The sequence below is a fragment of the Streptomyces sp. NPDC026394 genome, assembly GCF_055567735.1.
The window spans coordinates 55,587-108,886 of the sequence record NZ_JBVHPX010000023.1 but is presented as its reverse complement, the minus strand read 5'-3'; the positions used below and the strand labels follow the sequence as shown (position 1 = coordinate 108,886).

General features: G+C 70.3%; 67 protein-coding genes and 1 pseudogene (2 of these 68 cut by a window edge). 9 read left to right on the top strand and 59 right to left on the bottom strand.

Annotated features, from left to right (window positions below; all coding sequences use genetic code 11):
• On the bottom strand, positions 1-1,216 hold the 5' portion of the coding sequence (gene mobF / locus ACZ4QV_RS35105; RefSeq protein ID WP_467763965.1) for a MobF family relaxase. 602 nt of this gene lie to the left of the window's left edge; only the first 1,216 of its 1,818 coding nucleotides appear in the window; it begins with the start codon at positions 1,214-1,216; its stop codon lies beyond the left edge, outside the window.
• Positions 1,217-1,644: 428 nt separating this feature from the next.
• Between mobF and ACZ4QV_RS35100 the strand changes: the two genes are divergently transcribed.
• Complete coding sequence (locus ACZ4QV_RS35100; RefSeq protein WP_467763964.1) at positions 1,645-1,947, top strand: hypothetical protein; 303 nt, start codon at positions 1,645-1,647, stop codon at positions 1,945-1,947.
• Positions 1,948-2,048: 101 nt separating this feature from the next.
• Here ACZ4QV_RS35100 and ACZ4QV_RS35095 read toward each other — a convergent pair whose 3' ends face one another.
• The 7 genes from ACZ4QV_RS35095 to ACZ4QV_RS35065 all read right to left on the bottom strand — a co-directional run bounded on the left by ACZ4QV_RS35095 (position 2,049) and on the right by ACZ4QV_RS35065 (position 12,389).
• Entirely contained in the window at positions 2,049-2,951 is a 903-nt protein-coding gene (locus ACZ4QV_RS35095; RefSeq protein WP_030019303.1) for a ParA family protein, read from the bottom strand.
• On the bottom strand, positions 2,948-4,285 hold the full coding sequence (locus tag ACZ4QV_RS35090; protein ID WP_467763963.1) for a ParB/RepB/Spo0J family partition protein: 1,338 nt from the start codon (positions 4,283-4,285) through the stop codon (positions 2,948-2,950). The genes ACZ4QV_RS35095 and ACZ4QV_RS35090 overlap by 4 nt, the downstream gene beginning before the upstream one ends.
• A gap of 572 nt (positions 4,286-4,857) precedes the next feature.
• Positions 4,858-5,037 carry a hypothetical protein gene (locus ACZ4QV_RS35085; protein ID WP_374084586.1) on the bottom strand — a complete coding sequence of 60 codons (180 nt, stop codon included), beginning with the start codon at positions 5,035-5,037 and terminating at the stop codon, positions 4,858-4,860.
• A gap of 22 nt (positions 5,038-5,059) precedes the next feature.
• The gene (locus ACZ4QV_RS35080) at positions 5,060-8,203 is read right to left on the bottom strand and encodes an RHS repeat-associated core domain-containing protein (RefSeq protein ID WP_467763978.1); all 3,144 of its coding nucleotides are present in this window, start codon (positions 8,201-8,203) and stop codon (positions 5,060-5,062) included.
• 878 nt (positions 8,204-9,081) lie between these two features.
• Positions 9,082-9,582 carry a flavin reductase gene (locus ACZ4QV_RS35075; RefSeq protein WP_467763962.1) on the bottom strand — a complete coding sequence of 167 codons (501 nt, stop codon included), beginning with the start codon at positions 9,580-9,582 and terminating at the stop codon, positions 9,082-9,084.
• Between the two features lie 134 nt (positions 9,583-9,716).
• The gene (locus ACZ4QV_RS35070; protein ID WP_467763961.1) at positions 9,717-10,895 is read right to left on the bottom strand and encodes an acyl-CoA dehydrogenase family protein; all 1,179 of its coding nucleotides are present in this window, start codon (positions 10,893-10,895) and stop codon (positions 9,717-9,719) included.
• Between the two features lie 153 nt (positions 10,896-11,048).
• Positions 11,049-12,389 carry a PucR family transcriptional regulator gene (locus tag ACZ4QV_RS35065; RefSeq protein WP_467763960.1) on the bottom strand — a complete coding sequence of 447 codons (1,341 nt, stop codon included), beginning with the start codon at positions 12,387-12,389 and terminating at the stop codon, positions 11,049-11,051.
• 1,210 nt (positions 12,390-13,599) lie between these two features.
• On the opposite strand from ACZ4QV_RS35065, the gene ACZ4QV_RS35060 reads away from it, so the two are divergent.
• From ACZ4QV_RS35060 to ACZ4QV_RS35045, 4 genes are all read left to right on the top strand, one after another.
• The gene (locus ACZ4QV_RS35060; RefSeq protein WP_467763959.1) at positions 13,600-14,298 is read left to right on the top strand and encodes a hypothetical protein; all 699 of its coding nucleotides are present in this window, start codon (positions 13,600-13,602) and stop codon (positions 14,296-14,298) included.
• Positions 14,295-14,717: a MarR family transcriptional regulator gene (locus ACZ4QV_RS35055; protein WP_361615039.1), complete on the top strand. Its 423-nt coding sequence runs from the start codon at positions 14,295-14,297 to the stop codon at positions 14,715-14,717. The genes ACZ4QV_RS35060 and ACZ4QV_RS35055 overlap by 4 nt, the downstream gene beginning before the upstream one ends.
• Positions 14,718-14,846: 129 nt before the next feature.
• On the top strand, positions 14,847-15,005 hold the full coding sequence (locus ACZ4QV_RS35050; RefSeq protein ID WP_467763958.1) for a hypothetical protein: 159 nt from the start codon (positions 14,847-14,849) through the stop codon (positions 15,003-15,005).
• Entirely contained in the window at positions 14,965-15,171 is a 207-nt protein-coding gene (locus ACZ4QV_RS35045) for a hypothetical protein (RefSeq protein WP_467763957.1), read from the top strand. The genes ACZ4QV_RS35050 and ACZ4QV_RS35045 overlap by 41 nt, the downstream gene beginning before the upstream one ends.
• Here the strand turns inward: ACZ4QV_RS35045 and ACZ4QV_RS35040 are convergent.
• The 29 genes and pseudogenes from ACZ4QV_RS35040 to ACZ4QV_RS34900 all read right to left on the bottom strand — a co-directional run.
• Positions 15,163-15,285, bottom strand: a pseudogene (locus ACZ4QV_RS35040) (IS110 family transposase); the annotation flags it as partial. The gene ACZ4QV_RS35045 and the pseudogene ACZ4QV_RS35040 sit on opposite strands and share 9 nt — an antisense overlap.
• Positions 15,286-15,716: 431 nt before the next feature.
• Complete coding sequence (locus ACZ4QV_RS35035; protein WP_467763956.1) at positions 15,717-16,133, bottom strand: hypothetical protein; 417 nt, start codon at positions 16,131-16,133, stop codon at positions 15,717-15,719.
• Positions 16,130-16,351, bottom strand: coding sequence for a hypothetical protein (locus tag ACZ4QV_RS35030; protein WP_467763955.1), 222 nt, complete (start codon positions 16,349-16,351; stop codon positions 16,130-16,132). The genes ACZ4QV_RS35035 and ACZ4QV_RS35030 overlap by 4 nt, the downstream gene beginning before the upstream one ends.
• The gene (locus ACZ4QV_RS35025) at positions 16,348-16,710 is read right to left on the bottom strand and encodes a hypothetical protein (RefSeq protein ID WP_467763954.1); all 363 of its coding nucleotides are present in this window, start codon (positions 16,708-16,710) and stop codon (positions 16,348-16,350) included. The genes ACZ4QV_RS35030 and ACZ4QV_RS35025 overlap by 4 nt, the downstream gene beginning before the upstream one ends.
• Positions 16,711-16,857: 147 nt before the next feature.
• Positions 16,858-17,811, bottom strand: a complete 954-nt coding sequence (locus tag ACZ4QV_RS35020; protein ID WP_467763953.1) for a hypothetical protein — start codon at positions 17,809-17,811, stop codon at positions 16,858-16,860.
• Positions 17,808-18,620 (bottom strand): HIT family protein, encoded by an 813-nt coding sequence (locus ACZ4QV_RS35015; protein ID WP_467763952.1) that lies wholly within the window; start codon positions 18,618-18,620, stop codon positions 17,808-17,810. The genes ACZ4QV_RS35020 and ACZ4QV_RS35015 overlap by 4 nt, the downstream gene beginning before the upstream one ends.
• Before the next feature lie 137 nt (positions 18,621-18,757).
• A complete protein-coding gene (locus ACZ4QV_RS35010) occupies positions 18,758-18,985 on the bottom strand; it encodes a hypothetical protein (protein WP_467763951.1) in 228 nt (75 codons plus the stop codon).
• 70 nt (positions 18,986-19,055) lie between these two features.
• On the bottom strand, positions 19,056-19,235 hold the full coding sequence (locus tag ACZ4QV_RS35005) for a hypothetical protein (protein ID WP_361615019.1): 180 nt from the start codon (positions 19,233-19,235) through the stop codon (positions 19,056-19,058).
• Positions 19,235-19,696 carry a hypothetical protein gene (locus tag ACZ4QV_RS35000; RefSeq protein WP_361615016.1) on the bottom strand — a complete coding sequence of 154 codons (462 nt, stop codon included), beginning with the start codon at positions 19,694-19,696 and terminating at the stop codon, positions 19,235-19,237. Before ACZ4QV_RS35000 ends, ACZ4QV_RS35005 begins: the two co-directional genes overlap by 1 nt.
• A gap of 11 nt (positions 19,697-19,707) precedes the next feature.
• Positions 19,708-20,193: a hypothetical protein gene (locus ACZ4QV_RS34995; protein ID WP_467763950.1), complete on the bottom strand. Its 486-nt coding sequence runs from the start codon at positions 20,191-20,193 to the stop codon at positions 19,708-19,710.
• A gap of 3 nt (positions 20,194-20,196) precedes the next feature.
• Positions 20,197-21,072, bottom strand: a complete 876-nt coding sequence (locus tag ACZ4QV_RS34990; protein ID WP_467763949.1) for an Lsr2 family DNA-binding protein — start codon at positions 21,070-21,072, stop codon at positions 20,197-20,199.
• Positions 21,073-21,082: 10 nt separating this feature from the next.
• The gene (locus ACZ4QV_RS34985) at positions 21,083-21,244 is read right to left on the bottom strand and encodes a hypothetical protein (RefSeq protein ID WP_467763948.1); all 162 of its coding nucleotides are present in this window, start codon (positions 21,242-21,244) and stop codon (positions 21,083-21,085) included.
• 20 nt (positions 21,245-21,264) lie between these two features.
• A complete protein-coding gene (locus tag ACZ4QV_RS34980; RefSeq protein WP_467763947.1) occupies positions 21,265-21,555 on the bottom strand; it encodes a hypothetical protein in 291 nt (96 codons plus the stop codon).
• Positions 21,552-21,998 carry an ASCH domain-containing protein gene (locus tag ACZ4QV_RS34975; protein ID WP_467763946.1) on the bottom strand — a complete coding sequence of 149 codons (447 nt, stop codon included), beginning with the start codon at positions 21,996-21,998 and terminating at the stop codon, positions 21,552-21,554. Before ACZ4QV_RS34975 ends, ACZ4QV_RS34980 begins: the two co-directional genes overlap by 4 nt.
• Positions 21,995-22,681, bottom strand: coding sequence for a GGDEF domain-containing protein (locus ACZ4QV_RS34970; protein ID WP_467763945.1), 687 nt, complete (start codon positions 22,679-22,681; stop codon positions 21,995-21,997). The genes ACZ4QV_RS34975 and ACZ4QV_RS34970 overlap by 4 nt, the downstream gene beginning before the upstream one ends.
• Before the next feature lie 91 nt (positions 22,682-22,772).
• Positions 22,773-23,072 carry a hypothetical protein gene (locus tag ACZ4QV_RS34965; RefSeq protein WP_467763944.1) on the bottom strand — a complete coding sequence of 100 codons (300 nt, stop codon included), beginning with the start codon at positions 23,070-23,072 and terminating at the stop codon, positions 22,773-22,775.
• Between the two features lie 94 nt (positions 23,073-23,166).
• Positions 23,167-23,766, bottom strand: a complete 600-nt coding sequence (locus tag ACZ4QV_RS34960; protein WP_467763943.1) for an NUDIX domain-containing protein — start codon at positions 23,764-23,766, stop codon at positions 23,167-23,169.
• 184 nt (positions 23,767-23,950) lie between these two features.
• On the bottom strand, positions 23,951-24,397 hold the full coding sequence (locus ACZ4QV_RS34955) for a hypothetical protein (protein ID WP_467763942.1): 447 nt from the start codon (positions 24,395-24,397) through the stop codon (positions 23,951-23,953).
• Complete coding sequence (locus tag ACZ4QV_RS34950) at positions 24,397-26,742, bottom strand: hypothetical protein (RefSeq protein WP_467763941.1); 2,346 nt, start codon at positions 26,740-26,742, stop codon at positions 24,397-24,399. Before ACZ4QV_RS34950 ends, ACZ4QV_RS34955 begins: the two co-directional genes overlap by 1 nt.
• Entirely contained in the window at positions 26,739-28,610 is a 1,872-nt protein-coding gene (locus tag ACZ4QV_RS34945; protein ID WP_467763940.1) for a hypothetical protein, read from the bottom strand. The genes ACZ4QV_RS34950 and ACZ4QV_RS34945 overlap by 4 nt, the downstream gene beginning before the upstream one ends.
• 83 nt (positions 28,611-28,693) lie before the next feature.
• Complete coding sequence (locus ACZ4QV_RS34940; RefSeq protein WP_467763939.1) at positions 28,694-30,154, bottom strand: site-specific integrase; 1,461 nt, start codon at positions 30,152-30,154, stop codon at positions 28,694-28,696.
• A gap of 83 nt (positions 30,155-30,237) precedes the next feature.
• The gene (locus tag ACZ4QV_RS34935) at positions 30,238-30,399 is read right to left on the bottom strand and encodes a hypothetical protein (protein ID WP_467763938.1); all 162 of its coding nucleotides are present in this window, start codon (positions 30,397-30,399) and stop codon (positions 30,238-30,240) included.
• A gap of 182 nt (positions 30,400-30,581) precedes the next feature.
• Positions 30,582-30,782, bottom strand: a complete 201-nt coding sequence (locus ACZ4QV_RS34930; protein ID WP_467763937.1) for a hypothetical protein — start codon at positions 30,780-30,782, stop codon at positions 30,582-30,584.
• Positions 30,766-31,047 carry a hypothetical protein gene (locus ACZ4QV_RS34925; protein ID WP_361880050.1) on the bottom strand — a complete coding sequence of 94 codons (282 nt, stop codon included), beginning with the start codon at positions 31,045-31,047 and terminating at the stop codon, positions 30,766-30,768. Before ACZ4QV_RS34925 ends, ACZ4QV_RS34930 begins: the two co-directional genes overlap by 17 nt.
• A complete protein-coding gene (locus tag ACZ4QV_RS34920) occupies positions 31,044-31,757 on the bottom strand; it encodes a hypothetical protein (RefSeq protein ID WP_467763936.1) in 714 nt (237 codons plus the stop codon). The genes ACZ4QV_RS34925 and ACZ4QV_RS34920 overlap by 4 nt, the downstream gene beginning before the upstream one ends.
• A gap of 95 nt (positions 31,758-31,852) precedes the next feature.
• Positions 31,853-32,239 carry a hypothetical protein gene (locus ACZ4QV_RS34915; RefSeq protein ID WP_467763935.1) on the bottom strand — a complete coding sequence of 129 codons (387 nt, stop codon included), beginning with the start codon at positions 32,237-32,239 and terminating at the stop codon, positions 31,853-31,855.
• Between the two features lie 107 nt (positions 32,240-32,346).
• Positions 32,347-32,568 (bottom strand): hypothetical protein, encoded by a 222-nt coding sequence (locus ACZ4QV_RS34910; RefSeq protein WP_467763934.1) that lies wholly within the window; start codon positions 32,566-32,568, stop codon positions 32,347-32,349.
• 188 nt (positions 32,569-32,756) lie between these two features.
• Entirely contained in the window at positions 32,757-33,524 is a 768-nt protein-coding gene (locus ACZ4QV_RS34905) for a hypothetical protein (RefSeq protein WP_467763933.1), read from the bottom strand.
• A gap of 228 nt (positions 33,525-33,752) precedes the next feature.
• The gene (locus tag ACZ4QV_RS34900) at positions 33,753-34,733 is read right to left on the bottom strand and encodes an AAA family ATPase (RefSeq protein WP_467763932.1); all 981 of its coding nucleotides are present in this window, start codon (positions 34,731-34,733) and stop codon (positions 33,753-33,755) included.
• Between ACZ4QV_RS34900 and ACZ4QV_RS34895 the strand changes: the two genes are divergently transcribed.
• Positions 34,641-35,273, top strand: a complete 633-nt coding sequence (locus ACZ4QV_RS34895) for a site-specific integrase (RefSeq protein ID WP_467763981.1) — start codon at positions 34,641-34,643, stop codon at positions 35,271-35,273. The two genes, ACZ4QV_RS34900 and ACZ4QV_RS34895, sit on opposite strands and share 93 nt — an antisense overlap.
• Entirely contained in the window at positions 35,182-36,291 is a 1,110-nt protein-coding gene (locus ACZ4QV_RS34890; protein ID WP_467763931.1) for a hypothetical protein, read from the top strand. The genes ACZ4QV_RS34895 and ACZ4QV_RS34890 overlap by 92 nt, the downstream gene beginning before the upstream one ends.
• Positions 36,292-36,430: 139 nt before the next feature.
• Here ACZ4QV_RS34890 and ACZ4QV_RS34885 read toward each other — a convergent pair whose 3' ends face one another.
• From ACZ4QV_RS34885 to ACZ4QV_RS34845, 9 genes are all read right to left on the bottom strand, one after another.
• Positions 36,431-37,357 (bottom strand): HNH endonuclease, encoded by a 927-nt coding sequence (locus ACZ4QV_RS34885; protein WP_467763930.1) that lies wholly within the window; start codon positions 37,355-37,357, stop codon positions 36,431-36,433.
• A 67-nt stretch (positions 37,358-37,424) separates the two neighbouring features.
• Positions 37,425-37,646 carry an AAA family ATPase gene (locus tag ACZ4QV_RS34880; protein WP_467763929.1) on the bottom strand — a complete coding sequence of 74 codons (222 nt, stop codon included), beginning with the start codon at positions 37,644-37,646 and terminating at the stop codon, positions 37,425-37,427.
• Entirely contained in the window at positions 37,643-37,984 is a 342-nt protein-coding gene (locus ACZ4QV_RS34875; protein ID WP_361614984.1) for a hypothetical protein, read from the bottom strand. Before ACZ4QV_RS34875 ends, ACZ4QV_RS34880 begins: the two co-directional genes overlap by 4 nt.
• Positions 37,981-38,499: a hypothetical protein gene (locus ACZ4QV_RS34870; RefSeq protein WP_467763928.1), complete on the bottom strand. Its 519-nt coding sequence runs from the start codon at positions 38,497-38,499 to the stop codon at positions 37,981-37,983. The genes ACZ4QV_RS34875 and ACZ4QV_RS34870 overlap by 4 nt, the downstream gene beginning before the upstream one ends.
• Before the next feature lie 104 nt (positions 38,500-38,603).
• The gene (locus ACZ4QV_RS34865; RefSeq protein ID WP_467763927.1) at positions 38,604-39,437 is read right to left on the bottom strand and encodes a hypothetical protein; all 834 of its coding nucleotides are present in this window, start codon (positions 39,435-39,437) and stop codon (positions 38,604-38,606) included.
• A gap of 170 nt (positions 39,438-39,607) precedes the next feature.
• Complete coding sequence (locus ACZ4QV_RS34860) at positions 39,608-39,808, bottom strand: hypothetical protein (RefSeq protein ID WP_467763926.1); 201 nt, start codon at positions 39,806-39,808, stop codon at positions 39,608-39,610.
• On the bottom strand, positions 39,805-40,767 hold the full coding sequence (locus ACZ4QV_RS34855) for an AAA family ATPase (protein WP_467763925.1): 963 nt from the start codon (positions 40,765-40,767) through the stop codon (positions 39,805-39,807). The genes ACZ4QV_RS34860 and ACZ4QV_RS34855 overlap by 4 nt, the downstream gene beginning before the upstream one ends.
• On the bottom strand, positions 40,764-41,114 hold the full coding sequence (locus ACZ4QV_RS34850) for a hypothetical protein (protein ID WP_467763924.1): 351 nt from the start codon (positions 41,112-41,114) through the stop codon (positions 40,764-40,766). Before ACZ4QV_RS34850 ends, ACZ4QV_RS34855 begins: the two co-directional genes overlap by 4 nt.
• Positions 41,111-41,620 carry a hypothetical protein gene (locus tag ACZ4QV_RS34845; RefSeq protein ID WP_467763923.1) on the bottom strand — a complete coding sequence of 170 codons (510 nt, stop codon included), beginning with the start codon at positions 41,618-41,620 and terminating at the stop codon, positions 41,111-41,113. The genes ACZ4QV_RS34850 and ACZ4QV_RS34845 overlap by 4 nt, the downstream gene beginning before the upstream one ends.
• A 962-nt stretch (positions 41,621-42,582) precedes the next feature.
• Here ACZ4QV_RS34845 and ACZ4QV_RS34840 point away from each other — a divergent pair.
• Positions 42,583-43,104 (top strand): hypothetical protein, encoded by a 522-nt coding sequence (locus ACZ4QV_RS34840; protein WP_467763922.1) that lies wholly within the window; start codon positions 42,583-42,585, stop codon positions 43,102-43,104.
• A gap of 33 nt (positions 43,105-43,137) precedes the next feature.
• A complete protein-coding gene (locus ACZ4QV_RS34835; RefSeq protein WP_467763921.1) occupies positions 43,138-43,494 on the top strand; it encodes a hypothetical protein in 357 nt (118 codons plus the stop codon).
• A 147-nt stretch (positions 43,495-43,641) separates the two neighbouring features.
• Here the strand turns inward: ACZ4QV_RS34835 and ACZ4QV_RS34830 are convergent, their stop codons facing one another.
• From ACZ4QV_RS34830 to ACZ4QV_RS34770, 13 genes are all read right to left on the bottom strand, one after another.
• The gene (locus ACZ4QV_RS34830) at positions 43,642-43,812 is read right to left on the bottom strand and encodes a hypothetical protein (RefSeq protein WP_467763920.1); all 171 of its coding nucleotides are present in this window, start codon (positions 43,810-43,812) and stop codon (positions 43,642-43,644) included.
• A gap of 445 nt (positions 43,813-44,257) precedes the next feature.
• Positions 44,258-44,842, bottom strand: a complete 585-nt coding sequence (locus tag ACZ4QV_RS34825) for a DUF6919 domain-containing protein (protein ID WP_467763919.1) — start codon at positions 44,840-44,842, stop codon at positions 44,258-44,260.
• Positions 44,843-44,994: 152 nt separating this feature from the next.
• The gene (locus ACZ4QV_RS34820) at positions 44,995-45,393 is read right to left on the bottom strand and encodes a RapZ C-terminal domain-containing protein (RefSeq protein ID WP_467763918.1); all 399 of its coding nucleotides are present in this window, start codon (positions 45,391-45,393) and stop codon (positions 44,995-44,997) included.
• A gap of 329 nt (positions 45,394-45,722) precedes the next feature.
• Positions 45,723-45,947, bottom strand: a complete 225-nt coding sequence (locus ACZ4QV_RS34815; RefSeq protein WP_467763917.1) for a hypothetical protein — start codon at positions 45,945-45,947, stop codon at positions 45,723-45,725.
• Between the two features lie 119 nt (positions 45,948-46,066).
• Complete coding sequence (locus tag ACZ4QV_RS34810; RefSeq protein ID WP_467763916.1) at positions 46,067-46,639, bottom strand: DUF6197 family protein; 573 nt, start codon at positions 46,637-46,639, stop codon at positions 46,067-46,069.
• A gap of 62 nt (positions 46,640-46,701) precedes the next feature.
• Complete coding sequence (locus tag ACZ4QV_RS34805; protein WP_467763915.1) at positions 46,702-46,890, bottom strand: hypothetical protein; 189 nt, start codon at positions 46,888-46,890, stop codon at positions 46,702-46,704.
• Positions 46,891-46,965: 75 nt separating this feature from the next.
• A complete protein-coding gene (locus ACZ4QV_RS34800; protein ID WP_467763914.1) occupies positions 46,966-49,068 on the bottom strand; it encodes a P-loop NTPase family protein in 2,103 nt (700 codons plus the stop codon).
• A 74-nt stretch (positions 49,069-49,142) separates the two neighbouring features.
• Positions 49,143-49,556 carry a conjugal transfer protein TraB gene (locus tag ACZ4QV_RS34795; protein WP_467763913.1) on the bottom strand — a complete coding sequence of 138 codons (414 nt, stop codon included), beginning with the start codon at positions 49,554-49,556 and terminating at the stop codon, positions 49,143-49,145.
• Between the two features lie 14 nt (positions 49,557-49,570).
• A complete protein-coding gene (locus tag ACZ4QV_RS34790) occupies positions 49,571-51,874 on the bottom strand; it encodes an ATP/GTP-binding protein (RefSeq protein ID WP_467763912.1) in 2,304 nt (767 codons plus the stop codon).
• Between the two features lie 359 nt (positions 51,875-52,233).
• On the bottom strand, positions 52,234-52,470 hold the full coding sequence (locus ACZ4QV_RS34785) for a hypothetical protein (protein WP_361614953.1): 237 nt from the start codon (positions 52,468-52,470) through the stop codon (positions 52,234-52,236).
• The gene (locus tag ACZ4QV_RS34780; protein WP_467763911.1) at positions 52,467-52,988 is read right to left on the bottom strand and encodes a hypothetical protein; all 522 of its coding nucleotides are present in this window, start codon (positions 52,986-52,988) and stop codon (positions 52,467-52,469) included. The genes ACZ4QV_RS34785 and ACZ4QV_RS34780 overlap by 4 nt, the downstream gene beginning before the upstream one ends.
• A 121-nt stretch (positions 52,989-53,109) precedes the next feature.
• On the bottom strand, positions 53,110-53,250 hold the full coding sequence (locus ACZ4QV_RS34775; RefSeq protein ID WP_467763910.1) for a hypothetical protein: 141 nt from the start codon (positions 53,248-53,250) through the stop codon (positions 53,110-53,112).
• Positions 53,247-53,300 carry the end of a hypothetical protein gene (locus tag ACZ4QV_RS34770; protein ID WP_467763909.1) on the bottom strand. The gene runs 2,538 nt beyond the window's last position, so only the last 54 of its 2,592 coding nucleotides appear in the window; the start codon falls outside the window, past its right edge — the gene reads right to left on this strand; it ends in the stop codon at positions 53,247-53,249. The genes ACZ4QV_RS34775 and ACZ4QV_RS34770 overlap by 4 nt, the downstream gene beginning before the upstream one ends.

Below are 53,300 nucleotides of genomic sequence, written 5' to 3'. Positions count from 1 at the left end.
CGATGTAGTCGTCCAGGCCGCGGGTGAACGCACGGCCGCGCAGGGTCTCCAGCAGGTGCCGGCGCGCTTCGGCCAGGACGTGACGGCGGGCGAAGGAGTTGCGGACGGTGAAGACGATGGCGGCGACGTCGACGGCGGCGAGCGCGGTATCCACCACCGGGCCCACCCGGGCCCGGATCGCCTTCCCGGCCGCACGGCACCGCTCCAGCAGCCCGTCGACCATCGCCTGGCCGAAGCGCAGGATCGCTGAGGCGCGCCACCACGCGCGCAGCTGCTCGAAGGGTTTGGGGGTTTTCTTGGCCCGGCGGGTTTCCTGCGCCGCCCACCAGCCCAGGCCGTGGCGGCCGCGTTCCCCGGGCAGCCGCTTGTGCTTCTGGACGTACTCGTCGGTGAGGCGCTCCAGCACCGGCGCTATCTGCTCGCGGCGGGTGGCCGACCAGTCGATGAGCTCCTGGTCGACGCCGGCTATCTCCATGACCGGACGCAGGCCCGGCGTCACCTCCCGGGGCACGGTCGCCAGCCCGAGCTCCTCGCACACCTCGGTCGTCATCGTGAGGGTGTAGAGCGCCCCGGCCGCCACCGCATTCTGATAGAGGCGGACCGTGTCCAGCGCGTACCAGGACCCGTCCGGACGCTGCGCCCGGTTGAGGACCAGACAGTGATCGTGGAGCAGGGGAAAGCCGTCGCGGTTGTCGAAGTGCCGCCACTGCGCGACCACCAGGCCCGGCGCCTTCGCGCGCTGACGGCCCGACGACCACCGGATCTCTGCGACCTCATCTTCGAGCCAACGCAGCGCGGTGGCGATGGCCCGCTCGTGCGCCCGCTCGATGACGTACCGGGTGTGGTCGCCTCCCAGCGCCCACAACACGGTCAGGGACGCCTGCGCCCGGAAGGTGAAATCGAGGGCAAGCACGGGGGTCGCCTTGCGCCGCTCGATTTCTTCGACCGGCTGGCCCAGGGCGGTCGCCATCCGGGCCGTCTCCGGGGCGGCGTCGTCGTCCAGGAGCTCGCGCTCGATCCGGTCGGCATCCGGGTGTCGGAGCTCACCGAAGACCAGCTCCATCTGCCGCTCGCTCACCGCCTGCCCGGCGGTGAGTCCGAGCGCGGCCAGGCCGCGCCCCCTCCACACTCCGGGCGGAAGCCCGGCCTTCTCCAGGGCGCCCTTCAGGGACTGGCCGGCCGGACGACGGCCGTCACCGAAGGCAACCCCACGCACGTAATAGCGCCACGCATTCCGCCTCTGAACCTTCGCAACACTCAGCATCCCGGGATGCAAGCACCGGCTCTGACCTGCGGAAAAGACCGATCCCGTGAGGCGGGAGGGTCCACCGAAACTTCACGGCTGATCCCGCCGAGCGGGCGCCGACGACGGCGTCGCGCCCGCCAGGCGAACCCCGCCTTTCGCCATGCGCGGCCTCTACGGGGCCATGCAAATGCTGCGCGGCCACCAGTCACACACGTCCCACGCACCCCAACAACCGACTCCAGCTGACTTTGTCGCCACGACGCGTATATACGCGTGCCTCTCCCCCACCCGACGACCGAAGAGGCCCCCAGCACCACGCAATCGACTCCCTCGCCTGAGCGAGACAGCCACCGCCCCCGGCAGCGCCGGGGGCTTCGTGCTTCCTAGAGGAACTCGCCGTGCCCACCTACGAGGTTCTGCCCCGCTTCACCGCCGACCTGGACCGCCTCACCCCAGAACAGCGCCGCCGATTCCGCCGCACCGTCGCGGCCTTCGTCGAGGACCTGCGCACCGGCAGCTTCCGCGCCGGCCTCCGCATCAAGCGCGTCCAGCGCACCTCGGGCGTCTACGAACTCACCTGGTCCATGGGCACCGGTCCCGCAGGACGCGCAACCTGGGAGTACGGGTCCGCGCGCCAGCCCGGCGAGCCGCACATCATCTGGCGCCGCATCGGCGGACACGACATCTTCATCGTCCCGTGAGCAGGCGGCAACCGAGGGTACTCGGAAGGGGCGGCTACCCGTGTGCAGGAAGCCGCCCCTCTCCGACTCTGGTCACGCTTGAGCGTTTCCAGCGGAAACGCTCAAGCTGTCAGGTCGACGAATCCGAGGTGCGTCATCACCTTTCGGTAGTCCACCGACGGCACGGAGTTCGGCAGGAGGATTGGCAGTGGGCATTCGTCTTCGTAGAGCTTTTTCGCGTCGGCCGAGTACCTGATGTAGGGCAGGAGGACGGAGCCGTACTTCGCCTCGGCAGCCTCGGTGGCTCGCCGTGCCGCTGCTTCCTTGTACGTCGACGTTGGCGTGCCGGTGAGCATCAGGTGGTTGAGGGTGGGGCGGCCAGGGACGGAGCGGCGGCCGCGGTTTTTGTCCCGGACGCGTTCCAGTTCGTCGACGAGCCGCGCGACGAGCTTGACGTCCTTGGGGTCGGCCTTGATGGAGGGGATCACGGAGTCGTCCTCGTCCAGCATGCGCAGGACGGAGTAGGGCATCTTTCCGTAGCTCGCCGGGAAGTCCAGGTAGAAGACTGTGTCGTCGCCCTGGTAGGAGCGCAGGATCTCCGCGAACCAGTCGTTGCGGTCCGCGTCTTCCGCGATGGCGGTGTCGGCGCCGGCCATGGCCGGGCTGCTGGGTACGACGCGGAGGTTCGGGATGACCGCGAAATCGTCGTCGTCGTAGCCGTCGCCGACGCGGAAGCGCGCGGGCAGGGCGACCTCGTCGAGTGTGGCTTCTCCGTAGAGGAGGTCGAGTGCGGTCTTCTTGCCCTTGAGGGCTGTCTCGTCGTAGCCGAGCACGAGCGAGGACGACATGTTGCTGTCGAGGTCGAAGACGACGCCGGGGTAGCCGCGCAGTGCGGCGGTGACCGCCATGGAGGTGGCGCTGGTGGACTTGGTGGATCCGCCGCATTCGATGATGTAAGCCCAGATGAGGGGCCAGTTGCGTCCCCGTGGGCGAAAGCGCGGGTCGATGGTGGCGCTGATGTTCATCGGGATCCTTCCGCGGCGGCCATTCCGAGTTCGCTCTTCTCCCACTCGGTCTGCGGTTCGTACTCGGCATGCTCCTGGAGAACCCGGAGGTGGGCACGCTCGCGACTCCCCCAGGACCGCCGACGGGCGATGGTGCGGAGTTCAGCAGCAGCCAGAGCCACCGCGAAGGCGGCCAGCCGCTGCGAGGCGGCATCGCCCGAGTCCTGCACGGCGGTGAAGTAGGACGCAGCGTCGGCGGCGTCCAGGCCGTGGCGTCCGGTTTCCTTCAGCCAGGTGTAAGCGCGCTGCTGAGCGGCGGACTGCTGCTGAGGGGCGAGGATCGCGGTGGCCAGCACGCCGAGCACGAGCTCGTGCGTCGCGGGATCGGCCAGATCCGTGGTCTCCAGCAGGAGCCGACAGGCGGCATCCCGTGAGGCGGCGGCCGCCCGGCGGTCGGCATCGGCCTTGTCGTTGGCGGGAGCAGGCTGCGGCTTCCGTTGGGCGGGCGGAGTGGGCTGGGCGGGCTTGGCGTTTCCCTTGGAAACGACTTCGGTTTCGGCCGAGTTCCGCTTCGCGGAGCCGTTTCCATTGGAAACGGTGTTCTCGGGGACGGGATCGGCCGGCTGAAGCTGTCGGGCGACGACCTGCGCATGGGCCTCTGCGGGCCGTACGCCGTTGCGTACGAGGCCGAGGTACGCCCTCTGATCGCTGTCGCTCAGCTTCTGTGCCTTCTCAGCAGCGCTGACCTTGAGTGTGCCGTCCTTGAGGGCCTGCTGCATTTCAGGGGCCAGCTCGAGCAGCTTGGCCCGCTTCCAGACCGTGCCCTTCGAGATCGCGCCCTCAGCGGTCTCGCCGACCTTCTCCGCGATCTGCTCGTAGGAGAGCCCCTCAGCACGCAGGCCTCGATAGTGCTCGGCTTCTTCGAGAGGATCGAGCTGGGCGCGGCGCAGGTTCTCGATCAGGGTGATGAGGCGTGCTTCGTTGACCTTGTCGTCGCACAGCACACTGGGGATGGTGTCCCACCCCAGCTCCTGCAGGGCGAGCCAGCGGTGCTCCCCGAACAGGATCACATTGGGCGCAGTGATCTGATCCTTGGTCTCCGGGTAAGCCGCGATCCAGGTCTCCGCCCGGATGTGGGCGATGTTCTGCAGGAGCCCGACCTCCCGGATGGTCGCGGCCAGTTCGGGCACCCCCTTCTTCTTCCGTTTGTTGAAGGGATTGGGGCACAGAGCCCCCAGCGCCACATCCAGAGTGTCCCCGTCTCGGTCCGTGTCGGTGTACAGGACCTCTTCAGGGGCCACGACGGGTGCGGACTTGGTGCTCTTGCGCTTGGGACGCGGGAGCGTGCCTGCCATTGGATCTCCAGAACTGCAGTCGGTACGAGGTGAGACTAGCCGTTTCCACTGGAAACGCCGCTCTCGGCCTCGCCCGTGAAACGCCATGGAGCGACGTGTTTCGGGCCATCGGGACGCCGAGGGGCACCTTCGACGAGCCGTTTCCACTGGAAACGGCGGCTCGCCTGACCGTTGGGCGGACCTCAACGTATCCATTCAGCACCGACTCCGTCAGCACCCGTTCGGCGTCGGGTACAGGGCGCCGAACCGTGCAGTCAGCACGTGAAGGTCATGGAGCAGAGCACTGCCCCGAGTACCCCGGGAGTACGATCGCGCGAGGCGGCTACAGCGGCAGGCGCCCGCCGGTTCCTGGTCCGTTCCGACGATTGTTCGTACCGCCTGACCGACGTAACGCGCCCGACTGCGCATGTTAAACGAAGATTACCGGCGGCCGTCTGCATCGTCTGCGGAGCTGTCACGCCTCAACACAGACTCTTGAGCAGTATGCCAGGCGACGACAGCAACGCAAGGGTGCCAGCGTTTCCGATGGAAACGCTGGCACCCTGCCCCTGCAAAGCTTGGTCGACGGTAGCTCAGCGCCTTCTGCGGTCGTTCACAATACGTGGTACGAGCAGCGCCGTGATGACGGCGATGACGATCAGCGCGACGGCGAGAGCAGTCCACTTCCCGACACCGAAGATGGCCAGCAGCAGTCCCAGAAGAGCACAGGCGATGAGCAACGCGAGGATGCTGGCCTTGCGATTCCAGTTCATGTGTCTCCTGCCTGTTCTGAGGTCATTTCAGCCAGGATTTGATGGCTTGTCCTGTGGCATACCCGATGCCTATGGCGCCGCCAGCGACGCCTCCGACTACTGCCCCCGGACCGGCTCCGGGAATGCAACCGGCCGCCGCTGTGGCTGCGCATCCAGCGACGGCGCCTACACCCGTGCCACCTCCGCTGAAAAGGCCCACGTCTCCGAACCAGTCCTTGATGCTGTAGAGCCCGACCGGGTCTATGCGGTTGACGGGGTCGCCTTCGGCGTAGAGGTAAGGGTTTCGCTCCTGGCCGGAGGGATCGGGCTGGGTGAAGCGGCCGACGCTGGGGTCGTAGTAGCGGGCGCCGAGGTGGTACAGGCCGGTGGGATCCTGGTAGCCGCCGGCGAAGCGGTAGGGCTGGGAGACCTGTTCGGTGTTGGCGGCGCGGGCCACGCCACGGGGGCTGTAGCCGTAGCTGTTGACCTTCGCGCCGCTCTCGTCGGCGAGGCCGACGACGGAGCCGAGGGCGTCGGTGAGGTAGTAGTAGGACGCTCCCCCACGGTTCATGGAGTTCAGTGTGCCCCGCGGTTCACGGACGAATCCGGTGTCAGTGCCGCCGGTGGTCTGTCCGGCCAGCCCTAGAGGGCCGTTGTGGAAGACGGTATCGCCGAGGCGGGTGCGCTCGCTGTTGTCCGTGGAGCCGTACGCGGCGTCGTAGGCGGTGCCGCCGGTGGTGATGGAGGCGAGCTGGGAGAAGTCGGTCCAGCGTTCGTCGGTGCGGGTGGCCTCGGCGTTGCTCTCGTTGCCGGCGTCGTCGTAGGTCCAGGGCTTGGGGTGGGCGCTACGAGCGGTGATCTGGGAAGCGTCGTTGATGGTGAAGGTGGTGCTGCCGGGGCACTGGTGGGCGGCGCCGAGGGAGGTGAGGTTGCCGGCCTGGTCGTAGCAGTACTGCCAGGCGCCGGTGGAGGCGCCGTTCCTTGTCTCGTTGGTGTAGGAGGTGCGGCCGGCGCTGTCGTAGGTGTAGGTGGTGTGGGTGCCGTCGACCTTGTTGGTCAGGGTGCGGGTTTTGGTGCCGTCACTCTTGTTGTCGGTGCCGTACCGGTAGGTGTAGGTGAGGTCGGTCAGGGTGCCCTTGGGGGAGGTGGCGGTGATGTGTTCGGGGCGGCTGGACTTGTCGGGGGCGACCTTCTGGACGGTGCCGCCGGGGTAGGTGGTCTTGGTGCGGAAGCCGTTGTTGTCGTAGTCGTAGCGGGTGGTCTTGCCCGTGGGGTCGGTGAGGGTGTCGAGGCGGTTGGCCTTGTCCCAGGTGTAGACGGTCTTGCCGGCGGGGTCGCTGTAGGTCTCGACGTTGCCGGCCGCGTCGTAGGCAAGGACGGTCTGGGACTTGTCCTGCAGGGTGCGGATCGTCTCGCGGCTGAGCGCGTCGAACTGATAGGTCACGGTGCCGGTGGCGTCGGTGCGCTCGCGCAGGTTGCCGTCACCGTCGTAGCGGTAGGTGACCTTGGTGGTGGGGCTGGTGACTTCGGTGATGCGGTCGCGGTCGTCGTAGGTGTAGGTGGTCTCGATGCCGCGGCCGTCGGTGACGGTCCTGGGGCGGCCGAGCGGGTCGTAGGTGTAGGTAGTGGGTTTGATCTGGGCGGGCGGAGTGACCTTGTCCAGGTTGCCCTTGGCGTCATAGTGGAAGGCGGTCTTGGTGGTGGCCTTGTTGCGGCCGTCGTTGACGCTGCAGCGCTGGCCCTCGAACCCGCCGCAGGTGGGGGTGGCCTTGTTGTGGGTGAAGTACTGGTGGCCGCCGCCGGTTCCGGTCACCGCGATGCTTTCCGGGTTGCCGTTGGTGTCGTACTTGTAGGTGCTCTTCTCGCCGTCCGCGGTGGTCAGCGTGCCGGGCAGGTCGGCGCCGGCGACGGTCTGGTAACCCGCGAGGGTGGAGGTGGCGCCGGTGGGGAGCTTGAGCGAGGTGGGGTTGTTGCGGGTGTCCCAGCCGTAGGTGGTGACGTTGCCTGGGGTGGTGCCGCTGCCCATCGCGTCGGTCGCGGTCTGTGTCAGGTGGTTCTTGTACGTCGTGGAGCGGGACTTGTCGTACGGGTCGGTGACCTTGGTGACCTCGCCGTCGGCGTTGTGCGTGTACACCGTCTCGTGGCCGCGCGGGTCGGTGACGGTGGTGGTGCCTGCGGCGGTGGCCGAGTCCTCGTTGGAGTAGGTGTACAGGTGGGTCGGGGCGTTCTCGCCGTTGCCGCCGTGTTCGAGGAAGCGGCGCATGGAGGTGACGCGGCCCAGGTCGTCGTAGGTGAAGACGGTGGCCCGGGACTCCGCCGTGGTGATCTTCTCCAGGCGGTCGCTGCCGTCGTAGCCGAAGGTGGTGGTGTTGTGTTCGGCGTCGGTCGTGCGAAGCAGGTGGCCCTTGCCGTCGAGTTCGTAGGCGACCGTGCGGCCCGCGGTGTCGGTGGCCTTCCAGTGCGTCGCGTCCGTCTTGACCAGGTCGATGACCCGGCCGGAGCGGGTCTCGGTCACCTTCAGGCCCGTGGCGGAGCCGTCGTCGGCCTGGTGGCGGTCGACGGTCATGGCGCCGTGGTTGCGGTCAGTGACCTTGGTCAGGGAGCCGTGGGCGTCGTAGGTCTCCTTCGTCCCGGACTTGCGGTCGGTCAGGGTGAAGGAGCCGTCCGCGTTCTTGACCAGGTCGCGGGAGTAGCCGCTCGGGGTGGTGAAGGTGCCGTCGGCGTTCTTGGCGAAACGGACGGTGGCGCCGGTGGCGTCGTACCAGATCACTTCGCCTGTGTAGAAGGTGTCCAGCCACCGCTCGTAGCCCTGCCACCACGGAGTGGAGACCATCCCGTAGGGGCCGGGCAGCGAGTTGTACGTCCGTGTCAGCTGCAGTTTCTGGCCCACTCCGGCGATGTCGAAGTCGGTGGCGGCCAGCATCAGGTTGCCGGTGGAGTAGTCGATCCGGCCCACCAGCGCATCGGTGATGCGGAAGTCGTCGATCTGATGCCAGGGCACCTCGCCCTGCCCCTCGGGCACGAACGAGGCCACGTCGGCCGCTGGCCGCACCGTGCGGGCCCCGGGAGCGCTGCGGCCGGTGAGACGTTCCTGCTGCCTCTGCCCCCAGGCCCGCCGCTCCTCAGGCGGGGCGGCCTGGGCGCGGGAGGCCGGGGGACGGTTCACCCCTGGCTTGACCGCAGGCATCGCCGCCCGCCCGTGGTCCCCCCAAGCCGACCCCTCAGCCTGAGGCCGGGGCGGTGCTGCCAGCGCCGGCAGCACTCCGGCCGCCAGGACGGCGGCGGTGGCGGCGGCGGTCACGGTCAGTCGGGCCTGTCTGCGGGCACGCCGAAGCGGCGTGCCCGCGGCACGTAAGTGCGTCATCTTCCCCCCACGGAAGAAAAGCTGCGGTAGCCCCGCTGGCCACCGGGATCGCACAAGCTGTCACAGGTGTCTCACAGGAATCGACCGTTCCTCCGAACACCCGCACGGAGCGAGCCAGTTCAAGCCGCCTTTCGCACCGGCGCGTCCAGGTCGTTTATGCCATCGGCATGGAACGCACAGGGCACAGACGACAGGTCCTTGCGGGACGACGGCTAGAACATCACTGCGGACGCTCAGCTTCCAACCTGCTGGTCACCCCTCAGAGGGTGGGAGTGGGAGACAAGGAGTCGGGACCGGTTGGCCGTACGGTCGGTGGTCGTCCAACCGTGTGCGCGCAACAAGTCGGCATACGCGGCGACGAGCAGGTGTTCCTCGGCAGCAACGGGACCGCATGAGTGCCCACCTCGGCCAGAGGAGCCATCCTCACCTGCCCAAACGCGGCCTTGTCACCGGGACGGGTGTTGCCCGGGCGGCCGAACTTGTTCTCATTGGCTGCCGTGTCGGCCGCATCCGAGCAGGTCTCGTTCACCGCAACCAGCCGCAGCCCGCGCCAGAAAACCCCCGGCGCCGTCTCCGAGCCGAGCGGCCGGGCCGGGCCGGGCGGGGATCGGCTCCCGTTCAGGCGGGCCAGCGCCGCGGCCGTGCGCGGGAGGCCGGGATCAGCCGACCACCCGCGCACGACGCTTCAGGCGCCTACGCGTCTACGCGCCCAGCCGGTGGAAGTCGCGGTTGTGGTAGACGAGTCCGTCACTGCCGCCGTCGCCTCGTACGTGGATTTCTTCGACACCGATGAAGAGGACGCTGTGGGAACCCATCGGCGTGTGCTGACGCAGTACGCCAGTCATCGTCACCGGCGCGTCGCGCAGCACGGGTACCGGTGCGGTCGGCGTCCAGATGTCCCAGGTGAAGCGGTCCTCCATCGCCGCCTTCGTGGCTCCGGAGAAGTGCCGCGCCAGCTGCGCCTGGTCTCCGCCGAGGACGTTCAGCGCGACCCGGCCGTTGCGGACGAAGACATCGTGCATGGCGCTGTTCCGGTTGACGCACGCCAGGACCGTCGGCGGGGTGTCCGTGACCGAGCAGACGGCGCTCAGTGTGATCCCGCAGCGGCCGCCCGGCCCGTCGGTCGTCAGGATGCTGACCGCCGCCGCCACACGCGCCATGGCGTCCCGGAACTCGGCTTGGCCCGCTGTGCTCGTCGTCATCTTCGATTTCCGCTCCTGTCCTGCTCGTTGGTGTTCCGGCACGTCGGGTTCCGCAACCGGTTGGTGTGCCGCTTGTTCGACGCGCGGCGTCGTCTGGGTCATCGGCGCCAGATGTGTCAGGCGGATCGGACGTGTCAGATGTTCGTGGCGATGGGCTCGTCGATTCCGATCAGCGCACGCCCGTACGCCTCGCGCGCCAGCTGCGTGTTGAGGAAGCCGTGTCGGCTCGCCGTCTCCAGGTCGCGCCAGGCCCGCTGGAGCGGATTGGCCTGAGCGAAACCGCTCGCGCCGTGGATGTCGAGCAGCCGGGCCATCGCCTGGCGGCAGGCCTCCACCGCCGTGGTGACGTCCATACGGGCGCGGGCCCGCTCCACCAGGCTCATCGCGGTGCCCGACGCGACCGCGGCGTCGATCGCGTCGGCCGCACGCCGTGTGTGCAGCCGGGCCGTGTCCAGGTGCTGGGTCGCCTCGGCCAGCCAGAGCTGCGTCACCACCGCCTCCGGGGCGGACGGGTACCGGCTGTAGACGACCTTCTTCTTCGCCGCCAGCGTCTCGTGGACCAGGTCCAGCGCCCCGTGCGCGGCACCGAGCAGCGGGCCCGCCATCATGACCGATCCGCCGATCCCGCTCAGAATCGTCTGCTGCGCGGTCCTTTCGCCCGTGGGGGTCATGACCCGGTCGGCCGGGACGAAGACATCCGAGGCCACAATGGTGTGGCTGCCGCTGCCCCCCATGCCGGCGACCCACCAGTCCTCGTCGATGGTCAGGTCACTCATCGGAACGGTGAGGCCATGAACGCTCCGGCCGCCGTCCGGGGCGGTGCCCGTGGCCAGCACCAGTGCCCATCGGCTGTGTGCGCAGCCCGAGGCGTACCCCCACCGGCCGGTCAGCCGGACCCCGCCGTCGACCGGCTCCGCCTCGCCGGCGGTGGGATTCAGCGAACCGCACAGCCATGCGTCCGGGCCCGCACCGTAGAGGGCGGAGTTGATGGCGGGGCTCTTCGGGGAGACCGCTATCTGTCCGCTGACTCCCACCACCCAGGCGGAGGAGGCGCATCCGCGCCCCAGTTCGGCCGCCACCGCGGTGAGGGTGGCGATGCCGTGGCCGTAGCCGCCGTACTCGACCGGCACGCACAGCCGCGCGAGCCCCGCCTCGGTGATCGCGGCGAGGCTCGCCTCGCTCAGGCTCCGCCGTTCCTCGGTCTCGGCGGCGTGCTTCCTGAGCAGCGGTACGAGCGCGGCGGCGCGTTCCACCAGCTCCTCGCGTGTGGGGACCGTGCCGTACGTGTGGTGGGTAGCAGTCGTCATCGTCATGCTCGCTTCCTCGTGTCCGGGCCGGGGCGCGCCCCGGTGAAGCGAGTCAAGCTGAGCGGCGCGGTGCCTTGCTTGTGACCGCGACCAGAGATCAGTGCGGTCTTTGTGATGGCGCTCAGAGCTCAGCCCGGCCTTCGTGACGGTGAGCAGACATCAGTCCGGTTGCGGTGCCGGCGGTCCGAACACCTCGACGAAGGTGAGGGCCGCGTGCACGGCCAGCCGGTCCTCCTTCACCGAGCGCCGGCGCAGCTGCTCGGCCTTCTTGACCCGGTAGAGCACGGTGTTCTTGGCGATGTGCAGCCGCTCGGCGACAGCGGAGACGGCACGGTCCTCATCGAGATAGGCCCTCAGTGTGGTCCGTAGCTCCGCCATCGCCGGGTCGTCGGCCGCGAGCGGTCCCAGGACCCGGGTGACGAACTGTCCGGCCGCGTCCGGACGAGCGTTCAGGAGGATCGGCAGCTCCAGTCGCGCGTAGTCGTATAGGGGCCCAGGGGACTGCCCCGCCCTTCCGGCCTGTTCGGCCGCCAGTGCCTGTTGGTGGGAGCGGCGAAAGCCCGCGAGAGCTGTCCCCGGGCGGCCCAGTGCGATCCGCAGATGAGGCGAAAGGCGCCAGTTGCGGGATGAGGAATTCTTGTCGGAGCCCGGCTCGGGCAGCCCGCCGACCCGGCCGCCCCATGCCCACAGCTTGGCCGTGCCGGTCGGTACGAGCAGGATGGAGGAGCATCCGGCGGATTTCAGCAGCCGTGTCGCGGCCTCGGCGAGATCGTCGGCTCCGTCGGCCGGGTTGGCGTCGTCGGCCGAATCGGCGTCGGACCAGGCGATGAGTGCCAGGTGGTGCACGGTCAGGTCGTAGGACAGCCGGGACACGGCGCGGTCCCGGCCCACGTCTTTGCCCGCGAGGATGTCCCGCACCATTTCCTGCCGGGCCGCTGCGGCGCCGGCGAGCCAGCGGTCCCGCACGACCGTGAACTCCTGCGCCATCAGGGCGCTGAGCGCGGCCATCCCCTCGAACAGGTCCGCGGACATCTGCCGCATGCTCTCGGCCTGGCTCTCCGCGGGCAGTTCGGCTCGGCACCAGTCGAAGAGCCGCCCGAGGAAGTCCGCGTGGAAGAGTTGGACGCCCTGCAGTCCCACGTCCACCGACACCCCCCTCGGCACGGCCTCCTTGACCAGAACGGACAGCTCACCGCGCAGGGCGGTGGGCAGGGTGTGGTCGCCCGTCAGGGCGACGACGGCCGACAACGCCAGGGCCTCGTAGAAGCGTTGCGGGCGGAAGTGGATGTAACGGACGTCGGAGAGGCCGCCGTTGTTCCGTCGGGCGGTCATGGCCCGGCCTGCCTCTACGGCCCAGCCCGCCGCGGCCCGGCCGGCCCGGGCTACCGCCTCGGCGACCAGCAGGGGGTCGGAGACGGCCGAGCCGATCACCGTCTCGTCCTCGGGCCGCAGCCTCCCCAGCCACGCACTCTCCGGCCCCGGGCACCCCGCCGTGCTCATGAGGCACCACGTCGGCGCCCGAAACACCCGACGCCCATCTGCTCCCCGCTCTCCGTGTCCACGTAAGCCGCCCCGCCCTCCGGCGCTTTACGGTACTGCGGTCCGAGGGTTGTCCGCCTCCAGGCTCAGAGCCGGCGCCGACGACAAGCGGGCCGACGCCGGCTCTCCACCGACAGGGCTGATGGCCATCTCGCCGTGGACGGGTAGCCGACAGCGAGCAAGTCGGCGACGCATGGGCTGCAGCGGGCCGCGTCCACCCGACCCATCTCGGTCTATGCGGAGAACCCCTTGGTGGCGGGGCCCCGGCGGTAGGTCCGGGTCCGGGTCCGGTCCGGTCCGGGTAGAGCTTGTGCCAGCTGGTGTGGCGACCGGGCTCGGTGGGCTGAAGCCAGCCCGTGCCGGGTTCCTTCGCGATGCCCTCACGTTCCACGGGCGTGACGGCGGCTTCGACCGGCCCCTCCGCAGTGGGCTGCTGGTGTCGACGGCAGAGTCCGTCCTACGGGGTGTCCGGTTGCTCAACAACTGCATGCTGTGGTTGCAGGAGATTTGTGTCCGCCATCGTGGTGCGCTGATGCCGCGAACCTCAGCCCCAGAACGGATGGTGCGACGGGGGAGAGCCGTCCTGTGACGTGCGGAGGCAGCGGAGCCGTACGGCCCCCGGGGCCGTACGGCGGAACCGGCCACCGGCGCTCAGTGTGCCTTTTGTTGCTGGTTCGTCATGGCCTGTACCACCCGAGACTCCGCGGCGCTGGTGCTGTCCACTGTCGGCACGGTGTCCTGCGACGTGCACGCGAAGCGGCCTCAGCCATGTCCGTGCTTCACCCGCAGCGTGGCACGGACATCAGATAGGGGAGAGCAGCGTTTTTGCAGGTCACAGGCTTACAGGTGGGCCTTTTATGTCTCCGCAGGGGAGACATTGGCCGCTTCGGATGTCCCTTCTGAGGAGACATGACGAGGCCAGAAGGTCAGGGGAGCCGACGTCTCAGGCCCGGAAAAGGTCGGAAATCCTGACGTTCCGCGGTGGAGGCGTCGCGCGGCCGACGCTGGGGCTGTTCTGTCCCTTCCTTAGAGGAGGTCTCGGGCCGGGCGGTGTCACCACGGGGGTGACACACGACGCGCCAGAAGTCAGCAATCCCGACCCGGAGGTCAGAAGGACTGACCTTCTGCTACGTTGCTTCATGTCCCGGATCTTGAAATATGGAGAACGTCCGTGTCCGAGCCGCAGAGCCGCCGTCGCGCCTCTCAGCGTGCGCACGTCCCCGCTCAGGATGATCCGGACGACCCGCTGCAGGCCTTCGGGTCCCGGCTGCGGGCCATCAAGGATCTGGACGAGGTAGCCCGCAGGTACCCCGACCGGGAGCTGTCCCTCGGCCGCAGACGACAGAAGCTGGAGTTCTACTCCAGCCCCGAGCGTCCCAATGCGTTCGCGATGGCCAGCCTGGAGTTCCTGCTCGTCATCGCCCAGTACTACCGCGAGGCCCTGCCCCTGCGGCTGATCCTGCTGCTGATCGCCGGGCAGCGGGCCGGCGGCCAGATCCCGATGACGCAGGACGACATGGCCGCGATCCTGGACGTGCCCCGGCAGAAGGTGAACCCGGCGCTGCAGGAGATCATGCAGCACGGCATCGTGCTGCGGCGGCGGCCCGGTGTGTACCAGTTCAACCCGCCCTACTCCTACGTTGCGGCCGAGCTCATTCGTGGCGCCGAGGGGCAGACCGAGTATGTTCAGGTGGATCAGCAGGATGCTTTGAAGGAACTGCGGGCGGGGAGTCTGCCGGAACTGGTGCGCTACCCGTCCCTGCAGCACATGCGTGAGGCCATCGATGAGCTGCGGAAGGAACGGGCTGCCAAGCGCCGGGCACGGCGCAAGCAGTTCGAGACCCTGGGGGAGAAGGAGCCGGAACAGTGAGCAAAGGACTGCTGTTCGCGCCGGTCAACGCCGAAGGCATCGTTGCCGCTTTGGACCTGCCGGGTACCGCCTACCGCGTCCTGTGCGTCCTGAGATCACGCAGTGAGGCCGGCGGCCGGGTGGAAATGGGGCAGAACCAGATCGCGGCCCTGCTGCGGCTGAGCCGCCCCAGCGTCACCTCCGCACTGCGTGAGCTGATACTCGCCCGGCTGGTCACCAAGCAGCGCAACGGCGTCTACCGGATCAACGCCATGCTCGCCGGCTACGAGTCCTTCTCCGACGCCCAGCGCGCCATCGATGAGATGGACATCGCTGACCGCCTGGACGAGCCGACCTTCGTGGCCCGCTACCACCAGGCCGTGGAGGACTACCGCGAAAAGCTCGCCCTGGACCGGCGCAAGAAGCTCCGCGTCGCATGATGTGCTGACGCCAGTACGGACGACAGTCGTCACGCGGCGGCCCCGCCTGGTACTGGCCCCAGCGCTGAACGTGGTGGTATTGCGGGGTGCCCCTGTCTCTTGGTCAAGGTGGCGGGTCAGGATGGCGGCATGACCAACTGGTTCCGCACCTACTACGCGGACGAAGATCTGTGGCAGTACCTCGAGGCCGACGACGAGGGCTGGGCAGCGCGTCAGGTTGAGGTCCGGGGGGCAGGACTCGTGTCCGGTGACAGCGGCCTCTTTGGCCGAGGTGCTGCACCTGCGTGATCATGCCGAGCTCGCAGCGATGGGCCGCTATGAACGGCAGTACGGGGTTCTCGCCGAGGGCCGCATGGAGAGCTGGCAGGACGAGCCGAGGGTGGCCGAGATCTCCGCGGAGGAGTTCGAGCGGCTGTGGGCTGAGGCGCGGCAGGCTCTCGGTGGTTCAGCCTGATCTGACGGGTTGGGGTTCGTAGAAGGTTCCGTCACGGAGCATCGCGAAGAGGACGTCGGCCCGGCGTCTGGCGAGGCAGAGCAGGGCCTGGGTGCGGTGCTTGCCCTGGGCGATGTGAGGTCGGTTCGGTGCGCCCTGCCAGCAGTACTGCTGGTGGGTTTCCCCGAACCGCCTCCCGAGCACCGGGCTCTTTACAAGTCCTCTTTGACAGCCTCGGGGCCCTATCCCTTGGTGGGCCAGGGCGAGGGAATCACCGCTCCCCGGTATCGGTAGCGCGTCATGCGTACCTCGGCCGGGTCAAACAGGGTGATCCTCCGTGGTTGGCCACCATCTGCCGTTGCAATAGCGGCGGCGGAGATCCTTCCAGGGGATCCGGCGGTGTTTGCGCCTGATCCAGCGAATCGCCTGGTGCGTTCAGGGACTGCTCAGTGGCAGCGGCTGCTCGATGGAGAAAGCGCCAGCTGGTTACTGTCGCCGGTCAGCAGCGAAGCGGCCCGCCTGTGTCGGCGGGCCGCTTCGTGACGCTGCTCGTGCGGCGCTGGCGGTCAGCGGGTGGTGTCCTGCATGCGCAGTTCGGCCAGGGCGATGCCGACGCTGGCGCAGGAGCCGGAGCAGAAGGTGCGCGGCGGCAGGGTGGAGCCCTGGACGTGGATACGGACCCAGCCGCGGCGCTGGACGGTGCGTCCGGCGACTTCCTGGCCGCAGCCTTCGGTGGGGCACTGTCCGGGTGCCACGATGTGACGTCCCGGGCGGGTGCCGGTGGTACTGGTGACGTACTGGCCGCCGGCCCACTGCTTCTGTTCCTGGCTGCGCTGTTGGGCCGGTTTACGGGCGCGCTGTGCCTCGCGGACGGCGGCCAGGCAGCCGCAGGCTTCGGTGGCGGGGACCTTGCGGTAGGTGTGCTGCCGGTAGCCGCGCAGGCTGCCGTGTTCGATGCCTTCTTCTTGTCCGATGACGCTCACTGCTCGGCCTCCTGAGGGGCGGGGGAGTGGGGGCGGACGACGAGGCAGTCGCCGTCGCGGGTGATGTGGGTGTGGGCGCCGTCCCCGGCCTGGTCGGCGCGCTGCTGTCCGGCACGCTTCACATCGGGATTCGCGGACACCGTCTCCAGGACCCTGGCCGGGCGGCCATCGCCCTCGCGGCAGGCGGGCAGCCGTGTCATACGAGGCGCGGCCCTCATGAGGTGGACTCCTCGTCGCGGGCCCAGTACCACTGATCGAGCTGGTAGGCGGCGAGCGCGCACAGCAGAATGCGGTGCCGCCGGCCAAATGTGTCTTCGGCCGTCAGCTGGTCACCGTCCCGGCCGATGATGATCAGCAGGGGTGCCGCGCTGTCGGTGACCTCGTGGCGCAGGACCCAGACCTGGCCGGGGTCGGCGAGGACGAACGGGGCGTGGGCGAGGACGCCTTCGCACACGAGCCGATAAGCAACCGGTTCCGGCAGCAGGTCGTCGCGGATGAACGCACGGACTCGGACGTTGACGAACCGCGCGGCGTGCTCGGACCCGACCAGACGGTCGAGATGCACGGGGGTGGGCATGGTGGATACTCCTAGTCAGCGGGACGGCGCTGGTTTGCTGCCTGGGGCCGTTCCGGGGTGGAAGGGCCGGCGGCTGCCGGCCCGCCGCACCGCCCTGGCACACGGGGTGCCGGGGCGGCACGGTCGAACCGCAGCCCCGGGCCAAGGTCAGGACGGCGGGATGCTGCGGACAGCGCCGGTGTGCTCGGGGCACAGGTCCTGGCCGGTACGGGTGCGCCGCCAGCCGCGGGTTGAGGTAGCGGCGCAGCTGGGGTAGGCGACATCGTCGTCACTGGTGGTGCCGACCCCAGCGACGTAGAGGCCCCGATGGGTGACGAAGCCGTCGTTGGCCGCGTCCTCGCCGGGCGTCCAGAGCCATTCGACGCAGTACCTCGTGCCGTCGTCACTCTCGCTGGTCTCGATCTCGTACAGGGCCGGGGCGGTCACGCGCTCACTCCCGCGATGGCGGCGTTCAGGAGCGCCACGGCGTCGGCCTCGTGCGGATCGGCGAACAGCTGGTGGTCTCTGACGTTCGGACGGTGCGTACCGCGCGGAGATGCGAAACCCGGGCACCGCGGTGGTCTCCCGGCCCTCCAGCGTGGCGGTGAGCCGGTCGAAGTCCTGCTGGGCGTGCCGGGTCTGGGTGTACGGGCCGAGGTGCAGCAAGGTGAAGGCGTCGAGGCTGTCGTCGCGTCGGCGGACCTCGACGTAGAGGGCGTAGTGCGCGAGGTCCATCCCGACGTCGTCGGGCAGGGGCAAGCCTGCCGCGGCATGGGTGAGCATCGCGTAGGCCTGCTGCCAGAAGCCGAGGGTCTCGGACATCTCGCAGCGCAGCCAACCGTGGTCGGTGTAGCGGAGCTGGCGGTCGAGGAGGTGGGCCGCGGCGTAGGGAGCGTCGGGGTGAACCAGCGCGACGGAGATCAGGTCGGGGCCGTGGTCGTCGCCGGGCCGGGTGTGGGCGCGTTCCACGAACGGCCCGACGCCGACGCGCCCGGCGACGTCCTGGGCGCCGCCGGGCGTCCAGGGCTGCGGGTTGCGCACGGCCGCGAGCACGGCGCGGGCTGCGTCGACGATGGCTTGGTCGGCGGGATAGAGGGCGCAGTGGCGGAAGGAGCGCTTCACCGTACGGGCTCCTTCTTCTGCGCAGGGGCGGTGGGGTGGGTCCAAGGCAGGGCGAGGCCGTCGCCGATGGCGCGGGGGATCAGGTGCTGGTGGTGGTGGAAGACGGTCTGCGAGGCGACCGCTCCGGCGTTGCAGATCGTGTTGCAGCCACCGCCGTCCGCGCTCGGCGCGATGCCAAGTTCGTGGGCGAGTTCGGCGGTGCGCTGCATGGTGATGCCGGCCACGACCGGGTCGGTGGTGAAGTCCCGGACGTGGCCGCGGGGGATGACGAGGATGTGGCCGGGGGTGCAGCCGCCGCGGTGCGGCACGATCGCGACGGTGTCGGACCAGGCGCGGATGAGGGTGGCTTCGGCGCCGTGGTGGATGACCGCGCAGAACTGGCAGCCGGGCTGCGGGGATTTGCGTGGGACCGGGGGCCGGTTGATGTGGTGGTGGGCGACTGCGGCCCGTACGCCGTGGAGGTGCAGGCGCCGGCCGACGGCGTCAGCGACGGCAGGGGCGCGGTGGCGGCCGTACCAGCAGTTCACCAGGAGCTGGACGGGACGGTCCCCGGTGTTGGTGAGCAGTGCGGTCAGTTCGTGGACGGCGTCGTCGACGATGCGGGCGGCGCCGGGCGTGGCCAGGACGTACATGTTCATCTCAGCGTCCAGACCGGTCTGGCGAGTGACGGCGTCGGTGAGTGCTGGGTCGTCGGGCGGGTTGAGCAGGACGTCGGTGAGGTTGATGGTCAGGACGGCGGCGCGGTAGCGCGGCGGGGGCGGGTCCTGCCAGCGGGCGCCGAAGGAGTCGATGAACACGTCGTACGTCACGATGCGCCTCCGAAAAAACGGGAAGAGAACAAAGCCAGGGCGGCCGGGCATGGTCGGCGGCGCCCCGATGACGCGGCCGGGCCCGTACGACGCGGAGTCGGACGGGCCCGGAGGGAGGTGGTGCTGTCAGGGGCTGCTCAGTGGCAGCGGCTGCTCGACCCGTGGTGGGAGTGCGGGTTCGGCTTGCCGACGCTGCCGCGCCCGTGGCCGCCGGAGCCGGGGCGTTGCTTTGCCGACAGGACGGCGGCCGGCGTGAGCGCGAGGTCGTCGCAGTGCCGGTCGCGGCGGTCGGTACAGGCAGCCGCGGCGGGGACGAGGAGTGCCAGGGTGACCAGCACGGGCACAGCGCGGGCCGGGAACGTCATGTCGAAGACCTTTCACGGAACGGGGTGCCGTGCCCGTGCGGTGGCGGACACGGCACAGGGGGCGGGCGGATCAGCGCGGGGCGGGGCTGTCGGCAATCACCAGGAACTGGTCGCTGTGCAGGTCCATGACGACCCGGGCGGGCTCGCCTTGGGCCTGCTGCTGGGCGGCGTAGTCGTCGGCGGGCCATGAGCCGTAGGGGCCGGCGGCGGGGAAGCGCTTGAGGACGGTGCGTGTGGGCTGGTCGGACATCAGGTCGCCTCCTGGTCGGGAATGGGGAGTTGGAGTGCGGGGTGCGCTGTGCGGGGCGCGGGCGGCCGGGGCGGAGCCGGAGGCTCGATGCGTTCGAGGTCGGCGTCGGTGAGGAAGCCGAGCTGCCCGGCGGCGGCCGCGCGGGCGGCGAGGGTGATCGAGCGGGTGATCTGGTGGTGGCCGTGATCGATGCGCAGATGGCACCGCTGGCAGGCGCCGAGGAGGTTCTCTTCTCGTACGTCCTCCGGCTGGTGGTTGAGGTGGGCGGTGGTCAGGACCACCGCGGAGCCGGTGTCCGGGTGGGCCTGGCCGTGGACGGCTGCGCAGCGGCCGCCGGGATGCGCCAGGCCGCACCGGCCTGTGCACTCGCAGCGGCCGCCGGCCCGCTCGAAGCGGATCCGCGCGCTGATCTGGGGCCAGTCGCGTGGATAGCGGTGGATGTTTTCGGGCCGGATCGGCACGGTGCCTCCGGCTATTCGCCGTCGGCGGCCTGGCGCTGCTCGAACGCTTCGAGCAGGTCGCCGACGGCGCCGGGGGTGTCCGCGCAGCCGACCCAGACGCCGGCCTCGGTCCACACCGGGACCTGGGCGGTGTCGGCGTCGGAGTAGCAGACGTACGGGCCGCAGTGCTCCAGCACCGCGGTGAAGGCCCCGGCGACGTCGGCGAGAACGGGCGCGGTCGCGAGGACCTCGAGGGCGGTGACGGCCAGCACCATCGGCTCGTCCGGTGTGCGGGGCAGCCGCAGATGACCGGTGACGCGCAGCTTGTCGCCGGGGACGAGGTCGTGCAGGACGGCGGCTGCCATCACCGAGTCGGTGACAGCGCACGGCAGGGTCGCCTCGTCCGTCCGCTCGTCCGTGGGGGAGACGGTCAGCCGGAAGCGAACCGTCGATCCGTGCAGGTCGCCGGGCACGGTCTCTTCCTCCAGGAAGCCGTCCAGGACTATCGCCTCGCTCATGCTTCAGCCCGCCTTCCGAGCCGGAGCCTGGTGAGCGGCGTCGTACGCCGCCAGCACCGCCTTGGGCACCATGCCCTTGTCGGCGACAACGTGGCCGTTCGCACGCGCCCAGGTGCGGATGGCGGCGAGCTCCTGCGGGGTGCGCCCGCTGCCGAGTCCAGCCCGGATCGGCGTGGGCTCGGCCGCCGGGGCGGTGCTGGCCGGGCGGGGGCCGGCTTTCACCGCACGCAGCTGCTCCTGAGCTCGTTCCAGCTCGGCCTTGAGGCGGGCGACACGCTCTTCGGCCTTGCGCTGGGCGGTGTCGGCGGCGCGCCGGGCGGTCAGCTCGGCGAGGTCGCTGCGGATTCGGGCGGCCTTGTTGCGGATGCCGGCCATCGGGTGGGCCTCAGCCCAGGCGAGCAGCTGCTCTACCAGATCGTCAGCCTCGGCCGTCTCAGTCGTCTCGGGCGGCGGGGTGCTGCCGGTGCGGGTCTGCTCGTCGGCGTCGCGCATCACCTCGGTCTTGGCTTCCTGGGCGTTGACGAGGGTCGTGACCTCGTCTTCGGACAGGCCGGTCGCCGCGGTGATCTCAGCGGCGCTGGCGTCGGCGTAGTACATGGACAGCGCCATCGCCTCGAACGTGGTGAAGGACTTCGGCGCCGGTGTCGGCTGGGACTGCGGCATGTCGGTGTCTCCTTCGCAGCGGGGGAGGAGGGGGCAGAGGGTGGTGAGGGTGGTGTCGTCGCCGGGCAGGCCGATGGCGTCCAGGAGGAGGACCAGGTCCTCCGTGCTGGTCGCGCGGCGGGCCACGGTGCGGGCCGCAGCGGCCTGCTGCTCGGCGCCGGGCGGAGCGAGGTCGAGGGATTCTGCGTCGAGGGCCTCGCGCATGTCGGTGAACATCGCTGGTCTCCTACGCGGCCGTCGTACGGGACGTGCGCGAGGCGCTGTCCAGCAGGTCGTAGTTGCGCCTGCGTTGGGCGTCGGTGAGCGGCGGCGCCTTCGGGTGGCGGTGCCACAGCGGGGAGGCGGGCGGCTCAGGGTAGGCGTCGACGTCGCGGTCGGTGCTGCTCATAGGGGCCTCCGAGGGGAGGGTCAGGCGTGGTCGTCGTCGCGCCGGCGGCTGGTCTGGAGGTCGGAGGCGAACCGGCCGAGGCGGGCCTCGACGGAATTCGCGGCGATCCAGTTCTCGGCGCACGCCTTGTGCACGGGCTCCCCGGAGTGGGAGCGCAGCGGCGTGGGCCTGTCGCACAGCACGCAGGGGCGGTCCTGCCAGCGGTCGAAGTGCTGGCTGTCGCGCCAGTCGAGAAGGCCGCCGGGAGCCGGGACCAGGCCCGGCTCGAACAACGGCTGCTTCTCCTTGTTTTTGCCTCGGGGACGGGTCACGGCCGGAAGCCGGGTGCCTGCTGGAAGACGCGCTCCAGCAGGTCGGATGACGGTTTCCAGGGCACGACCTGCCCGCGAGCGGGAACCGGCAGGGGCAGCTCCTGCACGTCGGCGAGCATCAGGTGCCAGGCACCGGGGTGCGCCCACGGTGAGCAGGGCGGCTGTTCTTTGGGGTCCTGGTGGCAGTCGGTGATCCGGGCGATGCCGATCACCGCGCCGGTGACCAGCTCGCGGCCGCGGACCGTGCGGGCGATCAGCGGGATGCGCAGCGCGGGCTGGTCGATGGTCTTGCTGGTGTGCAGCAGCACCCAGCCCGGCCGCCACCGCCTGGGCCGGTTTTCCACCATCTTGGCCCCGGCGAGAATGCACGCCGCGTACGGCTGGCGGATGCTGATGCCGCGGATCCAGTCGCCCTCCGGCAGCGGCAGCGGCGTACCGTTCATGCGGCGTGCTCCGGCCGTGCGGCGCCCCGCCGTCCGGCGCGGCGGCCGTTGACGGTCTCGGTGTAGGCGTCGGCCCGCGACGCGCAGTACGGGAACATCGCCTCGCCGTTCTTGACCTGGTACATGGCCGTGTCCGCGCCGCGCAGCAGGCGGCTGCACGGCTCGCCGGGCAGGTCCGCGGCGCGGGCGATGCCGACCGAAACCTCCATGCGCAGGGTCACCCGCTCGTACCGCAGGGGCTGCTGCAGCTGCTCGCGCAGCGCGGCCAGCTCCGCCAGGCCCGCGGCGAGCGGCAGGGCCGCGGCGAGCGCGAACTCGTCGCCGCCCAGCCGGGCCGCGAGTGCCCGGCGGCCCGTGGACCAGCGGGCCAGACGCCGGCCCAGAGCGCGGATGACGGCGTCCCCGGCGGTGTGCCCGAAGCGGTCGTTGACGGCCTTGAAGCCGTCACCGTCCAGCATCACCAGGTGCACGGTGTCCCGGCGTCCGGTGCGCAGAAGCCGATCGCCGTAGGCGAGCAGCTCCTGCCGACCGGGCAGCCCGGTTAGCTGACACTTGCGGGCCGCGGCCAGACGCCGGTGCAGCGCCACGGCGTGCAGGGACCAGCCGGCCACCGGCACGGCCGCCGTCGTCACCAGGAGGGCGTGCTGCCCGAAACGGGGCCGCGCACGCAGGATGGAGTCCATACTGGGGTCCTCCCTCTCGTCTCGTACGGGATGGGTTGGGCCCGGGACAGGCGGTCGGTTTCCACGCCTGGACGCCTGTCCCGGGGCAGAGCTACATTTCGAGGTCGCTGACGCGGGCCCAGCTGTACGGGTTGTTCCAGCGGCCGGCGGTCGCCGCTGTCCAGTCGGGCTCCCAGCCGGGCCGGTAGCCGCGGGCTGTCCAGCCGTCCGGCCGCCCGCGCGGGATCTCACCTCCGGTCTGCTGTGCGGCGCGGGCCGCGTCGTAGACCTCGTGCGCGATCCGCACGGCGGCGCTGCGGCTGTCGGCGGGGCCGGTGAAGACGTGCACACCGCGCAGGTCCGGCTGGCCGGTGCTGCGTATGGGGACGTCGACCTCGAAGTAGGGCAGCATGCCGTCCATCTCCCTTCGTGGTTGAGGGGCCACCGCGACCGCCCTGTCCCCGGCGGCCGGGGACAGGGCGGCACGGAACGCGCTCAACGCACGGTCAGCGGGTCGCCTCTATGGCGTCGCGCAGACGGATTCGCGCCCGTGCCAGAAGCGCAGACTGCTCGTCTCCGGAGCTGGTCAGCGCGTCCGTGAGGCAGGATGCGGCGGCGTCGAGGTCCTCACAGGCCTCCTGCAGGTAGCCGACGCTCGCGCCGCTCAGGACATCGCGGGCCGCCTCGACCAGGTCGATGAAGCCGGTCGCGGTAAGGGGCTGCGGTGCTTCCTGCGAGATGAGCGCGGCGAGGTCGGCCCTGAAGCAGTCGCTGAGCGCGGTGAAGGTGGTGATGTCGGTCCTGGCCGTGGCAGACCACTGGGTCACGGCATCCGCGAGGATCGCAGCGTGGTCGAATGCCAAGTCGGGAAGGCCGTCGAGGGGCCACCAGCGGGCGTCCACGGCGTCGTCTGCCGCGGTCGGCGGGACCGGCGAGGGCAGGGTGGCCGTGTAGGCAACCGTGACGTACCGGCCGCGGGGATCGCGGCCCGGGGCGTCGTAGGCACCCACCTGCCACAGATCGCCGGCCGGGACCGCCACGCCGGTCTCCTCCTCCAGCTCGCGGACGGCAGCGGCCCGGCTGGTCTCTGCCTTGTGCACGTCCACATGGCCGCCCTTAGGAACAGTTCGCTTGTCTCAGGGCGGCTGCTGTCTCAGTGGATCCGTTGTAGAGATGTCCAACGCGTCCGCCGAACGACAACCGCTGGTGTCTCACACTGATCGAGAAATTTTGCCTAGCTGTGACCCCGTGATCCGTGGGTTCCGTCGGATCAGCACCGTCTGAGTGCTGTCAGTCGGTGTCGTGCGATTCAGGTGCCCCGTTTGCCGACGCGTGGCCGCCATGTAGGAGGCCAAGCCGGTTTTGCCGGGGCTTGTGCGCTGCCTTCTTCTTCAGTTCGATGGTTTCGCGATAGAGGTTCGCGGTCACCGTAGCGAGGGCATCGAGTTTGTCCTGTAGTTCGCCGGCCTTCTTGTTGGCCTTGCGGAGCTTGGTCTTCAGCTCGGCGATCGTCTCATCGCGGCGGATCTCTCCCGGCGTGCGCAGGACGGGGTGGGCTACTTGGGTGTCCCATTCCGCCAGGATGTCCTGGGCTCGGTGGACGGTGGCATGGCTGACCTGCGCCTCGCGGGCCAGGTTCTCCTTCGTCAACGCGCCATTGCTGTGTCGGGGTTCTCCGGCCAGAAGCCGGGCCATGGCTTCGCGTAGCTTGGCGGCGGTAGCCGCGGACACCGGCATCAGGCGTTCTCCTTGAGTCGGTCGATCTGTTGGGTGGCGGAGTGGACCTCCGCGAGTCTGGCCAACGCCTGCTCGCGCAGGGGCTTGGAGAGCTTCTTCTTCAAGAACTCCACCAGGTCGGCCTCCTCCATCCGCCAGATTCGTTCGTGCGACAGCGTCAGGACGGAGTTGCGGCACCGTGAGGGCTGGCACGCTCCCAGCAGTGGTGCTTGGCCGCGCTGGGCGGGTGGGAGCTGGTTCTGGCACTCTGCGGTGGGTGCGTTCCACATGCAGTGGTTGACCGTGCCCAGGTGGAGGTCCGCGAACTCGTCCCGCAGCAGGGTGATCTCCAGCCGCTCGTCAGCGATCTGGGCTCGCAGTGTCGGGAGCTGGGTGATGGCGGTGTTGACCTTGTCCAGTCCGGCATGGAAGCGCGCGGCACCCGGGCCCACCGCGACGGTCCCTCCGCTGCGGCGGGTCTTGAGGAGCCCTACGAGCTTGCGGGCGGCCGCGGTCTGCAGGTCGGTGTCGAACTCCTTCGCCCACTTGGCATCGATCTGGCCATATGCCCCGGACAAGCGGTTCGCGAGAGCGCGTCGCGCCGCGTGTTTGAGCTGGATGCCCACGGCGATCTCACCGTCCGGCTGCTGGCTGGCGATGATTGACATGGTTCTGCGGAACATGTGGGGGCGGACACGCCCGCTCGGTATCTCCTCCAGGCCGGTGAGGTGCCGGTTGGCGTTCACCTGCGCGATGAAGAGGTCGATGTCGGCAGCCGCCTTGATACCGACGCGTCCCGCGCCCAATGCCGTGAAGAGATGGGTGTCATGCCAGGACAGGCGTTCGGCCACCGCGAGCGCCTGCGCGACCGGCTCGATGATCCACCAGTTCTCTCTCGGCGTCGAGGAGTCTCCCTTCACCTTGCGGGAGCCGATCGCCGGGGCACCGTAGTGCTGGGTGAGTGCGCCGCGCTGGATCTCTTGAATCTCCGAGTCGCGCATGGCGCTCAACGCGGCGACGAAGATGTAGCAGGCTGCCCTGAGCATGTGAAGCTCCAGGACCAGCTTCCTTTCGTAGGCCACCACTTGGTGAGTACCTGCCGCCAGGACGTGCAGTACGGCCTCGCGCCGAAGCTGGCTGGCCTGGGTTGTGGTGTTGAACAGGCTCATCCGTCCAGGCGTTTTCAGCACGAGCCCCTCCAGCCTGGACCACACCGGCTCACCCGGACGGCCTGAGGCCGCTCCGTTCGCATGTACGGGTATGACGTTGGCCGGGTCGGCCAGCCACTCGTGGAGCGTGGCGTCCAGGGACTGCCGCGAGCGCTTGAGCGACACCTGCTTGGGGAAGTGCGACACCCTCCGCCTGACCTCCGGCGGATCGAGAGTTTCGACCCTGCCGGTTTCCTCGATCATCTGCAGGACCCTCGACCTGCGCATCGCACCCTGCTGGGTGCGGCCGGTCTCGAAGATCTTCTTGCTGGTGCCTTCCGTGATGCTCCGGCTGAGCAGAGCCCATATCGGGGCCCCCTTCGGCTGCCATCGGGAGTCGTGCGAGCTGAGGGGAACCAGGTTCGCGGGATCAGCGAGCCACTGCTGCAACTGCGAGTCGGCGCTGCCCGCTTTGAGACCACGCGGCGAGGGGGCCTGCATCGTCAACCGGTCCGTCTCACGGTCTCGCCGTTCCAGGATGTCTCCGGAGAATCGGTCGATGTAGGCCCAGGCCGCCCGCAGCAGCGGCCACCAGACCTCCGGTGGAATCGACGGCGTGGACAGGTTGTCGCTGGCCGCGAGCTTGGCCACCTCGCTGTCCGTCATCCCCGGCCAGGGGTCTTCCAGCACTCCGGTTCCCGTCAGAACTCCGGAGTACCGCACCAAGCGCCGCACTGCGCCGACCACACTGCGTACCGACTCAGGCTCGGTGCTCGAGGCACGATGGTCGATGTAACCCTGCCAGTCCTCGGTCGCCCACATCTGGAGGTCATCCGGCATGCCCTCCTTGACCGCCCAGGCGCCCAAGGCCGTCAGGCAGATGCACTCCTTGCGGACTGTGGCCGGGCTCCAGATCTTCCGGCCAGGGAAGATTCCCGCGTCCCTCAGCGCTCGGTGGTGAGGGTTGAGCATGCAGAACGCGACCTCCCGCGTCCGCAGGTTCCAGACGGGGTCGAGCGGGAAGTCGCACTTCCACTCATGCGGCTTCCGGTTCGCCGGGCGCCTGAGGCAGTCGCAGGGCCACTCGTCGACACGCCCGAACACCGGCCCCTCGACTCCGGGGAGCTGCCCGGACATGGCCGTGTAGACCGGCTCATCGTCGGCGAAGGTGCTCGATGCCAGCCGGCCAAGAGCGGCAACGGAAGTAGGTGCGGTCATCGGTCGTACTCCGTTCGCATGCCCAAAGACAGGTTGAGGCGGATGTCCTGTTCCTCAATCGCCCGACGGGCGGCGGGCAGGTGTTCCGCGCACTCCTCGAACACCTCGGCCAGGGCCCTTGCCTGACGCCCCCAGACCGCTTCCCAGACCATGGGTGGCTGGGTCAGGCGCATCTGCTCGATGTGGTCGGACAGCAGCAGTTGCTGCGGCAGCTGGGAAACGAACACGACGGCGTTGCTGCAGATCATGCACATCGCCGGAGCGACATGGCAGAGCTTGCCCGGGCTGCTGTGCGGGGAGTCCAGGGGGTCCTTGCAGTTGCTCACGCCCATGTCCAGTTCGCCGGCGCTCAGCGAGGCTCCCAGCTCGGTGCTCACGCCCAGCGCCTGGGCGACCTCGGGCTCGCCCAAGCGGGGCTGCGCTTGGGGGGTGACCAGGACCGGCTTGGCCGCAAGCCGGTCGAAGACGAGCTGCTGGGCGCGGTTCATCGCCGCCCCGGCCAGGACATGGGCGGTGGTGCCGTGGGCGTAGTGTCCCTGGAAGACCTGAATGCTGTGGTCGTCGCCGGCCATGTCGGACAAGGTGCCGCCCAGGGCGACAACCCGCGTGGTCTTCGCGGTTTTGCGCAGACGGCGTGCTTCATGCGGCTCGGAGATGTCCAGGACGGCCGCCCCGGACGCGTCGCGGTGTGACGCGATCCAGTGTGTGAAACGCCGCCCCGGATCAACAAACCGGGCAAAGCGGGCGTCCATGGTGCTGCGATTCTCGGCGGATTCCACTGCGGTGAACAGCCAGGGCTCGCCGCCGAACACCTCGCGTGTCAGCGCGGTGGCATTCACCAGACGCCGCAGCAGCCCGGCGACGTCCCACTCGCCGCGGCCCTCGTAGGCGAGTGCTCCAGGTCCCTCGCCCTCCTCCAAGGGCCGGTCGGTGATGTGGTAGTCGGCGCGGATCCGCTCAGCGCGGTTCTTGACCTGGACGACGCGCACTCCCTGGGCGCTGAATTCGAGGTCCGGGACCTGTAGCGCGGCCAGTTCATCGGTGGTGCAGTCGAGCATCGCGAGCAGCAGCAGCACCCGGAACGGGTGCAGGTCCAACTCCTGCGGAAACAGCAGTCCGTTCGCGGCCCGCATCAGGCCGTAGCGGCCGGCGAAGGCGCCCCTGCTGGACGGGCGCGCGTCGCGCAGTTCTTCAGGCCAGTCCTTGGCATGAGCCGGAAGGCCGGCTTGGAGATCGGCGGTGGTCAGCACGCGGTGGCGAGCGGCCCAGACCAGGTTCGGCAGTTCCCTCCAGCCGTGCTCGCGCGGATCCCGGCCGGCCGCCAAGAGCTCCCTGCCCCGGGCCAGCCGCTTCTCCAGGGCCCGGAGATCTTCCTGGGCCGCGCCCTTCAGGGCCAGGCGTTCAGCGTTGGAGAACTCGTCGAACGGTTTGCTGGTGGCCTTGCGGGCGCTGGCGGGAGCCGCCGCCCGCTTACGGAGCTTGCCCGGCACCTTCGCATCACGCTCAGCGCGGTGGTGGATCAGCACCAGCAGGGCCGTGGCGAACTGCCATGGCCGCCCCGCGTCCTGCGGAAACTGCGCCAGGAGATCGTTTTCCCAGGCGTAGATGACCTCGGTGAGGTCGATGCGGTCATCGTCCAGGCGGGCATCGGCCGGATCCAGGCCCGACGCGAACAGATACGGGCCTACGAACTTCGCGAACGCGCGAATCGCTCCCGAGTAGCCGTCGCTGTTCTTCAATGCCGCCTTGTGATGGTAGTCGAGCCAGGTGTCGGCCAGCTGTGCAGCCAGCACCGGACAGTCGTAGTCGCCCGGATCGATCCGGCTGGTGGCCAGCCGGCCCCGTTTCACCTGTGTCAGCTCCCGCACTCCGATGCGGTCGAGCGCGCGTGCGGTCGCGGGGCGCGGCGGAATGGCGGCTGATTGGGGGCGGCGCTCTCCTCGGCGCGGCATCAGGCGACCCAGCCGGAGGCGTGGCGAGCGGCCAGGTCCGCGTAGGTGCGGTCCTGCTCGTTCCAGTCTCTGATAGCCCTCGCGACCAGCAAGTTCGTCTTCCTTTTGTAAGTCAGGTAGCGCATAGTCGATTCCGGTCGGCGGTGCCCGAGGAGCCGCATAACGGTCAAAAACGGATTGCGGGACACGTGGTCCGCCGCGTAGGCCGGTGTACGGCCGGTGAGGCGGAACTGCTCGGCGTCCTGGGCGATCAGCAGCTCGGTGAGCTGCTCAAGCATGAAGATCGCGAACGTGTGGCGCAGGTCGTGGATCCGGACCCGGCTCGGCATCTCCAGGGGCAGGCCGTATTCGGCGGCGATCCGTAGCGTCCGGACGTGGGCGTCGGTGAAGACCTGTTCCCAGCGCTGGCTGCTGATCATCCGCCCGTTCCGCCCGACGAACAGTGCCATCGGCTCCAGCCCGTGGTCGCCCTCGATGACCGTGATCCGTCGCAGCGGGGCCTTCATCGCCTTGACGGTGTAGGTCCTTCGGCGGCCCTCATAGATTCCGCTGACTTTCATCGTGCGCAGGTCGACGTCGTCAACGACGAAGAGCTCGTCGCGTTGGCGGTGCAGGTTCCGTGCGGCCTTGCGGATGCAGCTGGCGCGCTCAGTCCGCCGGTACCAGTCCAGGTCTCGCAGCATCGTGTCCTGGACCTCGACGGTCCTGGGCAACCCGAATTTCGCGATCGCCTCCAGCTCGACCTCACAGGCGGAGCCGTCCCGACGCGCAGGGCCGACCTCGATGTCGAACAAGGCGCCGAACTCGCGCAGGCGAAGACCGGTCGTGATGGCCAGGTTGCCCCCGCAGCTGTTTCGCAGCGCGTGCCCAGAGCGGAACGAGGGGTCGGCCGACCCGTCGGGCAGCAGTCCGCGGAGGCCCACCCGGTCCAGGAACCACCACTGCTCGAAGGTCAGATGGCGTACGTCCAGCTGGGTGGTCGAACCCCAGGCCAGAATGTCCCTGCCGTTCTTCTTGCGGTAGTACGGGCGCCGATCGAGCACCTTCGCCTCGTCGACGGCCCAGTCGTAGAAGCGGTTGATCGTGGCCCGTCGGCGCTTCCACGTTGCCGGCCCCATCGGTTCACTTCGGTACTTGGTGCAGTAGTCGCGGTAGGCGATCAGATCGTCCTCATCCGCCGACAGCACATCGGCCGGCGGGTCCAACCTGGCCAGGAAGTCATCCAGGTCGAGGAAGTCGTAGGCGTAGTCCTGCAAGGACTTCGCCTCAAGCGTCTTGGCCAGTTCGAAGAAGAACGAACAGTGAGGCTCCCTGGGGCGCATATCCGGCCCGAGGAAGAACGGGGTGCCGTCCTTCAGGGCCTTGTCCCGGCTCGTGTACTGAGCTCCGTCCAGACCTATCTCGGGTATCGGCTCGTAGAAACGACGTACCTTGCTGCGTGACGTGAAGAAGTAGTCCATGGGTCCTTTGAGACATCGGGATCACCATGAACATAACTAACGCTCAGCTCAGAGACGGTAACGGAAGAAGCAGGCTGAGACAGCTACAAACCCTTGGCATAACCGCCGGGGAGCGCCCAGCAGCCGGCGTACGGAGCCCAGCGCCGCTTGATCAGCAGGACATGCCCGGCGCCTCCGGCGGCGCGCAGGACGACGTCGGCGGTGTACTGCAGTGTCCCGGCGGCGATGTCGGTGTCGGTGCTCAAGGTGCCTCCTGGTCTCGAAGAGATGCGGGAAGAGGTGGTGCTCCGGGCAGCCGGGTGCGGTGGCCGGCTGCCCGGCGTTTCCACGGCCGTCGGCCCTGCGGGTGGCGGCGGTAGGGATGGACTGCGCAAGTCCGGCCCGGTCAGCTCGTGGCCCGGTCTGCTCCCGGCAGGCACGGCCTTCGTCAGTAGCCGAGATGGATGGTGATGGGGGTACGCGGATCGCCGACGCTGGTGTGAACAGTGCGGCGGTGCGCGGCCAGTCCGGCGCTGCCGCCCTGGATGGGCAGGTGGCAGTCCGGGCAGCCGTGGCACCAGTAGTCGCCGTCGGGAAGTTCGGCCGGGGTGAGCGGGTGCGGGTGCGGCCCGTTAGCGGCGCGGCTCACTGGCGGTCCCTCCTGCCGGATGCTGCCGGTTGGCCAGGACCAGCAGTTCCAGGGCGAGGTCCGGCGCGGACAGGATGGTGTGCAGGATCGAGATGAGGCCGTCGCGCTCGATGGGGGTGAGCTGGTCCCACACGGCATGGGCGTCACTGTGCGCGCTGACGGCTTGGCGGTGGTCGGCTTCGGTGGTGGTGAGGTGTTCAGCGCCGCACCGTCCGCATCGGAAGACGGCTTGGTCCCAGCCGGTGGTGGGGGGCTTGGCCGTCATCGGCTGACCGCTTCCCGGGGCTGTGCGTCCAGGTCGGCGCGGCCCTCAGGGGCGGCGTCCAGGACGTCACTGTGGTTTTCGGTGTCGTCGGTGGCCGGGGTGGCGGGGAGACCGGCGGCGCGGGCGGCGAGCTGGTGGCGGATCTCCTCCACGCTGGTGATCGGCACCGGCTGGTCGCCGTCCCCGGTCAGCAGCGTGAATCGGCTCTTGAGGTGCCCGTGCTCGGTCTTCTCGCTGCGGTAGTGCAGCCAGACGCCGGGCGCGAGGAAGACCGCCGCCGTGCCGTCCTCGTAGCCGCGCCACCGGTCCTCATCGCGCAGGTACCCCTGGCTCTGGTCGATCCCCCAAGCGTCCGCGGCGGCACGGGAGGCGGCGTCCTTCCCGGTGGCGGCGGCGGCCTGCGCCAGGCCCTCGGCCAGGGTCGCCGGGGCGGTGCGTGTGGTGGTCGGCCGACCGGCGCTACGGGCCGTGGTGAGCAGGCGGCGCAGCGGGGTTAGCACCAGGTCGGCCATGCCGCCGGCGGCGCCGGCGGCCACGACCGCGACGCCGCCGGCGAAGGCCAGGCGCCAGTCGCCGGACCAGGTGCCGGGGGAGCAGGTGTAGCCCGCCCAGGCGCCGAGGACGCCGCCGAACACGACGATGACCATGTCCAGGCCCCCGGTCGCGGCGTCGGCGACGGCGAGGGTGGCGCGGCGAACAGCTCGGGTCATGAGGGGTGCTCCTTCTTCTGTCGGATGCGCTCTGGTGGGAAAGGGTTGGGGCTCCGGGACGGCCGGGCCGCACGCCAGCGGCCGTCCCGGGCGTCTCAGGAAGTGCTGGCCGCGGGGGCGGCGGCGGTGGCGCGGACGGTGTCGGCGAGCAGCACGGCCAGGTCGTGGCCGAGGCCGACGGCGTCCTCCAGGCGCGCGATGAGCTCGGGCGCCAGACGGCGGGTGCGGGCGCCGGCCAGGACGCCCTCCAGGTACAGGACGTCGGCCAGGACACGGCCGCGGACGGCCAGGACGCCGGGCTGCACGGCCAAGGCGTCGCTGTTCTCCGCGGTGGCCAGGGCCGCGTGGCCGGCGGCCTCGGCGTAGGCGGTCTCGGTCTGCTCGGTGAGCAGGGCGTCGACCGCAGTGGTGTCGCCGTACGCGCGACGCTGGCCGAAGCGGGCAGCGGCAGCTTCCATGAGGGTGCGGCGGGCGAGGGACACGGTGACCTCCAGCGGGTCCGTCGTCCGGTCCGGATGACCGGGCGGACACCGCACGGCCCCGCCCGGCCGGGCAGCCGGCGCAGCGGGATCGTGCCGAAGGCGTCCGGTCAGGCGGAGTGGACCGGCTCCCACGCAGGGGCGTCGCAGTCGTCGTCTGCCGGACAGGCCGCCAGCAGCTCGAAGCTGAAGCTGCCGCCGGTGTCGCTGCGCAGCGCGAAGACGAGGCGGTCGGGGCCGAGGCGGATCTCGCCGACGCGGTCACCGCCGGCGAGGTGCGAGCCGCCACCGCGCCGTCCTGGTCTCGGAGGTGATGTCAGGGCGGCGGGCAAGCCCGTCAGTCGCCGTGGGCGGGAACGGTGGAGCCGTTCCGGTCCGGCGTGGGCAGGGCCGGAACGGCTCCGTGGGTTCAGTCGTTGGCGGCAGGCAGGTCCGTGGACCGGTAGCGCTTGGTCTGCCTCAAGACAAGGATGCGCTTCTAGAGGGATGCTCTTCTGAGGATGCATTTTTGTCCTGCAGGTCAGACGGCAGCAGCGACGCCCTCCAGGACGACGCCGCGCAGAGCGTCGAGAACGTACGCATCGAACCGGGCCTGGTGCTGGGCGGCGACCGCGTGGCCGGTGGCGCGGCTGTAGGCGTAGCAGCGCGCCATCATGCTGGCGTCGGTGACGGCGAGGGCCTGGTCGACGGTGTTGCGGGCGAGGTGCTCGATCCAGGTCTGGGCGGCCGACTCACGGCGTGCGTGCGAGGTCGCCATGGCGACGGAGTCCGCCCACCGGCCGCTGCCGCAGGTGGGGCCGCCGCACTGCTCCCAGTCCCACTTCCGGTCGCGCATGCCCTCGGGGTCGGCGTCCCAGTCCGCAGCCCAGCGCACGGCCCGCTCGGGGATCTCCTGCTGGACGACGTTCAGGACGTCGCGGCCGCAGGAGCCGAGCGCCATGTGAGCGTCGGTCTCCTCGATGACGCGGATCTGGTGGGAGAGCAGCCGGTAGGGGTAGTAGCGCTGGCTCCGGTTACCGGTCTCACCCAGCGGCTCCACAATCCACAGCCGGACGGGCCAGGTGACAGGCCAGATGCCGGTGTCCTCCAGCGCCTCGCCGACGCGCTTGACCATGCGGAAGTACGAGAAGCGGCTCTCGTCGTACCACTTGTTGCGGCAGGGGTTGGGGTGGTCGATGACCTTGCCGACGGAGGCGGAGATATTCACCGGAGTCCCGGCCTCACGGGACATCTCGATGATGCCGTCGGCGGGGGTGGCGATGTACCAGGTGACGGGCTTGCGGGCCATGCGGGCCTCCGAGAAGGGGTGAGAGCGGCCGGGCCGCTCATAACTGGGTGTTGATCTGACGGCGCGGGTCACCCGCGCCGGTGTGGACGGTGCGGCGGTGCGCGGCAAGGCCAGCGCTTCCGCCCTGGATCGGGAGGTGACAGTCAGGGCAGCCGTGGGCCCACTCATCCCCGGCCAGGAGTTCGGCCGGGATGAGCGGGTGCGGGTGCGGACCGTCGGCAGCGCGGCTCACTCGCGGACCGCGGCGGCGAACTGCTCTTCCAGGTCCGCGCGGCCCTCGGGGTCGCCATCACGGTCGTCGGCCTCCTGGTCGATGTCGTCAGGGCCGCCGTGGACGGTGCAGACGGTGTCACTGGTGGGCGCGTCCAGGAGATCGTTGACCGAGTAGACCGGCTCCCACGCGGGGGCGTCGCAGTCGTCGTCGACCGGGCAGGCCACCAGCAGGTCGAAGCCGAGGTCCCCCGCACCGTCGACGTTGGTGCGCAGAGCGAAGACCAGACGGTCCGGGCCGAGGCGGATCTCGCCAACGCGGTCACCGCAGGCGAGCTGCGACCCGTCGCGCCAGCGCCACAGCGGCAGCACCTCCGAGCCGAAGAAGCGACGCACCGTCAGCAGACTTCCCAGGCCGTCGCCGCCGTCCCAGCCGAGGTCAGCGCGGCGGGTGTCGCCGGCACGGCGCAGCAGCAGCTCCAGACGGTGCATGTGGTCAGCGAGAACGACGTGCGCGAAACCCTCGTCGTCGCGCAGGTGCGGGAACGCGGCGATGGTTTCGGCGTGCTGGCGGCGTACGGCGTCCTCGGGCACGGCGCGGGCCGGGCTACGGTCGGCCTGGCGGGCGACGCACACGTCAGCCGGCGTGGAGACCAGGAACGCGACGGCCGGCACGCCGTAGGAGCGGGCGACGTCCAAAAGGCCGGCCCGCACGTGCGCCTCGGTGTTCGTCGCGTCGATCACCGTCGTACGCTTCCGGGCGAGGCGGGCCTCCAGCGCGGCGTGCAGGAGAGCAGCCGCCGCCGGGGTGGCCGACTGGTCCCCGGCGTCGTCTTCCCTGTTGGATCGACGTGTTGAAGCGGATCGAGTAGGGGTGGATAAGTGTTGGGTTGGCGTACGTTCTGGGTGCCCCTCGATCGCCAACTGGCGAAGGAGCGGGTGTCGGCTCTGGCCGGGTGGGAGGACCTGGCTTCGCGTGAGGAACGGGTGGGGATTCATCCTGGGGATCCGATTCTTCTTTCTCCGGACTACCGGATCGACGACATGCTGAGCCGGTACTTGTGCCGGTCGTCGTTCGCCCGCCTCGCACAGGAAACGAAGCGGAACTACACGGACGACTACTGCCTGTTCTTCGATTTCCTGTGGGGCCGCGGGAAGTGGTGGAGCGAGGCGTCGTCGGACGATCTGTGGGACTTCGAGGACTGGCGGACCCGCTCGCCGCGGAACCCGGCCCGGGTGGGCGGGGCACGGTGGAACCGCGGAGTGGCTGCGCTCGCGCGGCTGTATGAGTGGGCGGTGCAGCGCGAGTACGTGCTGACGAATCCGGTGCTGATGCGGACGGTCATCGGCCGGACCGGTGAGGCCCGGCTGGTGCCGGCGGCGCGGGCGAAGAACGCGCGCACCAGCGAGGTGCGCTGGCTGACGCCGCGCGACTTTCCGCCGCTGGGTGGATGTGGGACTGCGCGGGCACGGCGCAGACGGGCTGCCGGATCCGACGTGGGCGGGTCGGCTGGCCGACCGCAACGCGGCCTTCGCTGACCTGCTGTTCTCCTCCGGTGTGCGGCTGACAGAGGGGGCCTCGCTGCTGACGGTGGAGGTGCCGCGTCTCCAGCTGGAGGGCGGCCGGTACTACGCGGGTCGTCTGGCGCGGGCCGTGACGAAGTCGAAGCGGGCGCGCACGTTCTATGCCTCCTCTGTCGTGATGGGTGAGGTCGAGGGTTACGTGGAGTCGTCGCGGGCCCGGGCGGTGCGGCGCGCGCAGGCGGTCGGCCGGTACGACGGGCTGCCGATGCGGTTGGTGACGCACGAGACGGGTCGGCGTCGCCGGCTGCTGCACTGGCGGGATCGGAACGGTGTGGTGGGTCACACGGCCCTGGCCGAGGCGACGGTGGATGAGCGCTGGACGCCGACGACGCCCCACGCTTGGACCGCTGTCGGCCGTCGTGTGCGAACATCGCGCGCACCGGCCACCATGCCGCCCAGCTCCTTCAGCAGGCCGAGGGCCTGGAGAAGCAGGCCGCCTCCGAAACGGTTCCCAACCCACTCGCCGACCGGCTCGCCCGCCGCGCCGTGCAGCTGCGCGCGCTCGCCGACCGCCACGAGCACGACCGCATTTACCGACAGGAGCCAACCCCATGAGCCCGGCCCCGACGAACGCGACCTCATCCGCGCGGCGATGGACCGCATCCTGTCCGGCCACCCTGAGCGCTCCAACGGCGCCCTGACCATCGTCGCCCTCGCAGAGGAGGCCGACGTGCCGCGAAACGCGCTCACCCAGCGCCACCCGGACCTGAAGAACGAGTTCTACGACAAGGTTCGAGCCCGCGGGCAGACGCCCGACAGCGAGAAGCGGCTGCGCCAGCAGGTCCGAAGGCTGAAGAAACTGCGGGCCGCAGACGCCGAAGAGATCGCCCGGCTCAAGGCCGATGTCGAGGCGCTGGTCGGTGCCCTGCACCAGTCCAACGTCGAGAACCGTCTGCTGCGGCAGCAGCTGGCCGATGACGCCGGCGTAGTCCGGATGCTGCTCACACAGCCCCGCACCGGACCAGGACTCTGAGGACACCTGGGCTCAAGCCTCGCCTCCGTCGGGCAGCTCGCTCTCGGCCTTGGCGGCGGTGCCGAACACACGCTTGGGCTACGTGGCGACGTCTCGCACGTCCACGGGCTGGGATCATCGGCTGAGGGCGCGCACAGTCTCAGCAGATCAGACCCGCTGCCCTGTCCTGCACAACAGAGGCCCTGATTTGTTCGAGGAAAAACTTGCTGATCGGCCATCGGGCCTGCTTCCTATGATTGCAGGCTCCGCACAGGGGACGGAGGTTGGCCAGGCTGTGGTCGCCGCCCTTGGCGATCGGCTTGTAGTGATCCCAATGCAGAGTTTCCTGCTCGAAAGAGACTTTGCAGATGAAGCAGGCGTTGTCGCACCCAAGCCGCATGGCGGCCAGAGACTCCGGTGTCACATCGCCAACGATCTTGCCTCCGCCCTTGGCGATTCTTCGCTTGAGGTCGCCTTGATCGGGGTTTCGGCGGCGGTGCTGGGTGGTTTTGACGAGTTTCGCATCGGGGTCAGCCGCATACGCCTCGCGCGCTCGTTTGTTACGCAGGGCCCTGCGGGTGTCGTCGTATTGCTTAACGCAGGGACGACACCGAGCCCGTCGTCCGTCCCGGCTCCCGCGATCTACGTGGAAATCATCAAGATTCTTCACCACCTGGCAGGCAGCGCACCGCTTGACCTTGCGTCCCTTGACCTGGACGTTTGCGGTCCCGGCTACCCCGGGGGCGCGCGGTACAAGCGCGGTCTTGACCCGAGCGTGGCCGCACGAGCGGCTGTCCTTGCCCAACGTGTAGATCTCAACGAACTTGACAGTCCCGCACGAGCACCGGCATCTGGCGGTACGCACCGGCGGCCCGGCCCACTCCAGAACCGTCCATTCTCCGATCACATCACCAACCTTCGGGACGGCCGATCGACGTAGGCAGCCGCACGAGATGGTCTTGCCGTGAAGCAATGAGGAGGCATACTCCTCCCGCTCGGTACCGCACTCGCAGATGACCTGGAACCGCGCACCGCGGACCTGCCCAGTCACTGTCCAAAGCCCGTACGTATCACCCACGTTCACCATGGCCGAACAGTACTGGGCCCCTCTGACAAGCGGGGAAGCCAACTCCCTTACTGCTGCTCGGAGTCTGTCAACGCGGCTCCACGTCCACAGTCGTCTTCAACACGCTGAACTTGACAGAGAAGCAGTCCGAGACCATCGCCCGGAAGGCGTCGAGCTCCAGGACCTGCGTGGCGGGCCAGGTGCTCGCCCAGGTGCTCTTGCCGCTGCCCGCCGCGCCGATCAGGACGATGAGCGCCGGGTCGGGGATGGTCGTATCGAGCGGCTGCATGAGGCCCAGCGTGCGCTTCATGACCGTTCTCCTTCAGGGTCCAGGGCGCGGGTGGCCCGGTGGATACGCATGGCAGCGGTGTCGGTGAGGTGGGCGGCGGCTTCGTGCAGCGGGCCGCAGGCGTCACCGCCCCGGCCCGGCCCGATCCGTTCGGCGGCGTGCGCGGCGGCGGTGAGCAGCTGCGCGAGGAAACCGAAGACGCCGTCGTGCGGGTGGGCTTCGTGGTGAAGTTCGCGCAGGAGGTCCGCGAGCTGCCGGGCGTCGAGGGTGCCGGCGCTGAGCTCGTCCTCGATCTGCTGCAGGGCAAGGGCGGCGATGCCGACGGAGGCGCGGACGCGGTCCAGGGCGCTGCGGGTCACCGGCTGGTGGCCTGGGTGGCGGCGATGAGGGCAGCGACGGTTTCCCAGCCGTGATGCCAGGAACTGTCGAGGTGGAAAGCGCCGTTGAGGCCCGCGTCGGCCAGCTCGTAGAAGCGGGTGTTGCCGGTCTTGGCGGCGAGCTTTTCCAGCACACCCCGGCCCGGCACGCGGCGGTCGGCGAGGTAGTGGGTGACGCCGGAGACCGCCAGCGCGGCGGCGGCCGCGCCCGGGTGGACTCGGATGCCCAGGACGCGGGCCCCCAGTCCGGCGACGAGCGCCTGGGTGGCGGTGTAGGTCAGGACGTGGTGCAGGCAGGCCCGGCGGCCGTCGGCCGCGCCGTGGACGGTCTTCTCCCGGGTGTGCGGATCCTGGTAGGTGACGGGGTAGTCGTCGGAGGCGCCCTTGACGCGGGCGCAGAAATCGTTCTGCACCCAGAAATCGCCGATCTTGCTGGCGGCGCGGGTCAGTCCGAGCAGGGCAGCGAAAACGGCGGCGTTGCGGTACGCCTGCGACATACGAACGGGACTCCTTGTCCGACGGGTGGTGCAGGCCGGGCTGTCCGGTCCTCCGCACCGTCCCGGCCCCCGAAAGGCGGGAGCCGGGGCGGCACAGGGGGCCGTCAGCCGCGCGGCCACCGCTCGGTCGCGCTGCGGGTCGCGTCGGCGAGCGTGTGCCACAGCAGGTCGCTGGAGCCGAAGTCCGGGTCGGCCAGGGTGATCTGCAAAGCGGGCACGACGGCGTCCACAGCGTGGGGCAGCCGCGGCCACAGGGCCTTGATGTCCTCCAGCCCGAGGGCCTGGCCGAAGACGCCGGCGCCGTGCAGGGTGCGGGTGACGGTGATGCCGCCGGTGTGCTCGGCGTAGAAAGCGTCGTACCAGTCGTGCAGGACCACCCCGAGGCCGGCGTTTTCCGCAGCGCCGACCAGGCGCCGGACGAGGTCCGGGTCCGTGGCGAAGCCCCAGCCGGACCGGCCGCCTCCATCGGTGCGCGGCAGCATCTCCGGCCCGGTGGAGGCGTCGAAGGCCAGCTCGTACAGGCCGTCGTCATCAGCCGTCTTCCGGGGCCAGGCGCCCTGCGGCAGAGCGGCGGCGATGGCGGCCACGGCTTCCTCGGCCCGGTCGCGGGTGAAGTAGGCGAACGCGGCCACCTCGCGGCCATCGGGGGTGGAGATGTGCCAGGACTGCGCCCCCTCGACGGCACGGCCCTGGCAGTACGGGCGGGTGCGGTCCGGGTACGGGGCGTGCCAGCCGGTGTGGACGACCAGGCCCGTGGGCTGGAGCCAGCCCGTTCCAGGGTCTTTCGCGACGCCGTCCGGTTCTGCCGGTACGAAGGCGACTTCGACCGGTTCCGTCGGCAATGGGCTGCTGGCGTCGACGGCGGTGCCCGCACTGGCGGGCAGGAAGGTGTCGTCGAGCAGGCGAGGATGCTGCCGTACGGCACGCGGGGCAGGCATGGTGATGCAACTCCTTCTTGCAAGAGGAAGAGGGTGCTCCGGGGCGGCCGGGTGTGGTGGCCTGCGGCCGCCCCAGGCACTGGTGAGCCACTGGCGGCGGTGGCAGGGCGAGGGTGGTTGCCGGAGCACTCGATCGGCTCGGGCCAATCCGCTCACGCCGGTATGGCCCGTCAGAACGGCAGGTCGATGGTGATCCGGTGACGGAGGTCACCGGAGCTGGTGTGGACGGTGCGGCGGTGCGCGGCGAGGCCGGCGCTTCCGCCCTGGATCAGGAGGTGACAGTCAGGGCAGCCGTGGGCCCACTCATCCCCGGCCGGGAGTTCGGCCGGGGTGAGCGGGTGCGGGTGCGGACCGTCGGCGGCGCGGCTCACTCGCGGACCGCGTCCGCGTACTGCGCTTCCAGGTCGGCGCGGCCCTCGGGGTCGTCCTCCTGGTCCTCGTCGGTGTTCGGGCCGTGGACGGTGCAGACGATGTCCTCGTCGTCGTCCAGGTCGCCGTTGAGCGCACGGAACAGGCAGGTGACGCTGTAGGCGGGCACCCAGGCGTGGCCGGTGCATGCGTCGTCGTGCGGACACCGCACCATCACGTCGAACCCGATGTCGCCCTCGCCGTCCACGTCGGTACGCAGGGCGAGGGTGAGGTACTGCTGACCGAGGCGGATCTCCGCGACGCGGTCGGCGTCGGCGAGATTCGAGCCCGGCTTCCACTGCCACAGCGGCAGGATGTCCTCGCCGAACACCCGGGAGACGAGGTTCAGGTCACTGAGGCCGGCGCCACTATCCAGTCCGAGGTCGGCCTGCCGCCTCTCGCTCAGGTGCTCCAGGTACGGCACGAGCCGGCAGATGCTGTCGGAGTAGACGATCTCGGGGAAGCCCTCGGACTTCAGGGTGCGGCGTGAAGCGCACATGTCGTCGTGCTGCCGGGCGACCACCTCTTCGGGCACCGCGCGGTTGGCCGGCCTCGGGCCCTGCCGCTCGATGCAGATGCTGCCGGGCGTGGTGAACACGACCGCGATGGGGAGCATGTCGTAACGCTTGGCGGCGGCGACCAGCGGCTTCCTGGCGGCGGCCGTGACGTTGGTCGCGTCGACGACCGTGAACAGCCGGCGGCGCATCCTCGCCTCCAGGAGCAGGTGCAGGGCGGCGACCGCGTCGCCGGTCGCGTCCTGGTCGCCCGCATCGTCGCTGACGACCTCCCGCAGCGCGTCCAGGGACAGGACCTGCGAAGTGGGCCAGGTGCGCGCGAGCGTGGACTTCCCGGCGCCGGACGCACCGATGAGGACCACAAGGCTGTGCTCGGGCATCGGCGGGTAGCAGATCAGCTCGGTCATGCGAGATCTCCTTGCGGGTGGAGTGCGCGGGCAGCCCAGTTCAGGCGCTGCCCGGCGTTGTCGGTGAGCAGGGCAGCGGCTTCGTGCAGGGGGCAGGAGGCGTCGCCGTCGCGGTCGGGCTCGATCTGCTCCGCCCGGCGTGCGGCGGCGGTGACCATCTGCGCGAGGGCGGGGAAGAGGCCGCCGGGAACGTCGACGTCCTCCTGGAGCTCGCGCAGGATCGCGGCGAGCTCGGGGCCGTCGATGTCGTCGGCGCTCAGGTCGTCCTCGATCTGCTGGAGGGCGAGCTGGGCGATGCCGACGGAGGCGCGCACCCGGTCAAGGCGGGTGCGGGTGCGGCCGGTCACCGGGTGGTGGCCTTGGTGGTGGCGACCACGGCTGCGACGGTCTCCCAGCCGTGGTGCCAGGCGGAGTCGAGGTGGAAGGCGCCGTTCATGCCGAAGTCGGCGAGCTTGTAGAAGCCGCCCTTGCCGGTCTTGGTGGCGATCTTCTCCAGCAGGCCCTTGCCCGGGACGCGGCGGTCCGCGGCGTAGTGGGTGCCGAAGGAGATGGCGAGCGCGGCCGCGGCGGCGGCTGGGCGGATCTTGATGCCGAGCGCGCGAGCGCCGGCCCCGGCGACGATGGCCTGCGTGGCCGTGTAGGTCAGGCAGTGCTTCAGGCACGCCTTACGGCCGTCGGCCGTGCCGTGGGTTGTCTTCTCCTCGGTGGCCGGATCGACGTAGGTGACCGGGTAGTCGTCGGAGGCGCCCTTCACGCGGGCGCAGAAGTCCGACTGCACCCAGAAGTCTCCGATCGCGCTCCCGGCGCGGGTGAGTCCGAGCAGGGCGGCGAAGGTGGCGGGGCGATGCGTCATGCGGGCTGTGCTCCTCATCTCGGATTCAGGGTGGGGTGCGGGGTGTCCGGCCTCTGGCCGATGCTGCGGACGCCCCGTGGCGCCTTCGCCCCCGGCCGGTCTCCGGCCGGGGCGGCGGTGCTCAGAACGGCGGCTCGTGCCAGGCCGGGACGGCAGGAGCCGCAGGCGCAGCTCACGCCGGTCGGGCCGGCAGCCGCATGCCTCCATCTCCGGGAACGGGCCGCCGGTTCACCAGCCGCCCGCTCCCCGGCAGTCGGTGCAGGAGCGGCGGGGGCGGGGCGTCAGCTCGGGGCGGTGCCGGTCGGCGTACAGCTGCCAGTGGTCGGCCGTGTGGACGGCGGCAACCGTGGCGGACGGCGGACGCGGCCAGCACGGCGGTTCGCATCCGTACGGCGTCAGCGCCGGTCGAAGGGCTGGACGGTGAAACGAGAGCCCTGACCGCAGCTGGTGGGCGGCTGTTCCTTGACGGACTCCGTCGTCTTCGGCCGCGGCCGAAGACGCACGGGACGCAAAACCGCTCGTGGTCGTACGGCTGCCCGTTCGTGTCACCGAGCGCCACGAAGGCAGCCAGTGCGGTGCTGTTCACCAGCGCTGATCGGCCCCGTGGCCTGCGGCCTCACGGTGGAGGCACTTCCGACTGGCACGACACCAACCCGGCGGGAACTGGCACCAGCCCCGGGGCGAAGTGCTCCGTTGCCCCCGGCTACCCCTTGCCTGACGACACAAACAGGGCAGAGGTCCTGAACGGTCAGGACTTTCAGCGGAACTCCACGGGGACAAACACCCCTAAAAATGTGATTACTCATCAGGAAAGCTGACATCGCAGCTTTTCCGACACTCGTCACCTGGCGCATGAGGGGGCCGTTGTCGGCATTGCAGCTGCGCCCCCTGTCGCCTTCGAAGGGCTGCCGCTCCCGGCTTCACACCTGACGCTGGATAGTCCTCCAACAACAGGAGAGTCAATGCGCACTACCGCAACGTTCCGTATATCGATGGCCTGCCTCGCCGCCGTCACCAGCGGGGCGCTTCTCGCCACCATGGGGCCCACCGCCATGGCCGCCGGTCTCGACGCCGGCGTCCCGTCCGCCGGCCGGGCGGCCGCGGATGCCCCGGGGGTGCCCGCTCTTACGGTTGAGCAGCGGAAGTTCATCGAAGACGGGATGGGCGCCGAGGCCCTCGCCGAGATCTCGAAGGCCATGAGCGAGCAGTCCGCCGGCCCGCAGACCCGGGTGTTCCCCATAGCCGCAGCCGCCATCGCCGCCGCGGCATGGTGCGCGAAGGGCGCTTTGGGAAGCATCCCTACGACGGTGCTCAGCGACATCGCAGCCGGCAAGGCCTCCGGCAAGAAGACCTACGTGCAAAACGCCATCATCGGATGCCTCGGCGGCGAGATCGGGGGCTGGGCCTGGAAAGTGCTGCCGAACTGGGTGAAGAACAAGGCCGTCAACATGGTCATCGCCTTCATCATCAAGTACGTCCGCTAGAGCCCCCCGACGCGAGGAGACGCAGAGGTACCCATGGCCTACAAGATCATCTTTGGCTGCTTCTGCGTACTGAGCATGGTCAACCTCTTGGCCGCCCGCGTCGGATATCGGGGCGACGCTTGCAGGAGGTCCATCGGATACAACGTCCCGGCCGCCGTGATGTCCGACCCCGCACTCAGGAAAAGGGCCAATCACCTGCTGGCATTCTGGTGCACTGGCGCGGCGCTGCTCAGCGTGGCACCTCTCGTGCCGATCGGCAGCGTGATCCTGAGCGGCGGCGGCGAGTCGATCCCCACCTGGGGGCTGGCAGCCTTCGCGCTCTACGGCATAGCCGTAGTGACCGTAGGGCTCTACCCGTTCGAGAAGATCAAACACCTCGGCAGTGACTGAAGGGTGCGCTAGCACTGTGAGACAGCCCTCGGGGACCGGCATGATCGCCCCCGAGGGCTTCTGCCGCCGCCGGGTTCGTCCTCGATCTGCTGCAGGGCGAGGACGCGATGCCGGCGGAGGCACGGACGCGGTCCAGGGCGGTGCGGGTCACCGGCTGGTGGCCTGGCAGGTGGCGACGAGCGCGGCCAGGGTTTCCCAGCCGTGATGCCAGGAACTGTCGAGGTGGAAGGCACCGTTGATACCCGCGTCGGCCAGCTCGAAGAGCATGGTGTTGCCGGTCTTGGCGGCGAGCCTTTCCAGGACGCCCTGGCCCGGCACCCGGCGGTCGGCGAGGTAGTGGGTGACGCCGGAACCGCCAGGGCCGCGGCGGCGGCGCCCGGGTGGACCCGGATGCCCAGGACACGGGCCCCGACACCGACGACGATCGCCTGGGTGGCGGTGTAGGTCAGGCAGTGGTGCAGGCAGGCCCGGCGGCCGTCGGCCGTGCCGTGGACGCTCTTGTCCTGGGTGCGCGGGTCCACGTAGGTGACGGGGTGGTCGTCGGAGGCGCCCTTGACGCGGGCGCAGTAATCGTCCTGTACCCAGAAGTCGCCGACCGTGCTGGCGGCGCGGGTCAGGCCGAGCAGGGCGGCGAAGACGGCGGCGTTGCGGTACGCGTGCGACATACGCGGCAGGTCCTTGTCTGACGGCGGTGGTGCAGGCCGGGTTGTCCGGTCCTCTGCACCGTCCCGGCCCTGAAAGGCCGGGACCGCACAGGGGGCCGTCAGCCGCGCAGCCGCAGCTCGTTCGCGCTGCGGGTCACCTCGGCGAGCGTGTCCCACACCAGGTCGCTGGGCCCAAAGTCCGGGTCCGCCAGGGTGATCTGCAGGGCGGGTGTGAGGGCGTCCACGGCGTCGGGCAGCCGCGGCCACAGGGCTTTGATGTCTTCGACCGCGAGGACCTGACCGAAGACGCCGGTGCCGTGCAGGGTGCGTGTGACCGTGATGCCGCCGGTGTGCTCGGCGTAGAAGGCGTCGTACCAGTCGTGCAGGACCAGGCCGAGGCCGGCGGTCTCCGCGGCGCCGACCAGGCGCCGTACGAGGTCCGGGTCCGTGACGAAGCCCTGCACGGCCGTCTTTCGCCGCAGCCGGGCGGTGTCGACGCCGGTCTGCGCGGCCGCCACGAGGAACCCGGCGCGGTTGGCGGCGGCGAGCACCGGCACCTGCGCGGCCAGGCTGGGGCGGGGGCGGTGGCCCTCCCGGTGGCCGGGAAGGCTGCGCACGGAGCCCTCCCACCAGTCGGCGGTGAGCCGACCGAGGTCGGCCAGGGTGCGGGCGGAGCGCCAGCGGGCGCGGTCGGCGCGGCTCATCCACGGCAATTGGATTCGCATCGGGGTACTCCCAGTCGAAGGGGTCAGGGCACGGGCGGGCTGTCCGGCCCGTGCGGCGCCGGGCGCCGCGGGCAGGTATGGCACCGCCCTGCCGGGACGGACAGTCCGGGCAGGGCGGCAAGCGGGCGCAGTCAGCAGGCCGCGGGCGGGTCCGGTCGTCCGAGGTGGCGGTGGACGACCTGGACCGGGACGCCGGCCGAGCGCAGCCGGTCGGCGACTTCCTCGGCGACGGCGACCGAGCGGTACCGGCCGTACGGGCTGCAGACGTGGACGGCGATGTGCCCGCCGGGGCCGATGCGCTGGCGGATCCGCTCCAGCGCCTGGCCGACGACAAGACGGCCTGCGGCACTGCGGGTGATGGAGGCGCGGACGGCCGGGTCGCGGCCGCCGCGCTGCGGGCCTGCCCGGGATACGGCATCCGGCAGGGGCAGAGCCGAGGCATCGACCGTGACCGGCCGGATGTCCTGCGGGGCATCGTGGTGGCCAGTGCCATACGACGTGATCACCACGGTGCTGAGTGGATGACGCATGCTGGCTTCCTCCTGACCTCAATGGGCGAAGGGCGGCCAACCGTCCCAGTGCCGGGTACACGGCAGGCATGAAGTCTCGGCGGTGGGCGTGTGCAGCGGCCGTGGCGGTCATCTGCTGGCTGGCGCTGGTGGCATACCGGCGGTGGGCATCCGGTGATCCGTGGGGCGATTCGATAGCGGTCGCATCGATCTGGGTGGGATGCCTGTCGGTGGGATGGGGCCTCATCGAGTGGATCGGAGGCTTCGACCAGCCCGGGCGTCATAGCGGGCGGCGGTGAGCACCTTCGGCACATCGCCGAAATGCCCAAGGTTGAAGCGGACGCGGGAGGTCATCGAAGCTCTTCGGATGAGCAGGGCCTGAAGACGCCGGACACGGGCGGCCGCCCGTGTCCGGGCCCGACGCGGCCGGGGCACAGACCCTGGCGCGTCGGGAACCGCGCTTGGGCGAAGCCTAGGTCGCCGCGAGTGGCGGTGACCGGGGTGCCGTTGTGGCGTCCGTAGTAGGTGCCGATCCAGAGCATGCTCTGACCGTTCAGCGGTTTGCCGTTGGCCATGGTGCAGTTGCTCCTTCACTGGAGTGGTGAACGGGTGTGGCGGATGTTGGCCGGGTGGCTTGTCCCGTGCCCGGTTCCGGGCATGCGGGTACGGGCACGAGGCAAGGGGCCCGGAGCGGTTACAGGCCGCGGGCGTCGGCGAGGATCGCGGCCTGGCCGAGCAGCCGCAGCGGGACGCGCGGGCCGCCGAAGGCGTCGTTGAACGCGGGCACGGACTCGACGTCGTCGCCGAACTGGCGGCGGACGGCCTCCAGGAGGATGTCCATGGCGTCGGATTCCAGGCGCTGGCTGCCGCCGGCTTCGGCGTGGACGGCACCGTACAGGCAGCGGGCGCCGTCGGTGTCGACGAGGGTGCCGGTGCACCAGCCGTCGGTGAGCAGGCGGTGGTGGGCGCGCTGGAGCAGGGCGGCGACCGGTGTGGGATACAGCTCGGGCAGCGGCCGGTCCCTGGAGCCGGCCGGGCCGGCGGGCTCAGTGGGTCCGGTGACGACGTCGGCCAGGTCGACGGGTTCGGTGGTGAGGTGGGCGGTGTTGACCTCGTAGGCGACGGCCGCGGTGTCCAGCCGGACGGTCATCGCGGCGTCGATGAGGGTCAGGCGTTCTTCGAGGGAGAGGTGCGTCACCGGCGCGGGCGCCGGGGCGGCGGGGGCGGTCGGGTCGCGCCGGCGGGTGGCGGGGCTGGTGGGGGGCATCGGAGCTCCTGCGGCGTCGAAGGTACGGGTACGTGTGGCGGCCTTCGGCGCCGGCGGCGGGCTCAGATGCTGGCGACCCAGCCGGCGACGGCGCCGAGCGCGTCCCGGATGACGGGGGCGGCGCCGGTGGAGGCGAGGAAGAATCCGAACCCGGCGCAGGCCAGGGCGGGCCACAGGCGGATCCAGCCGCTGCGGATCATGACGAAGACGATGATGCCGAGCAGGACGACGGCGGAGATCGAAACAGCCACGGGCGGTGTGTCCTTTTCAGGTACGGGCAGGGCCCGGCCGGGTGGCCGGGCCCTGCAGGGCGGGTAGGAGGCGGGTCAGACGCCGGAGAGGTGCTTGATGGCCTCCAGCGCCTGGCGGGGTGAGGTGACCGCGTCGCGGCGCGCAGCGGACTGCCCGCCGCCGCGGCGCTTGCCGCCCGTGGGCGCATCGTCGTCAGCGTCTTCGTCGTCGCTGGGCTCAGGCCCGAACTCGCCGGGCCGGGGCGGCTCGGTCCAGTCGAACCACAGCCCCCGCGCCTCGAGTTCACGGATCTCGTGAGCGGTCAGCGTGGCGACGGTGTCGGGGAAGTAGCCGTCGATGCCGGCCTTGAAGTCCATGTACAGGGTGCGCAGCACCTCGGGCTGCTTGACCTCGATGATCCAGCCGGCGCCGCCGGTGTTGGAGTCGGCGGGCGGCTCGGGCTCGCCGCGCATGACCCGCTCGATCCGGCCCTCCTCGGCCGGGGAGAAGGAGCGGGGCAGGGGATCGGGGATGGACTCGGGCGGGACGCCGAGCGCCTTGAACATGTCGGCGACCTTCTTCGGCGCCACCTTCAGCACGACCGGGATGCAGTTGTCGCGCAGGTTCTCGCACAGCAGCTGGGTGAAGCCGTCCTGCACGTAGACGGACTGTCCGGCGACCTTGAGGCCGACGCCGTACTTGCGGCCCTTGACCGACACCAGCTCCGCGAGGTCCATGATCTCTACGCCGTAGTCGCCGTTGCGGGCGGCGGAGAGGAACTCGTCCAGGTACGCGGACAGCATCCGGTAGGGGCAGCCCGGCCGGTTCGGATCCCAGTCGTGGACGTATCCGTCCTCCCACGGCATCTCGCCGCGGATGTCCATCAGCGCCTCCAGGACGCGCAGCAGCCGGACCATGTAGAGGGCGCCGACACCGTAGCGGGCGGCGTGCTGGCCCAGCGCGGCGGTCTTCTCGTCCGGGGCTTCGGTGGCCAGCATGACCACGGCCCCGAACAGGGCGTCGGCCGCGATGTGCAGGCCCATCAGCTGGGTCTTGCCGCCGCCGGAGGGGGCAACGAACAGGCCGTGGGCGGCGCCCCGGTCGGTGTAGACGCGGTTGCGGGCGGGCTGGCCGTTGCCGAGGTAGCCGGTCACCCAGCGGCCGTTGGCGTCCGGGGTCAGCAGCTCCCTCGTTGCGGGGAAGACCTGTGCGAGCGGGCTGGTGTCCCACAGCGAGACCAGGACCTGGTCACCGTCGACGGTGACGAAAATACGGCCCTCGTCGTACTTGGTCTTCAGCGCGGCCGCCAGGGCATGCAGGTTGACGCGCGGCTCGCCCAGTTCGTCGGGGACCCGGGCGATGTAGTGGGTGACCTTGCGCTGCTGGTCGCGGACCTTCTTGACGAACTGTGAGCCGGGCACCGGGCCGCCGGCGGCGCCGATCCGCCCGGTCCACCACTCGCCGGTGGTGGGGGCCGTGCGGCGCCGCTCGGCCGCATCGGGGGTGACGTGCACTTCGCGCCAGCCGGGGCCGCCCTCGCGTCCGTACTGCCGGGCCACGTCCTTGATGTGCACATCGCCGGCGTCGACCGCGAACGCGGCGGCGACGTCCTCGTCGCGCAGGCCGGTGATGGGCCGGCCCGGCTCGCAGGCGCGCAGCAGCAGCGACAGGTCGTGCGGCGTCCCCGGGTGCGGGGTGGCTTTGACCACCAGGGTGCGGCCGGGCAGGCCGCGGCTCTCCCACAGCCGGCGCACCTCGCGGGTGAAGGCGTCGATGCCGTCGTCCGGCTGCTGCGCCGGCAGCGCGGGGGCAGGCTGCAGCTGCGGGGCGGGGGTGGCGAGGGCGGGCCGGTGGCGGCGGCGGGCGTGCCGGGCGAACGGCATCACCAGCCAGCCGGCTGCGGCCCAGGAGGCGGCCAGCAGGGCATCGAGGTACCACGGGCCCCAGCCGGGGGTGTTCCGGGCGGCGACGTCGACGGCGGCGGCGAGCACGGGCGGGGACCAGCGCAGGATCTTGCGTCCGGTGCCGGGCTGGTCGCTCTTGGCGGCCAGGACCCAGCCGGCGACGCCGGCGGCGCCGGCCAGCTGTACGACGGTGTTGACGGGGCTGTCGGGGGCCAGGTTGGGGGCCGCGGCGAGGGCTGGGGCGGCCAGGGCGTACAGGGTGCGCTCCAGTGCGACGCTGCGCGGCACGGACACGGCTTCTCCTTCAAACGGCGAACGCGTTGGGCGGCCCGCCGGGCTGGCGGGCCGCCCGACGCTGGGTGGGAGGGTCAGTGGGCGAAGAAGCCCGGCTTGGGGGTGCGCTCGCGACGCGAGGAGCGGATGGTGTCCAGGCCCTCGTACAGCCGCGCGTGCGTGTGCCGCGCGTCGTAGGCCAGGCCGGAGACCTCCTGCGCCGTCTCGTGCAGCGTGCGGACCTCGACGGCAGCGCCGCCCAGGGCCACGGCCACCTGGTTGGTCAGCTCGACGAACTTCCTGTCGAGTTCGGCATGGGCGATGCCCCCGGCGAGCTGCTCGGTGCGGGTGGCGTTGGTGCGCATGCTGCGCAGCAGGCCGCCGAGTTCCACCTCGGCGGAGTCCATCGCCTGGGCGAGGGTCTTGAGCTTGCGCTGGACGGACTTGTACCGGTTGTCGCCGTCCGCCGGCGCGGCCGCGCCGGCCCGGCGGGGTTCGATCTCGCTCATCAGCAGTTTCCTTGTCAGTCGTGGTGGGCGGCGGCCGAGGCGTACGTAAGGCCCTTGTCCTCGACCTCCTGCATGTCCTCGCCGTAGACCCGGGCGACCGAGACGGCCGCGATCTTGGCCGCCTCGGCGGCGACCGAGCACTCGGCGGCACACCGTTCGGCCTGCGCCTTCATGCGGCCCGCGGCGTCGGCGAGGTCCGCGATCAGCGAGGTGACCCGGGTGTCGATGTTGTGGTCACCGATCAGGTCGGCGGCCATCTCCCGCAGGGCGTCGGCCACTTTGGCCAGGGCGTCGGCGAGCTGCTCGGCCCGTTCCTTGTCGCAGCCGGCGGCGAGCGCGATGTTCGCGATGTCCACCAGGTACTCGCCGAAAGTGACGTTGGTGCGGTGCTGCGCGGCCAGGCCGCTGTGGCCCGATGCATGGGTGACGTCCGCGGTCACGGTGGTCTCCTCGGTCTCCTCGGGGGTGGGGCGGGTGGTGCCGGGCCGCGCGAAGTGCGGCTCCGGGGCGGGGCCCAGGGCCCGGGGCGGCACGATGTCCGCATCCGGGATGTCGTCCTCAGCCTCGGCCGCGAACGGCGAGGACTGCGCAGGCTGATCCGGCCGGTCGGGCCGGTCGACGTGGACCCCGAGGTCCTCGGGCCTCCAAGCCGGGCCCGGCTCCTGCGGGCCGGTGGGGTCCTTCGGAGCGTCTTCCTGGGGGCGGGAGCGGTGCGTGAAGGAAGCGAAGAAGTCCTTCCACCGCTGGTTCTCCCGGGCTTTGTCGTCCCTGACGTCGTCGGGGTTGTCGTCCGGGGCGCCGTCCCCGCCCGGCTTCTTGCCGGCCTCCTTGCGCCCCCTGCGCGCCCTGCGCTTGCTGCGCTTCTTGCGCCTTCGGGACCCGGAGGTGTCCTTGGGCGTATCGCCCGCGTCCTTGCCGGCTTCGGCGTCGTCAGGCGCCTTCTCGTCCTTGCCCTGACCCTTCGGTTCGTCCTCGGACCCGCTCTTGCCCGGGGCCTTGGGCCCGTTCTTGCCCGGGGCCTTGCCGTCTGCGCCCTTGCCTTTGGGACCTTTGGTCAGGTCGACTTTCGGAGCGTCGGAGCCGTCCTTCTTGCCGGCCGTGCCGGCACCAGGCTTGTTCTCCGCACCTTTCTTGTCCTTGGTCAGGTCGACCTTCCGGTCACCGGACGCGTCCTTCGACTTGCCGTCGTCCTTACCGGGCTTGTCCTGGCCGGCGGCGCGGCGTTTGTCCCAGCGCCGCTGGGCCTCCTGCGCCAGCGCCGCCCCCAGCGTGGTACGGCCGGCGCCTGCCGCCTGCTGCTTCTTCGCCTTCCGCGCGGCGTCACGCTCGGCCTTCTTCGCCCGGCGTTCTTCCCACGCGGTCTGCTTGCGGGCGCGGGCCTGGTCGCGGTCCTTGGAGCGGCCGTCCAGCTTGGCGGCCTGGTCGGCGGCGCGCCGCTGCTGCTGCGCGGCCTGCCGGCCCGCGGCCCGCTCCTGCCGGCCCCGGCGGCGTTCCGCGGCCGCGCCGGAGCCGGAGGCGTCCGGCGCCCTGCCGGGGCCGTCCTTCGGGCCGCCCTTGCCCCTGCCGCCCTGCGAACCGCCCTTGCCCCCGCCGCCGCTGTTCCTCGAGCCGCCCTTGCCGGATCCGCCTGAACTGCCGGAGCCGCCAGAGCCGTTGTGGCGGCCTTTGGAACCACCGGACGGCTCCTTGCCCCCGGCGGACAGGTTACGGCCGCCAGCGGAACGATCAGAGCCCTTCCCGGCACCTCCGGACGCACCGCCCGCCCCCAAGCCGCGGCCGGGGGAGTCCTTGCCCCTGCCGCTCCCGTCCCGGCCGCCGGCCGAACGGCCGGAGCCCTTCCCGCCCCCGGTGCCCGTACCGCCGCCGGTGCCGCCGGAGCGGCCAGGCCCCTTACCGCCGGAACCTGTCCCGGAGCCGGAGCTGTTGGTCCCCGGACCGCGGCCGCCGGCTCCCCGGCCCGGCCCGGAGCCGCCGCCGGAGCCGGACGACGTCTTGCCCCGGCCGCCCTTGTCAGCGCCCATCCCGGCAGCGGACTTGCCCTGGGCACCCGCCCGGTCGGCCTGCGCCTTGAAACGGGCTTCGCGCAATTTGTTCTGCGCTTCCAGCAGGCCGTTTTCCCTGGCGGTTTTCGCTTCGAGCAGGGCGACTTTCCGCGCTATTTCCGCCTCGCGGTACGGGGCCTCTTCGTCCAGGCGGGCACGGCCCACCGCGATCCGGTATTCGAGCCAGTCCCCGAGCCGGTCGGCAAGAGAACGGGGCTGCACATATTCGCCCTCCTCCTCGTATTCGCCTTCCTCATACTCCTCGGGGCTGGGCATTCCCGTTTCCCGCAGAGCCGCCTCCGGGGACATCGGCGTGCGCACAGGCGGATGGCCCGCCACGGCCCCCTGCACAGGCTCCGCAGAGGTGCCGCCGCCGGGCGGTTCGGAATAAAAGAGATCCCCGCCGTCGGGAGCATCCGGCATGGTGCCGGAATTACGGTCCCGGGCGGGGAGGTGAACAACATTGTTGTCGGTGTCGTCGGACACGCGGCCCTCCTCCAGGGCTTGACAGCCGGCAGCGGCCTCGCGTACGCGCGTGCGCGGCACGCGCGCCACGCGCCACGCGCAGCACGCGTTGGACCGCCGAAGGGCCGCCCCCAGGAACGGAGGCGGCCCTTCGTGCGGGACGCGGAGTGCTAGCCGACGTGGCGGCGGTAGACGTTCTCCAGGGCGAGCGCGACGTCACGGATGAACGCCGTGTCTCCGCCGCGGTGGGCCTGGGTGCCCCGGATATGCATGAGCCGGAGCCAGTAGTAGAAGGTGCCGAGGTCATTACCGTGCTGCGCGATCAGATCCCGTCTGATTTTCCGCTCGTGTTCCGCACGGTTGTATTTCTTCCGCTCGGCTTTCGTGAGCGGGCGTCCGGCACTCACGCCGACTCCCTGCGACCCAGGTCATAAATCGACGTGGGACCACTATAGCCTCTCTCTGTGTCCTGCGGTACCTGCTGCGGCGCATTCTGCGGGGCGGCCTGAAGCTGCGGACTCTGCTTCCGCTGTTTGATCTGAGCCTTTTCTTTCCGCTGCTTCTGGACTTCCTTCACCTTCTCGTCGTGGGCGTGGCGCCGATGGGCGCTCTTTTCCAGTCCGGAGACGGCCTTCTTGAGGTTCCTGATGACGTCGTGCAGCGACTTTTCCACCGGAAAAGAACGCAGAAAGGCCTGGCCCCTCTTGTCGCCCTCCACCCGGGTGCCGCGGCAGTGCACACGGGTCTCGTGCTCAAGGACTTCCAGCTTGGCCTGCATGTCCAGCACGACCCGGTGGAAGTCCGCCACGTAGCGGGCGTACGCGGCGGGATTCTGCGCGATCTGGCGCAGCGCCGCCCTCGGGTCGTCGAAGAACGGCCTCCCCTCCTCGTCGGTGAGGGTCTTTTCGGGTTTGTCGGTGCTCATAGGGGCCTCCGCGGGGTCGGATCTGCTGTACTCGGGGGCTGTGGACTGCTTCCGGCAGTCGCAGCGGGGGCCAGCCCACTTCCGATGGGCTGGCCCTCACTGGTGTGTGCCGGACGGTGGGTCAGGGGCGGTAGCCGCCGGCCAGGTGCTCGGCTGCCTCCTGGCGGTACTCGGAAGCGATACCCGGGGAGGTGACGGCCAGCTCGTGCTGGATGCCGGCGAGCGGCAGCCGGTCGGCACCGCCGCCGGCCGCGATGATCATCCGGGCGGACCGGCGGACCGGCGGACCGTGTGCTGCTTGAGGGCGACGGC

Coding starts and splice junctions, on each gene's coding strand:
- ACZ4QV_RS35095 (WP_030019303.1), bottom strand. CDS start 2,951: ATGAACATCAGCGCCACCATCGACCCGCGCTTTCGCCCACGGGGACGC.
- ACZ4QV_RS35090 (WP_467763963.1), bottom strand. CDS start 4,285: ATGGCAGGCACGCTCCCGCGTCCCAAGCGCAAGAGCACCAAGTCCGCA.
- ACZ4QV_RS35085 (WP_374084586.1), bottom strand. CDS start 5,037: ATGAACTGGAATCGCAAGGCCAGCATCCTCGCGTTGCTCATCGCCTGT.
- ACZ4QV_RS35080 (WP_467763978.1), bottom strand. CDS start 8,203: ATGCCTGCGGTCAAGCCAGGGGTGAACCGTCCCCCGGCCTCCCGCGCC.
- ACZ4QV_RS35075 (WP_467763962.1), bottom strand. CDS start 9,582: ATGACGACGAGCACAGCGGGCCAAGCCGAGTTCCGGGACGCCATGGCG.
- ACZ4QV_RS35070 (WP_467763961.1), bottom strand. CDS start 10,895: ATGACGATGACGACTGCTACCCACCACACGTACGGCACGGTCCCCACA.
- ACZ4QV_RS35065 (WP_467763960.1), bottom strand. CDS start 12,389: ATGAGCACGGCGGGGTGCCCGGGGCCGGAGAGTGCGTGGCTGGGGAGG.
- ACZ4QV_RS35050 (WP_467763958.1), top strand. CDS start 14,847: ATGACCAACTGGTTCCGCACCTACTACGCGGACGAAGATCTGTGGCAG.
- ACZ4QV_RS35030 (WP_467763955.1), bottom strand. CDS start 16,351: ATGAGGGCCGCGCCTCGTATGACACGGCTGCCCGCCTGCCGCGAGGGC.
- ACZ4QV_RS35025 (WP_467763954.1), bottom strand. CDS start 16,710: ATGCCCACCCCCGTGCATCTCGACCGTCTGGTCGGGTCCGAGCACGCC.
- ACZ4QV_RS35010 (WP_467763951.1), bottom strand. CDS start 18,985: ATGACGTTCCCGGCCCGCGCTGTGCCCGTGCTGGTCACCCTGGCACTC.
- ACZ4QV_RS35005 (WP_361615019.1), bottom strand. CDS start 19,235: ATGTCCGACCAGCCCACACGCACCGTCCTCAAGCGCTTCCCCGCCGCC.
- ACZ4QV_RS34995 (WP_467763950.1), bottom strand. CDS start 20,193: ATGAGCGAGGCGATAGTCCTGGACGGCTTCCTGGAGGAAGAGACCGTG.
- ACZ4QV_RS34990 (WP_467763949.1), bottom strand. CDS start 21,072: ATGTTCACCGACATGCGCGAGGCCCTCGACGCAGAATCCCTCGACCTC.
- ACZ4QV_RS34985 (WP_467763948.1), bottom strand. CDS start 21,244: ATGAGCAGCACCGACCGCGACGTCGACGCCTACCCTGAGCCGCCCGCC.
- ACZ4QV_RS34975 (WP_467763946.1), bottom strand. CDS start 21,998: ATGAACGGTACGCCGCTGCCGCTGCCGGAGGGCGACTGGATCCGCGGC.
- ACZ4QV_RS34970 (WP_467763945.1), bottom strand. CDS start 22,681: ATGGACTCCATCCTGCGTGCGCGGCCCCGTTTCGGGCAGCACGCCCTC.
- ACZ4QV_RS34965 (WP_467763944.1), bottom strand. CDS start 23,072: ATGCTGCCCTACTTCGAGGTCGACGTCCCCATACGCAGCACCGGCCAG.
- ACZ4QV_RS34955 (WP_467763942.1), bottom strand. CDS start 24,397: ATGCCGGTGTCCGCGGCTACCGCCGCCAAGCTACGCGAAGCCATGGCC.
- ACZ4QV_RS34950 (WP_467763941.1), bottom strand. CDS start 26,742: ATGACCGCACCTACTTCCGTTGCCGCTCTTGGCCGGCTGGCATCGAGC.
- ACZ4QV_RS34940 (WP_467763939.1), bottom strand. CDS start 30,154: ATGGACTACTTCTTCACGTCACGCAGCAAGGTACGTCGTTTCTACGAG.
- ACZ4QV_RS34925 (WP_361880050.1), bottom strand. CDS start 31,047: ATGACGGCCAAGCCCCCCACCACCGGCTGGGACCAAGCCGTCTTCCGA.
- ACZ4QV_RS34920 (WP_467763936.1), bottom strand. CDS start 31,757: ATGACCCGAGCTGTTCGCCGCGCCACCCTCGCCGTCGCCGACGCCGCG.
- ACZ4QV_RS34905 (WP_467763933.1), bottom strand. CDS start 33,524: ATGGCCCGCAAGCCCGTCACCTGGTACATCGCCACCCCCGCCGACGGC.
- ACZ4QV_RS34900 (WP_467763932.1), bottom strand. CDS start 34,733: ATGAATCCCCACCCGTTCCTCACGCGAAGCCAGGTCCTCCCACCCGGC.
- ACZ4QV_RS34885 (WP_467763930.1), bottom strand. CDS start 37,357: ATGGTGAACGTGGGTGATACGTACGGGCTTTGGACAGTGACTGGGCAG.
- ACZ4QV_RS34880 (WP_467763929.1), bottom strand. CDS start 37,646: ATGAAGCGCACGCTGGGCCTCATGCAGCCGCTCGATACGACCATCCCC.
- ACZ4QV_RS34870 (WP_467763928.1), bottom strand. CDS start 38,499: ATGTCGCAGGCGTACCGCAACGCCGCCGTTTTCGCTGCCCTGCTCGGA.
- ACZ4QV_RS34865 (WP_467763927.1), bottom strand. CDS start 39,437: ATGCCTGCCCCGCGTGCCGTACGGCAGCATCCTCGCCTGCTCGACGAC.
- ACZ4QV_RS34855 (WP_467763925.1), bottom strand. CDS start 40,767: ATGACCGAGCTGATCTGCTACCCGCCGATGCCCGAGCACAGCCTTGTG.
- ACZ4QV_RS34845 (WP_467763923.1), bottom strand. CDS start 41,620: ATGACGCATCGCCCCGCCACCTTCGCCGCCCTGCTCGGACTCACCCGC.
- ACZ4QV_RS34840 (WP_467763922.1), top strand. CDS start 42,583: ATGCGCACTACCGCAACGTTCCGTATATCGATGGCCTGCCTCGCCGCC.
- ACZ4QV_RS34835 (WP_467763921.1), top strand. CDS start 43,138: ATGGCCTACAAGATCATCTTTGGCTGCTTCTGCGTACTGAGCATGGTC.
- ACZ4QV_RS34825 (WP_467763919.1), bottom strand. CDS start 44,842: ATGAGCCGCGCCGACCGCGCCCGCTGGCGCTCCGCCCGCACCCTGGCC.
- ACZ4QV_RS34820 (WP_467763918.1), bottom strand. CDS start 45,393: ATGCGTCATCCACTCAGCACCGTGGTGATCACGTCGTATGGCACTGGC.
- ACZ4QV_RS34815 (WP_467763917.1), bottom strand. CDS start 45,947: ATGGCCAACGGCAAACCGCTGAACGGTCAGAGCATGCTCTGGATCGGC.
- ACZ4QV_RS34810 (WP_467763916.1), bottom strand. CDS start 46,639: ATGCCCCCCACCAGCCCCGCCACCCGCCGGCGCGACCCGACCGCCCCC.
- ACZ4QV_RS34795 (WP_467763913.1), bottom strand. CDS start 49,556: ATGAGCGAGATCGAACCCCGCCGGGCCGGCGCGGCCGCGCCGGCGGAC.
- ACZ4QV_RS34790 (WP_467763912.1), bottom strand. CDS start 51,874: ATGCCCAGCCCCGAGGAGTATGAGGAAGGCGAATACGAGGAGGAGGGC.
- ACZ4QV_RS34780 (WP_467763911.1), bottom strand. CDS start 52,988: ATGAGCACCGACAAACCCGAAAAGACCCTCACCGACGAGGAGGGGAGG.
- ACZ4QV_RS34775 (WP_467763910.1), bottom strand. CDS start 53,250: ATGATCATCGCGGCCGGCGGCGGTGCCGACCGGCTGCCGCTCGCCGGC.